The following is a 57,671-nucleotide window of genomic DNA, read 5'->3' on the forward strand; positions in this document are numbered from 1 at the left end:
GCGCGCGTCATGCGCACGCCTTCCGAGAATGCCGACGGCACACCCGTGAGGTCGATGACGACGTCCGCGCCGCCGTCCGTGAGGTCCTTCACGAGGTCGACGCGACCATCCGAACCGTCGGCCGGGGTGAGGTCGACGGTGTGGTGGGCGCCGAACTCCTTGACCTTCTCCAGCCGCTGCGGCGCCATCTCCGCCACCCACACGGTCGCCCCGAAGCTGCTCGCGACGGCCGAGGCGCACACGCCCAGACCGCCGGCTCCCAGGATGACGACCTTGTCGTCGTAGGACACCTCGCCGACGAGGCACCCGTAGAACACCTGCGACAGCGCACAATTCACGCTCGAGGCCGCCTTGCTGGTCACACCGTCCGGCACCTTGTACACCGCGAAGCTGGGACCCACGACGTAGTGCGTGCCGAACGTCCCGTGGAAGTGGGGAGACTCGTCCGCCTGCTTCGACCAGCCGGTATAGGCGTTGCGGCAGATGTTGGGGTGGCCGTTGTTGCATTCAGGGCAGCGCCTGCACGCCTGGAAGTACGTCGACACGACGCGATCGCCCACGGACAGCGGTTCACCCGCGAAGTCCGCCGTGACGCCTTCGCCCAGGGCGTGGACGCGGCCGATCCCCTCGTGCCCCATGACGCAGCCGGGACCCACCAAGGGGTGACCGCCGTTCAGGATGTGCACGTCGGATCCGCACACGTTCGCGCGGATCATCTCCAGCACCAGTCCGCCCGCAGGCGGATCCGGGACATCGTATTCGCGGGCAGCGATGCTCCCCACGTCCTCGAGAACAAGATTCCGTCCAGTGACCATGCACACCCACCTCGTCGTGCGGCGCCGGAGCGCCGAGTGATGCCAGCCCATCTCGAAGGACCGGCCCTTGCGAAGCTACTCAAATATATTCCGACCGTCAAGAGGTATATGCATACGCGCATGCTTCGATTCGGAACCTGGGGCGAGGCCCTTGACTCCTGAGCGATCTGAAATATATTTGAACGTGCGGTGGGTTCCCTACGCGGAGTCCAGCAACGACTCCGACGGGGGCTCGTCGTGGACGCAGCGCACGGAACGCCGCACAGCACCGCACGGAACGTCACGCCTTCAACGACGAAGCAGAAGCGAGAGGGAGATTCCGATGGCCACTCCAGACATGAAAGTGCACATCCTCGAGTCCGGGACGATGGAAGCCGACCGCACCTGGCTGCTCCTGGCACCGCACACCGTCATCAAGACGCGCGAGCATAAGAACGATCCCCGCGCATGGGGCCAGGTGCCCACACATGCGGTCTACATCGACCATCCGGAGGGCAAGATCCTCTGGGACACCGGCGTCCCCCGGAACTGGCAGACGCACTGGGAACCCACGGGCTTCCACGAGTTCTTCCCCGTCCTCGACGACCCGGAGGGCGACTCCGGCTACCTCGATTCCAGCCTGTCCCAGATGGGCCTCGCTCCGGACGACATCGACATCCTCGTCCTCTCGCACCTGCACTTCGACCACGCGGCGAACGCCAAGATGTTCGACAACGGCAAGACGCGCATCGTGACGAGCCAGGCGGAGCTCGACGGGGTCGCGGACATCTCGGGCTACAACAAGGGCGCCCACATCCCGGACGACTACAAGGGCCTGAGCATCGGCGGGATCACCGGTGACGACGAGATCGTCCCCGGCGTCTCCGTCATCCAGACCCCGGGACACACATGGGGGACGATGTCGCTGCGCGTGGACCTGCCGAACGAGGGCACGAAGATCTTCACCTCGGATGCGGTGTACATGGAGGAGTCCTACGGGCCTCCGGCCATCGGCGCGGCGATCGTGTGGAGCTCGCTCGACTGGCTGGAGTCCGTGGAGAAGCTGCGGCGCATCGAGCAGGAGACGGGCGCGGAGATGATCTTCGGCCACGACGAGGCACAGCGCCAGAACTTCAAGATGGGACCGGACGAGTACTACTCATGATCCTCTACGACTACAAGTGCACACGCGACCATCGCTTCGAAGCCGGTGTCGCCTCGATGTCGTCGCCCGCACCGGACTGCCCGGACTGCGGGGAGGCATCGCGCCGGATCCTCACCACCGTGCGCACCAGCGGATTCGCGTCCGCCGGCCACAGCCGTGAGGACATGCCCAAGAGCTGGAAGGGCATGTCAGGCGGCAGCCCGGATGCGGTGAACTACTGGCGCCGCTCGATGGAGAAGCGCGAGAAGCTGGAGGAGCGCTACCCGGAGCTGGGCGGAGATCGCAGGCCGATCCTCGCGCACGAAGGGATCTTCCAGGGCAGACCTCTGCGCGCCGGCGACGACATCGGGGCATCCGTGGAGGCAGCGGTCACGGCCGACGCCAAGCAGTCGGCGTCCGCGCCGGCGGCTGGGAAGCCGCGGGCGGGCGCAGGGAAGGCGAACAGCGGAGGAAAGCCGGCCGGGACCTCGGCGGCGGGATCCACGACCGCACGGGGAGGTGCGCGGGGACGATGACTCAGACACCCGCATTCATCGCCGGTGAGCGAGTGACCGGCGCGGACTCGTACGAGAACGTCGATCCGGCGGACGGCCACGTGATCGGTGAGGTCCTGAGGGGCACCGCCGAGCACATCGATGCGGCCGTCGCCGCGGCCCGTCGCGCGCAGCCGGAGTGGGCGGCGACGAAGCCGGAGCACCGCGCGGACGTCGCCCAGGCGTTCGCCGCGCTCGTCCTCGAGAACGTCGAGGAGCTCGCCCGCCTCGATTCGGAGGACACCGGGAAGCCGATCTCACAGGCGCGGACCGACGGGCAGGTGACCGCCCGGTACTTCACGTTCTACGGTCGAGCGATCGACTCGTACTACGGACTGCAGCTGCCGGTCGACCCGGCGTTCCACGTGTACACCCGCCGCGAGCCCCTGGGCGTGTGCGGCAGCGTCATCGCCTGGAACTATCCGCTGCAGCTGTTCGGCCGCGCGGTCGCACCCACCGTCGTCACCGGCAACGCCGTGGTGCTCAAGCCGGCCGACGAGACTCCCCGATCCGCCGTCCGCCTCGCCGAACTGGCGGTCGAGGCCGGGTTCCCGCCCGGGATCATCAACGTGGTCCCGGGGATCGGCGCCGAGGCCGGGGCCGCCCTGGCAGCACACCCGGGCATCGACCACATGGGCTTCGTCGGGTCGAACGCGGTGGGGAAGCTCATCGCCGGATCCGCGGCGGACAACGTCGTGCCGACGACGCTCGAGCTGGGTGGGAAGTCCCCGCACGTCGTCTTCCCCGACGCCGACCTCGACCGGGTCGCGCTGTTCGCCACGAAGGGCATCCTGCAGAACGCAGGTCAGACGTGCTCGGCAGGGTCGCGCCTGCTCGTGCACAGCTCCGTCGAGGACGAGCTGCTCGAGCGACTGCGCGCCTCCTTCGAGTCGACCACGCTGGGGCCGGGATCGTCGGACCCCGACCTCGGACCGCTCATCTCGCGGAAGCAGCAGGATCGTGTGACGGGGATGGTGGAGCGGGCCTCGGGCCGTGTGGTCACAGGCGGGACCAGGCCCACCGGCTCGTCGTTGGGCGACGGCGCGTACTTCTCGCCGACGCTCATCGCGGGTGTCGAACAGGACGCGGAGATCTTCCAGGAGGAGGTGTTCGGGCCGGTCCTCGTGTCGCGCACGTTCGAGGACGAGGACGAAGCCGTGGCGCTGGCCAACGGCACGGACTACGCGCTCATGGCCGCCGTGTGGTCGCGGGACTCGTCCCGGGTGCACCGCCTGGCAGCCCGCATCCGAGCGGGCCAGGTCTACGCGAACGCCTACGGCGCCGGCGGCGGGGTCGAGTACCCTTTCGGAGGCTTCGGGAAGTCCGGCTACGGCCGCGAGAAGGGCTACGAATCGCTCGACGCGTACACGGCGACGAAGACGGTGCTCGTCAGTCTGTGACGAGTGGTGCGCGGGGCGGTCGATCGAGTGCATCGGCCGCCACGCGCACTGCTGGTAGCGGCGATCAGGCGACTGCAGAGGAAGCGAACGGGCAATGGGACGAGACAGCGGGCACGCGCACCACGGCGATGAGCGAAGGGTCGACGTGCACAGCGTCGACGGGCGCAGGGTCGAGGTGCGCAGCGGTGACGGGCGCAGGGTCGACGTGCGCAGCGGCACGGTGACCGAGCGCGATCGCCGGTACGGGACCTCGGCGTCGCTCGTCGCATCCGACATCGGGGAGAACATCATCTCGGGGCACCTGCCCCCCGGCAGCTCTCTGCGCGTCCACGAACTCGCCTCGCAGTACGAGATGTCGCTGACGCCCGTCCGCGAGGCGATGCAGCGGCTCGTGACGGAGGGCCTGGTCGCGCGCCGGCCAGGGGTGGGCTTCGCCGTGGCTCCGCTCACGGGCGACGACATCCGCGACGTGTTCCTCACGCTGGGATTCGTGAGCGGTGAGCTCGCAGCGCGGGCGATGGACGCGCTGACCGATGCGCAGCGGACCGAGCTCAGGGCGCTCCACCACGAATCGATCGCGATGCTCCACCGCGACGCCGCGAACGGTCTGGACTCGCGCAATCGCGCGTTCTACTCGCTCATCAACCACGCCTCGCGCTCCCCCAAGCTGCGGTGGACGGCAGGGCTGTGCATCCGGTTCGTCCCGCGCACCCTGTACTCGGACATCCCGGGCTGGCCGGAGATCACGGTGGACGGACAGCGGAAGGTCCTCGAGGCGCTCGATGCCGGAGACGTCCGGGCCGTGCGCGAGGCGACCCGCGACTTCCACCACCGCGCAGGCGAAGCGCTCGCGGAGAACTTCTCGGAGAACCTGCGCGTGCGCTCCGCGGTCTGATGTTCCGGCCGTTCAGCAGTTTTGCCGCCTGAGTATCATTTGATGATCATTAGTGATGCACGGCTCAGTAGTCCGCTACGATGTGCCCGGGTCCACCCGACCGGTCGACGACGATGGCAGGAGCACACGAGCACACATGATCAGGCTGAAGAATCGTGCACACAGGCGCGCTCGGGCGACGTCTGTGGTCGCCGCTGTCGCTGCCGGGGCTCTCGTGCTGTCGGGCTGCGAGGCGCAGAACAATGTGGTCGGTGGCCTGCCGGACCCGCTTGTCTTCACCACGTACGGCACGACCACGGGTTCGTACGCAGATCTGGCCGGCGTGACCGACCGGGTGTCGCTGGAGACCGGCGCACGGGTGCGCATCATCACGTCCGATACGTCCGTGGGTCGGCTGGCGGCGCTGCGGGCAGGCGCGGCGAAGGTCGGCCGTCTGGGTGACGAGTACATCTTCGGCTTCGAGGGCGTCAACGAGTTCGCGAACGAGGACTGGGGGCCGCAGGACATCCGCGTCGTCTGGGCTCCGCTGTCACCGCACGGCGTCATGACGCGCACGGGCGACGGCATCGAATCGATGGCCGATCTCGAGGGGATGCGCGTGCCCCTGTACACCGCCAACCCGTCTGCCAACGCGAAGGTGCAGGCGCTGCTCGCGCACGGCGGCCTCACCCTGGACGACGTCGAACTCGTGAATGTGGGCTACGGCGAGCAGGCCTCCGCGATGCAGGACGGGCAGATCGACATGATCTACGGCGCGGTCTACGGCGGCTCCCTCTACGAGCTCGCGTCGAATGTCGACGTCGAATGGGTCGACCTGGACGCGGATGACGAGGAGGCGGTCGAGCGCATGCAGGCGGTCGTCCCGGCGCTGAATGTGGGCTCCTTCGACCGCGCTCCGGCGCAGGAAGAGGGCGAAGAGAGCAACGGCGTCCTCTACAGCGTCGCGATCGCAGCGTACGACGACATGCCGGAGGATCAGATCTACACGCTGATCGAGGCGATGGCGAAGACGTACCCGGAGTACAAGGACACGACGATCAGCCTGCCGCGCTGGGAGCCCGAGCAGGTCCTCGACGTCCCCACGGAGACGCCGTTCCACGAGGGCACGATCCGCTGGCTCGAGGAGCACGACCGCTGGAGCGATGAGGCGCAGGCGAAGCAGGACGAGCTCATCGAGCGGGGCGAGCGCCTCGACGAGGAGTGGGCGAAGTTCATGGAGACGGACCCGTCCGATGAGGACACGTACCGCCTGTGGCTCGAATGGAAGCGGGACAACGGGCTGGCCAAGGAGTCGGAGGAGATCACGAGCGGCTTCTTCTGAGGCCGTGCGCGGGCCGGGGCTCTCGTCCGTCCCCTCCGGCCCCTCCCCACCCTCCCCTCCTCACCGTCCCGTCCTCGCCGAGACGCCGGTTACCGGTACGAAACACCGTGCCAGGGCGCGGCGTTTCGTGTCGGTAGCCGGCGTGTGGGCACCTGTAGGAATCGACGAGGCGCGACGTGCCCACCCGAGGTCACAATCACGTGCACGCTCTATGCTCTATCCACAGGGATATGAGGGCTCTTGAACCTCTTCTGTCTGCGCGCGACCGTCGGTGCATGGACGTCATCATCACTCGAGCGGACCTTCACCGCGCGGGGTTCTCACGGTCTCTGGTCACCGATGCACTCCGCTGCTGTCTCATACGAGTCCGACGCGGTCTGTACGTCGTCCGGCCAGACTGCCCACGCAGATCGCATGCCGCACTGGCACTGCTGAAGCAGCGCTCAACCGGGGACCTCATCGATCTCGATGTGAAAGGGCTCCGTGGTCATGCAGCGAGGCTGCGGATCCTCACGCGGACATACGTGGACGACCTCGCCGAGGACTGCACTCTGTCCCACGTCAGCGCCGCGCTCCTGTGGGGTCTGCCATTCACCCGACCGATCCAGGGTCGTGCTGAAGCCGTGCGCCCTGGGAGGTCGCGCGGTTACAAGCAGGTCATCATCCGACAGCGCGTCCTCCACCCCAGCGAAGCGACAGAGATCGACGGACTGCCTGTCACGACTGTGCGCCGGACGCTCCTGGATGTCGCCCTCGACTATCCGTTGGACGTCTCCGTGCCGATGATCGACCATGCCCTGCGCAAGGAGCTGGTGTCCACGGAGGACATCGCCGAACTGGCCAGGTCCATCCGCCGGCGCCGTGGTTCGGTGCGGGCTCGGACGGCGTTCTCTCTGGGAGACCGTGCGCGAGAGTCCCCCGCGGAGTCCATCTGCGCAGTCCGCTTCCACGAGCACGGCATCGCGGGATTCGTGCCGCAGGCCACCTTCGGTACGAAGGACGATGGCTTCATCGCTCGCGTCGACTTCCTCCATCGCGGAGCGAAGATCATCGTCGAGGTGAATGGGGAGATCAAGTACACCGACGGAGAGACAGGCGCCGCGCGTGCCCGCCGCGAACGCCGGCAGGACTACCAGCTGCGGAACCTCGGCTACCGCGTCTACCAGCTCACGTGGGCCGACCTGTTCTCGCCGTCGACGTTCCACGACATCAAGCACGCCGTCTCTCGCGCCGGCTGAGCACCAGCGATACGAAACACCGGTTACCGGTATGAAACACCGTGCCAGAGCGCGGCGTTTGATACCGGTAACCGGCGTCTCGAGGGGATACGGGGGCGCGGAAGGCGCAGCGTAGTGAGCGGCGGCCAGGAGCGCTCGGCGGCTGTCAGCGCTCAGGGGTCGGGGGCACCCGGCAGTGCTCAGGGGTCGGCAGCGCCCGTCAGCGTTCGGCCGCCAGGAGCTCCACGTAGGCGCGGGCGATCGGGTCCATCGCCTCTTGGAGGGCAGGTTCCGCGTCCGCCACCGGCGCGACGACCTCATCGACCGTCAACCCGCCCGGCAGGGAGGACCCGTCCTTCGCCCAGCCGCGCAGCAAGGCCGCATCGGCCTCGAAGTGGAACTGCGTGCCCCACGCCGACCCCACCCGGAACGCCTGGATCGGCGCGTCCGTCCCGTCGACCAGATGCGTCGCCCCGTCGGGCAGCTCCATCTGCAGCCCGTGCCACAGCACCACGGGGAACTCCGCGGGAACACGCGAGAAGAGCGGATCGTCAGCCGCCTCCGCACGCAGGTGCCCCGTCATGAGCCCCACCTGCGGAACCTCTCGCTGAACGACCGGTCGCCCAAGCGCCTCGGCGAGCATCTCGCCGCCCAGGCAGATGTTCACGCTCGTGAACTCCCCTGCGACCGACGCGAGGAGGAGCTCACGCACCGCGGGGAACCACGGGTTCCGCTCATCGTCCATCGGCCCGTCCTGACCGCCCAGGACGACGAGGCCCACCCCGGGTTCCCGCAGCTCCTCGAGCGTCGGCAGGTGGGCGAGCGCCGCGTCCCGCTCGACCGCACCGCACGACTTCGCCTCGCGGTAGGGGCGACGCACATCCAGGGTCGCCCCCGCCGCCTCCAGCCAACGACCGAATCGGCGCGCATCCGTGCCGTCCTCGTGCTCGATGACGATGATGCGAACGGTCATGGGAGTCCTTTCCGACGACGAGACGATGAGGCACAACGGGCGCGCACGGGGTCTGAGGGCTCACGATCACGGTCCGCAGCGGCCATCTCACGGTACACGGATGGACCGCGCACTCGGCCTCGGCGTCCGGGCCACCGACGTGTGCCCGGGCCACCGGACTGTGCCTGGGACCTCGGCTGGCTTGGCTGGTCACCTCGGCGCGCTCCGTCGGGACGACGAGGGCTCAGGAACTCAGGCGCCGGGGAACAGCCCTGCCAGTTCGCGCACCGTCTCGTCGAAGAGTGCCAGCGGGTCGGAGTCCTTGCCGTCGAACTCCTCCTGCGCGAAGGACTGCCACGCGATCCGCCAGGTGGCGGTCACGACCTCCGCGACCACCAGTCCCTGGAGCGCCCCCAGAGCGTCGCGCCGCACGAGCTCTCTGCTGAGCGCCTCGACCATGCTCCGCTCCTGCCGCGCCACCACCCGCACCATCTCCGGCTCATGGACCAGCAGGCGGGAGATCCGGCGGAAGTCACGCTGCTCGACCTCGTGGGAGAAGAGCTCGCGCGCCACTGCCAGCAGGTCCTCGAGGATGCCCGCGGCGCTGGTGTGCGCACTCTCGTGCCCCACCAGCGCGTCGATCAGCCCCTGCTGACCGGGCATGAGCGCGTGCTCCTTGGACGCGTAGTACCGGAAGACGGTGCGTTCGGAGACCCCCACCCGCGCAGCGATGTCCCCGATCGTCGTCGCGTCCAGGCCCTGCTGCTCGACCAGGTCCAGCGCAGCGCTCTGGATGTCGCGGAGCATGCGAGCGCGGTGCTCTTCTCGGATTCCCACGGTTCGGCTCATTTCGTGACGGAGTGCGGCCTGTCGGGCCGAGGATGCCTCCTCAGCATTATATGCGTCACACACTGACAGGTTTGGCTTATGAAAGATGTCAGACCATGACATGATGCGTGACGGTTCACATCACACAGATAGAGGTAGCCCCGATGGCTCAGTCCGCCGAAGGCACGACGTCCACCCACTCCGCACCGGCCGCGCAGGCCTCACCAGCCCGTCCTGCCCCACCGGCCCCACCTGCTCTGTCGACGAAGCAGCTCACCGGGATCATCGGCGCACTCGCGCTCGGCGCGTTCCTCATGATCCTCAATGAGACCGTGCTCACCGTGGCGCTGCCCTCGATCATGGCCGACTACGACGTGACGGCGGAGACGGGACAGTGGCTCACCACCGGGTTCCTGCTCACCATGGCCGTGGTCATCCCCCTGACCGGCTACCTGATCCAGCGCTTCACCCTGCGGAGCCTGTTCGTCTTCGCGCTGTCCAGCTTCCTCGTCGGCATCCTCCTGGCGATCGTCGCGCCGGGCTTCAGCGTCCTGCTGCTCGCGCGCATCATCCAGGCGATCGGCACCGCCATCGTGCTGCCGCTGCTCATGAGCACCACCCTGAGCCTGGTCCCGGTCCAGCACCGCGGAATGGTCATGGGCCTGAACTCGATCGTGATCGCAGTGGGCCCCGCCATCGGCCCGACTGTGTCCGGCATCATCGTCAATTCGCTGTCGTGGCGCTGGATCTTCGGTGTCATGCTGCCACTCGCCGCAGTCATCCTGATCGTCGGAATCGTCTTCATCAAGGTGCCCTCGACCACGCGACGGCTACCGGTGGACGTCTTCTCCGTCGTCCTCTCCGCCTTCGCGTTCGGCGGACTGGTCTACGCGATCTCCACCTTCGGCAGCGTGCTGGACAGCCCGACGATCCCGCTGGTCAGCCTCGTGGTCGGCCTCGCCGCACTGGCCCTCTTCATCGTCCGCCAGCTCCGACTGACCCGCACCGGCCGTGAGCTGCTGAACCTGCAGCCGTTCACGAACCGCACCTTCACGCTCAGCGTCACCATGATCATGATCGCCATGGGCACGCTCCTGGGAACGGTGGTCATCCTGCCGATCTTCCTGCAGAACGGCAGCGGCCTGAGCACCATGACGATCGGCATGATGCTGCTTCCCGGTGGACTCATCCAGGTCGCGGTGGGACCGATCTTCGGCCGCGTCTTCGACCGCCACGGCCCGCGCCCGGTGCTGATCCCCGGCGCCCTCATGCTGGCGCTGGGCCAGTGGCTGTTCACCACCATCGACCCGAGCACTGCACCGGGCCTCATCGTCGCGTTCCACACGATCTTCTGCATCGGGCTCGCCATGCTGATGACCGGTCTGCTGTCTGCCGCGCTGAGCGACGTCCCGCATCATCTGTACGGCCACGGCTCCGCCATCTTCAACACCGGCCAGCAGCTGGGCGGCGCGATCGGCACGACGATCTTCGTGACCGTCATGAGCGCCGTGGCAGCCGCAGAGACCACTGGCGGCTCCGCGCTGGTCGACGGGCTCTTCCACGGCGCTCGCATCGCGTTCATCATCGGCGGGATCCTCGCGACGATCGCCGTCGTCTGCGCCCCGTTCATCAAGGCCCCCAAGCGCGCGGACGTCATCGTCTCCCACGACGAGGCGTGACCCCCGGCACCGCAGTGGCCTGACTCCCGGTCACTGAACCGGTCACAGTGCGCGATGCCCCCGGCCATACCGCCGGGGGCATCGCTCATTCATCCAATGGATGTCCGCACCTACGAGCTCACGCCCCCGTCGCCGACGCCGGCAGGTTGCTGCCCTCGATCGGATCGCCCGACTCCAGCGCCCGCAGCCATGTCGCGGTGTCGCTGACCGCCGCGAAGTTCGAGTTCAGCAGCGTCATGAGGGTCTCGTGGACCTGCTGCGCCGGGACGCTCCCCTGCGCGTTGGTCAGATTGACCGCACCGGTGGAGTCGGACAGGACCTCGACGGCCACGCCCATCGGCTCGGCATCCGCAGCGGTGCCCAGGATGCAGTTGTTGGTCATGTAGCCGACGAGTGTGATCGTGTCGACGCCGTTCTCCTTCAGCCACTCCGCGAGGTCCGTCTCCGGGAAGACGCTCGCGACCGACTTCGTCGCACGCTTCCATCCGTCGTGTGAGCGCGACTCCACATCCGCATGGAGCTTCTGGCCCTCGGACCCCTCTGCGAAGACGGGGAACCCCTCCGGATACTGGTGCTGGACCACCGCGGTGGGCACACCGGCCTGCTGCGCCGCGTCGAGGACGCGCACGATGTTCGCGACCGACTCGTCGCGCGGCGGGTACTGGATGGCGAGCGGCCCCTCGGCATCGAAGTAGTCGTTCTGGACGTCGACGACGATGAGGGCGCGGCGGGGAGCGGACATGAGGTTCCTCCTGGTGTGCGCGGCGCTGCCTGCGGCTGCGGCATCGCCTGATCGAATTCTGCTGACATCCAGCATCCCCGCATCGAGGCGCGTACCGTGAGTGGCATGGATGCGCATGATCGATGGAATCAGGCCACATGAAGGTCGCGGTCCACGTCTTCGACGGGATCTCCCTCTTCCACACGTCCGCGCCCGTCACGGTGTTCGGAGAGGTCGCGCGGCTGGGACTCGCCGACGACTGGGAGGTCGAGCTCTGGAGCGACACCCCGGGAACGATCCGCACAGCAGAGGGCATCGAGTTCTCACCGATCGCCGGACCCAGCGCGGTACAGCACGCAGACATCCTGATCCTCCCCTCCTGGCACGAGGACCTGCGCGCCTCCCCCACGGCCCTCACGGATCTCATCCGCACCGCGCACGGCCGGAGCACCTCGGTCGTGGGCCTGTGCCTGGGAGCGTTCCCGCTGGCGGAGGCGGGCACCCTCGAGGGTCGCTCCGCCGTCACCCACTGGGCAGCGAGCAGCACCTTCGCGCATCGCTTCCCCGGCGTGGACGTGGACCAGTCCGCCCTCTACATCGACCACGGCGACGTGCTCACGTCAGCCGGGACGGCCTCGGCGCTGGATGCCTGCCTGCACATCGTCCGCGAACAGCTGGGGGCCTCGGCGGCGGCCCGAGTCGCGCGCCAGCTCGTCATCGCGCCGCACCGCGAGGGCGGGCAGGCCCAGTACGTCGAGCGCCCGCTGCCCGCAGACGACGGGCACGGCGCCCTGGGCGAGGTGATCGAGTGGGCACTCGCGCACCTCGACCGCCCGCTGTCCGTCGACGACCTGGCGGAGCAGGCCCACATGAGCCGTCGGAACTTCACGCGCCGGTTCCAGGAGGTCACGGGCACCAGCCCCGCCGCGTGGGTCCGGTCACGGCGGCTCGATCAGGCCCGCTCTCTCCTGGAGACCACATCCTGGCCGATCTCTCGCATCGCGGCGGACTGCGGGTTCAGCAGCCCCGTGACATTCCGCCAGCGCTTCGTCGCCGCATACGCCACGACCCCCACGTCGTATCGGACGCGCTTCGCCCAGACCTGACGCCGGATCTCTGAGAGACTCGTCCCATGCGTATGCGACGCCTCCTCGAGGCTGAACGGGACGAGCTGGGCGAGGCCCTGTCGACCCACCGCACCGGGGTCAGCGGGCAGGCACTGCTCCTCATCGCCGGCATGTGGGCAGTCGTCACCGTGCTGTTCGTCCTGCACCCCTTCATGACTCAGGCCGGAGTCATCGTCAATTCCGCCATCATCGCCGTCGTCTGCGTCGTGCTGCTGTTCGTCGTGCTCACCGCGGAGACGCTCGTCGTCTGCGAGAAGGGGCTCGCAGTGGGGGCGACCATCCCCCTCCGTCCCCTCTTCGTGATCCGGTACGAGCAGATCGTTCCCGGGTCCCTCGTGCCGGTGACCCGCGCGCAGCGGTACGCCGCGACGACGAAGCCTCGCGGCCGCTCCTCATCGGTGCGCGTCGATATCGGCGCAACGCAGGGGATCCACTTCGTCGGGCCGGAGATCCAGCCCGCCACCCGTCCCCGCACCCGCACTGCGCCGCTCACCTCGACCGCTCCCCGCGCCGTCGACGGGCGCGTCATCTGGTTCGCGTCGACGGGGAAGACCCCGCCCTCCGCCGTCACCGCGCAGATCGCGCAGGCGGCGCGTCGCCGAGGCCTGCACGCCCTGGCGGACGCGACGGACGCGGCACCCGCCCGGGAACTGACGAAGAATCCCGCGGATCGCCACTCCCTGCTGCCCGGCTACCCGCCCGTCAGCCCCGACTTCCGCTGACCGGCTCGCCGGCGGCCTCCCGGTGGCCGACGATCTCCCGGTGCCCGGCGTCCACCCGCCGCGTCCACCCACGGGAATCCAGGTGCTCCAGCAGCGGGATCACGGTCCTCCGCGTCGTGTCGAGTGCCTGCCGTGCCTCACTCGTAGTGAACGGCTGCTCCAAATCGGACAGCACCCGCATCGCCCGCGCCGGAGCCTGCGGTCCCAGCACGATGCTGTCGCCCTGACCTGCGGTTCCACCGCGCGCACCCGCTCCCCCGCGAGCATCCAGACCGCCCAAGCGGATCAGCCTGCCCTGTGCCTCCGCCGCCGCGATCTCCCGCGGTCCCAGCTGCAGACGGTCCAGGACCCGGGCCTCCGGCGCCCGGAACGGGCTGCGCGCCCACTCCTCCTCGAGTTCCCAGATCGCCGGTTCCGCGGCCCCCATGCTGCGCACCGCATCCGCAGAGCGGATCCGACCCGCCTCGACGACGAGTCCGGCCTTCCGCACGATCGCGGTCAGCAGCGCCGAGGTCGCCCGCGCCGCCTGCTGCCCGTCACCACTCCTCGCCTCGCCCGAGGCCCGCCGGCCGCCCGTCACCCGGTCCGCTGCGCCGTCGCCCGCCGACCGGTCGGCCCCCGCGCCGCCGCCGAGGTCCGGCAGACCGAGGCGATCCACCGCCGCCTTGCCGGTCAGTCCGGGGGACAGCGGGTCCGCAGCGTGATCGGCCGTGACCGCGTCCCGCAGCATCTGCGCCCAGACGTCGAGCCGCTCCGCATCCACCAGCAGGTCACGCACCAGGATGACTCCGCTCGGCAATCCGGCTGAGCCCGCTTCGCGGTCGTCACCACCGCGTCTCTCCGATCCACGACCCTCCTCAGGTGGGACCGATCGGGCGGCGTCACCTCCACGCCCTTCCCCCGGCACGGCCACGCCCAGGGAGGTCAGCACGGCGACCGGCACGGCGCCTCGGCGGCGGACTTCGTGGACGAGGTCGCCTTCAGCACTCATCCCGGCCAGCGTCTCCGCCCGACGCCGACCGTCGCCGCGCCGCGCCAGCTCCGGCGGATCGACGTCGAGCACCTGCACTCCCGCGCGCACCGCGCGACTGCCCGTGGACCGCAGCAGGATCCGGTCGCCCACAGTGAGCGGCAGAGGCCTGGCCAGGGCGAGGCGGGCGTGCTCGGCACCCAGCGGCCGCAGCCGCGCCTGCACGGCGGCGGTGCCCACGTGGACCGCCAGCTCCCGCGGCGCATCCTCGAAGTCCTCGCCTGTCATCCTGCGCACGTCGACGGTGTCGGTGAGCGACCAGGCTCCGGGCGTCAGCAACACGTCGCCGCGCCCGAGGTCGTCTGCACCGATACCGCGCAGATTCACTGCCGCGCGGGTCACCGGCGTCACTGCGTCCACGGACTCGTCATGGCTCTGCAGCCCGCGGATCGTCACCGTCGCACGGGCCTTCTCGCGGACCTTCTCACCTGCGATGACGAGTGTGTCGTCCGGCTTCAGCACCCCGGCTCCGAGCGTGCCGGTCACCACCGTCCCGGCGCCGGAGATGCTGAAGGCCCGGTCGATCCACATCCGCACGCGCGCACCGGTGTCCGGCTCAGGCACCTCCGCGAGCACGCGATCGAGCGCGCCCCGCAGCGCGTCGAGCCCCTCCCCCGTGGTGCCGGAGACCGCGATCGCCTCCGCATCGGCGAGGCCAGTCCCTGCGAGCTCCGTGCGGGACCGGGCGACGACCTCGGGAACGGAGTCCGGGGCGAGGTCCATCCGGGTCACGACGAGCAGGCCCCGCCGGATGCCCAGCGCCGCGATCGCGTCGCGGTGATCGTCCGACTGCGGCATCCAGCCCTCATCGGCGGCGACGACGAAGAGCACGATCGGCGCGGGGCCGACGCCGGCGAGCATGTTGCCCAGGAAGCGCTCGTGGCCCGGCACGTCGACGAAGGACACCTCGCGGCCGCTGGGCAGCCGCGTCCACGCGAAGCCCAGGTCGATCGTGAGGCCGCGCCGCTTCTCCTCGTCCCACCGGTCCGGCTCGATGCCCGTGAGCGCTCTCACCAGCGTCGACTTACCGTGATCCACATGCCCGGCCGTCGCGATGACGAACGAACCCGCACGCGTCATCGGGAGTCGGCCTCCGGGGTCAGGTCCGCGAGCACGTCGACGATCGCGGTCGCGATGTCCACGTCGCGGTGCTCGGGCACGCAGCGCAGGTCGAGCAGACAGCGGCCCTCGTGGACCCGGCCCACGATCGCGGGGGTGCCGGTGCGCAGGGGTGCGGCCGCGGCCTCGGGCAGGGCGAGCGCCCAGCCGGGCAGGTCGACACCTGTGCCGCCGCCTCCGCCCACGCGGCCGGCGTGCGGGACCACCGTCGCGGCGATGAGACGTGGGTGCTCCTCCTGATCCGCACGTGTCGCCACCTGCGCCTCGACAGTCGCGGCGAGCCGCTCCGTGCGCAGCCGCAGGACCTCGGGATCCAGGTGGAGTGCCGCGTGGACGGGCGGCTCACCAGCGGTGAGAGTGGCCTCGAGCGCGGCGAGGGTGAGCTTGTCGGCCCGCACCGCACGGGCCATCGGGTGGCGGGACAGCGTCGCGATGACGTCCGCCCGGCCCAGCAGGATCCCGGCCTGCGGGCCGCCTAAGAGCTTGTCACCGGAGGCGATGACGACGTCCGCGCCGGCGGCGAGCGCGCTGGCCGCATCCGGCTCCTCCGGCAGCAGCGGCTCCGGTTCCAGCAGACCGCTGCCCAGGTCCACGATGAGCGGCACGTCCCGGTCGTGGCACAGCGCGGCGAGCTCTGCGATCGTCGGCTCCGCGGTGAAGCCGTCGATGCGGAAGTTGGACCGGTGGACGGTGAGGACCGCGCCGATGGGTGGGGCACCGACGGCGCGCAGGTACGCGACGCCGGCCCCCTCGGCGGCGGCGTCCGCACGCTCGAACTCCCGGGAGTAGTCGGACAGATGCGTGCGGTTCGTCGTGCCGACCTCGGTGAGCCCCACCCCGGCGGACTCGATGAGGTCGGACAGGCGGAACCCTGCACCGATCTCGACGAACTCGCCCCGGCTGAGCAGCACGGACGCGTCCTGGGCGTATGCGGTGGTCGCGAGCAGGAGGGCGGCGGCGCCGTTGTTGACGATGAGGGCGTCTTCCGCGGCCGGGCAGGAAGCGAGCAGCGCCGCGCGGGCACCGGCGCCTCGGCGGGAGCGGGTGCCGCTGACGAGATCGAACTCGAGGTCCGTGTATCCGGCCGCATCGACGAGCGCGGCCTGCGCGGCCTCGGACAGCGGCGCCCTGCCCAGGTTCGTGTGGACGAGCACGCCGCTCGCGTTGAGGACGGGCGTCAGTGAGGAGGCGCGCTGGGTGCCGAGGGCCGCGAGCAGTTCCGTCTGGACGGCCTCGGGCGCGATCTCGCCGGAGCGGGCACGATCCTGCGTGGCACGGACGAGGCCCTTGACGACGCCTTCCCCCAGCGAGGCGAGCGCGGCTGTCACCTGCGGCAGAGCCAGCAGGGCATCGGTGCGCGGGATGCGGCGGCGGGGGTCGGCTGCCTCGGGATTCTGTGCCACGGGCCCTCCTTCGGACTGCGGGACGCTTGGCGGAGGCGGACGGGAATCGAACCCGCCAAGCCCAGATACTGGGCTTCGCCGGTTTTGAAGACCGGGACGACCACCAGGACGCGGACGCCTCCGCTCGCGAATCTATCAGGGGTCACGCCCGGGCAGCAGCGCCTGCGGCAGTTCGCACCGAGGAGCCGCGGGTCGAGGCGTCGAATGCCGAAGATCGACGCTCCGAATGCTCAACATTCGAGTGATTCTGGGGTGGAAATGGCTCGGATGTTGAGCTTTCGAACCGCCGGACGGTCCGCCGCACCCGTAGGCTCGCCTCATGACCCGGTTCCACTCGCAGGAGACCATCGCCACGCCGCTCGATCAGGTGGTGCGCTGGCATGCGCTGCCCGGCGCCGTCACCCGCCTCTCGCCCCACTGGGCGCAGACCGTCGTCGCCGAAGGAGATCCGAACCGGCCCGGCACGCGCACCTCGATGAAGATCGCGGTCCCCGGCTCACGAGGGTCCGTGCGCGTTCCGTGGAAGTCGGAGCATTTCGCGCTGGACGACCAGGGAATCGCGCCGCTCACAGCGTTCCCGCAGACCACCGACCCGGAGCAGGTCTCCCCCGACGCTCCTTCCGGCAGCGCCTTCGGCTTCGGCGACCTCATGGTCGATTCGCCGCTGGCACCGCTGCGCTCGTGGGAGCACCGCCACGTGTTCCGCTCCGCTGGGAACCCCTCCGCACCCGCTGACGACCCGACGACATCGACCACGGGCACCACCTTCGTCGAGGACGATGTCACCGTCGAACTGCCCCGCGCCTCCCTGCTCACGGACACGGAGCTGGGCTTCCGCATCGGGGCTCGTCTCTCCCGCATGCCCGGAGCACGCATCCCGGAGAAGCAGCTCCTCACGACCCTCCGCCGCACCTTCGCCGCCCGCACCGACAGGCTGCACCGAGAGTTCGACTTCCTCCGCCAGATCGATGCGCCGCTGGTCGGCGGCGCACGGCCGCTGCGCATCCTCGTGTCTGGCGCCTCGGGCCTCGTCGGCACCCAGCTGTGCGCCCTGCTCATGACCGCAGGCCACACCGTGCGTCGGCTGGTCCGGCACGAGCCTGCGGCCGGCAGCGCAGCGCGGGCCCGCACAGCAGGCGACCCTGCCACGGCCTCGGCAGCGGCCGCCCCCGGCACGACCTCCGCGGACGACACACGCCCCCTCTCCGACACCGGCGAGCGCCCCGATCAGGAATCCCGCTGGGACCCGCAGGCCGGCTACCTGCTGCGCGAGGACCTCGCGTGGGCAGACGTGGTCGTCAACCTGTCGGGCCGCAGCATCGGCGGCCGACTGACGGACCGGGCGAAGGACGAGATCCTCACCTCGCGCATCGACACGACGCGCCTGCTCGCCACGACGATCGCAGCCCTGCCGGAGCAGGACCGTCCCGAAGCCTTCATCTGCGCATCGGCGGTCGGCCTCTACGGGACGGACCGACGCACGCCGGCCGATGAGGCAGCGCCTGCGGGCGACGGCTTCCTCGCCGAGGTCTGCCGCACCTGGGAGGCCGAGGCCGCCGCCGTCGAATCCGCCGGGGTCCGCCGCGTCTCCGTGCGCACCGGACTGGTCATGAGCGGACTGGGCGGGCTCCTCGCGCTGCAGGTCCCGCTGTACCTCGCCGGCGGCGGCGGTCCGCTGGGCTCCGGCGAGCAGTGGTTCCCGTGGATCAGCCACGACGACCTCGTGCGGGTCTATGCGCGGGCGATCGTCGATGCGACTCTGACGGGGCCGGTCAACGCCGTGGCGCCGGGCATCGTGCGGCAGAAGGAGTTCGCGAAGGCGATGGGCTCCCACGTGCACCGCCCTGCGTTCCTCCGAGCGCCTCGGTTCGGCCCCGCCCTGCTGCTGGGTGAGGACGGCGCGGACGAACTCGCGCTCGCCGGGCAGCACGCGGTGCCGACCGCGCTGGAACGGGCGGGGTTCGACTTCGCCCACCCGGGCCTCGGCGACTGCCTCACAGAGGAGCTGGGGCCTCGGTGACGGCACCACTCCGATGACGTCCGCCGAGCCCTTCGCACGCCACTCCCACTGCAGACCTTCCCCGTCTACGGTGGAGACGGTCAGATCCCCCAGCCCCGTCCGTGAGCGCCCACGCGGCGCGGAAGGAGTACTCATGGCACTCGAATTCTCAGTGTGGGGCCACGCCGGTATCCGGCTGGAGCGCGACGGCGCACGGCTCGCGATCGACCCCGGATCCTTCACCGATCCGCGACTGCTCGAACGGACCGCGGCAGTCCTCATCACCCACGAGCATGCCGACCATGTCGAGCCGGAGCGGCTCGCGGCGGCGATGGCCGATTCTCCCGACCTGCAGGTGTGGGCACCCGGATCCGTCGCCGAGGCCCTGGCCACCGCTGGTGCCCCGGTCGCCCGGGTGCACGTCACCGGGCCGGGGGACGACTTCGAGGCGGCCGGATTCCGCGTCCGGGCGCTGGGCGGGCAGCACGCCGTCATCCATCCGAGCCTGCCGCAGGTCTCCAACCTCGCCTTCCTCATCGACGAGGTCGTCCTCCACCCGGGAGACTCCTTCCCCCGACTGCCGGACGACGCGCGGGTCGAGCTGCTGGCCCTGCCCGTCAGCGCTCCGTGGATGAAGCTCGCCGAGGCGGCCGACTACGCCGCCGAGGTCTCCCCCACCACAGTCGTCCCGATCCACGATGCGATCCTGTCCGCGGAGGGCAGGCAGATCGCCGACAAGATCCTGCCGGGGCTCATCGGCGGTGCCGAGTACCGGCGACTGGGGCTCGGAGAGGTACTGCAGGTCGGCGACTGAACTGCGGCAGGATAGGACGCATGACGTCGTCCGCCCCGCTCTCCACGCCCGTATCGCGCAGCGCCCGTCATGGGGCGCGGCTGCTGGCGTACTCCCACGCGAGCGTCGACTTCTACCAGGGCGCGATCGCCGCGCTCGTCCCCTTCCTCGTGCTGGAGCGCGGGTACACCTACGCTGCCGCGGCCGGGATCGTGCTCGCGTCCTCCCTGTCCTCCTCGGTCATCCAGCCGCTCTTCGGAGCCCTCGGCGACCGCTGGTCGATGCGGTGGCTCATCCCTGTGAGCATCCTCTTCGCGGGCGTGGGAGTCGGCGCGATCGCCCTGTCCGAATCCTTCTGGATCACGGCGCTCGCGGCCGCCGTCTCCGGTGCGGGAGTCGCCGCCTTCCACCCCGCGGGGGCCAGCCGCGCACGTGAGATCAGCCGCGACGATCACGTCGTGATGTCCTGGTTCTCCCTGGGCGGCAACATCGGCTTCGCCGTCTCCCCGCTGTTCGTCGCCGCGACCGTCGGGATCTTCGGACTGCGGGCTGCGCCGCTGCTCGTGATCCCGGCGCTGACGGGCATCGTCGCCGTCGGACTCATCGGCCGCTTCCACTCGCCCGCACCGGTGACCGCGCGACGAGCGGGCAGCAGTGCGGCCGGGGCGAGGGACGACTGGCCGGCATTCCTGCGGATGTCGATCGCGATCATCTGCCGGTCCATCGTCTTCGTGGGAATGGGCTCGTTCATCGTGCTCTTCATGAGCGTGCACCGCGACGTCGGTGAGACGCTGGCCAGCGCATCCCTCTTCGTCTTCTACATCGGGGGCGCGTTCGGCACGGCGATCGGCGGACACCTCGCGCGCCGCTGGCCGCGCACCACGATCCTCCGGTGGGCCTACCTGCTCGCTGTGCCGATCGTCGCCGGGATGCTGCTGATCCCCGGGCCGGTCGCCTACCTCTTCATCGCCCTGGCCTCGATCGTGCTGTACGTGCCGTTCTCCCTGCATGTCAGCCTGGGCCAGGACTACCTGCCACGGCACATGGGCACCGCCAGTGGGGTTACCCTGGGCCTGGCCGTCTCCGTGGGAGGGCTCGCGTCCCCCGCGATCGGCGCACTGGGCGACCGAGTGGGGCTCGAGTACGCGCTCCTGCCGCTCATCGCCCTGCCGGCACTCGCATGGGTGGTCCTTCTGGGTCTCAAGGACCCCCGCTCCGCAACGGCGTGACCCGCCACCGACCGCACTCCGCCACCGACGATCCCGAGGACATCCATGACCGATCCCCGCGCCACCGCACTCGACTTCGCTGACGTCACCGTCCGCCGCGCCTCCACCGTCATCCTCCCCGGCATCTCGTTCACCGTGGGGCGCGGAGAGCACTGGGTGATGCTCGGTCCCAATGGTGCGGGGAAGAGCACGATCCTCAGCCTGGCAGGCGGGACGGCGCACCCCACCAGTGGAACCGTCGACGTGCTGGGGCACCGTCTGGGCCGCGTCGAGCTGCGCGCGCTGCGCGAACGGATCGGGCACGTGAATCCCCGTCATCCTCTGCGGTCGAAGCTGACCACCCTCGACGTCGTGCTCACCGGTCTGACCGGCACAGTCGAGACCATGCTGCGCTGGACACCCACCCCCGAACAGCAGGAACGCGCACACCACCTGCTGTCGATCTTCGGTCTGGCTGACCGGGTGAGCGCCACGTGGCCCACCCTCTCGCAGGGCGAGCGTGGTCGAGCTCTCCTCGCGCGCGCTCTCCTCACTGAGCCCGAGCTGCTCCTGCTCGATGAACCCGCGACGGGCCTGGACGTGGCCGCACGCGAACAGCTGCTGGAGACCCTCGACGTCCTGCCCGTGACGCACCCGGACCTCACGACTCTCCTGGTCACGCACCATCTGGAGGAGATCCCGAGCTCCGTCACCCATGCCCTGCTGCTGCGCGACGGCGCCCTGCTGGACCACGGGCCGGCAGACCGGGTGCTCACCACGGACAACGTGACGGCCACATTCGACCACCCGATCGCGGTCCACCGCGAAGACGGCCGCTGGGGCGCCCGGTCCGACCGGCGCAGATCAGCTCCGCATCCCGCACGTCTCAGCCCAGCAGGCGCCGGGCACGCGTGACCGTCGCCGTCACGACGGCCGACCCGCCGGACCCCACCGCTCAGCGGCCCGCCGCCTGACCCTGCGCAGAGGCGAGTGGGCCGCTGAGCCACGCCGCGGCCTCGGCCGGTGTCCGCAGTCGCACGATGACGAGGCCTGGGATTCGGGCGGCAACGCGCGGCACCAGCGTCGCGTACTTGCGCCGCGTGGAGACCGCCCACCGGAGGATGTGGTCGGGGGTCCTGAACACATCTGTGAGCGGCCCCTCCGGAGCCGTGGAACAGGCCGTCGATCTCCGTGTGGGGGATGCCCGTGGTCGCATCGATCCGTCCCGCGAAGGTCGTCTTGCCCGCCCCGGACACACCCGCGACGAGGATGCGACGCGGCGTGTGCGGCAATGGGTCCGTGGCAGTGAGCACGGGATCGAGCGCAGTGGGTGTCGACGGGCCGCCGATCGTACGTACACTCACGGATATGGGTACCGAGGACGCTGACCAGCAGATGCCGCAGATCCAGACACCGACGATCCAGACACCCCCGGTCCGACTGACCTCCATGGCGCACGGCGGGGGCTGTGCCTGCAAGATCCCCCCGGGGGAACTGGAGACCGCCCTCTCGTCACTCTCCGGGCAGAAGTTCGACTACGTGATCGTGGGCCTGGACGACGGCGATGACGCCGCAGCCGTCCGGGTGCAGGACGGGCTCGCGGTCCTGTCCACCGCTGACTTCTTCACTCCCGTCGTCGATGACGCCTACGACTGGGGCCGGATCGCCGCGGCGAACGCCCTGTCGGACATCTACGCCATGGGCGGCACACCGATCGTCGCGATCAACCTCGTCGGATGGCCGCGCGAAGTCCTGCCGATGGAGCTCATGAGCGAGGTGCTGCGCGGCGGACTGGACGTGGCGAACGCGGCGGGCACCCCGGTGATCGGAGGCCACTCGGTCGACGACCCGGAGCCCAAGTACGGCATGGCCGTCACCGGCACCGCGCACCCGGACCGGCTGCTGCGCAACGACGCTGCTGTCGCGGGTCTGCCACTGACCCTCACGAAGCCGATCGGAGTGGGCCTGCTCAACAACCGCCACAAGTCGACGGGCGAGGTGTTCGATGCGGCGATCGCATCGATGACCGCGCTCAACCGGGATGCTGCGGACGGAGCTCTGGCCGCCGGGGCGAAGGCCGCCACGGACGTCACCGGCTTCGGACTGCTCGGGCACCTGCACAAGATGGTGCGGGCCTCGGGCGTGGGCGCGGTGATCGACCGGGCGGCGGTTCCGCTCATCGACGGCGCGGCGGAGGCCCTGCGCGACGGGTTCGTGTCCGGGGGCACTCGCCGGAACCTCGACTGGGTGCGGCCCCACGTCCGCGCCGATGCGGGGATCACGGAGGACGATCTGCTGGTCCTCGCGGATGCCCAGACTTCAGGCGGGCTGCTGGTCGTCGGCGAAGTGCCCGGCTACCCCGTCATCGGCGAGACGGTCGCGGGAGACGGCATCGACGTGCGGTGAGCGCGACGTGTGTCGAGGCGGAACTCCTGCACCAATCCCTCGTCGAGGCGGCACTCCTGCACACGGATCGGGGCCGAGACGTGCAGGAGTGTCGACTCGATGTGCCCCAGTGACAGGTGGTTGATGGCCGCCGACTGTGCCCCGGTGACTGGTGGCCACCTCACTGCGGCACTCGAGTGAGTACAACCCGTCCCCACGACCGCCCGGATGGTCCGCTTTGCACTCACTCGACGATTCGGGACGAGGCGGTGGATCTGGAACGAGGCACCAGCCGCACCGTCACTCCGGGACGTCAGTTCACCCCGAGAAGTCAGGTCACTCCGAGAAGTCAGGTCACTCCGGGAAGTCGGTGCTGCGCGTGACGTCGACCCACGCGTCGATGTCCGCGCGCTGGCCGACGAGCTCGCCCTCGGCGCGGCGCAGCGCGTCCGACCCCAGCAGCAAGCGCAGCGGCGGATTGTCCGAGGCCACCACCTGCAGGATCGCCTGGGCAGCGCGCACGGGATCGCCCGGCTGGCGGCCATCGATCGTCGCGTTCTCCTTCCGCCGCAGGCCGGCGGTGTCCGCGTAGTCCTCGATCGGCACAGCCGACTGCGTGAGCGACCGCCCCGCGAAGTCCGTCCGGAACCCGCCGGGCTCCACGATGACGACCCGCACTCCCAGCGGCCCGACCTCCTTCGACAGCGCATCGGAGGCGCCTTCGAGCGCGAACTTCGTCGCCGAGTAGTACCCCGACCCCGGCTGCGACGTCCGCCCCGCGATGGACGAGACGTTCACGATCGTGCCCGCCCCGCGCTCCCGCATGCCCGGCAGCACCTGCTTCATGACGTCGACGGCCCCGAAGAAGTTCGTCGCGAAGAGCTGCTCGACCTCTGCCGGGTCGCCCTCCTCGAGGGCGGACCTGTAGCCGTAGCCCGCATTGTTCACGAGCACATCCACTCCGCCGAACCGGTCCTTCGCCACATCCACCGCCGCGATGATCTGGTCGTGGTCGCGCACGTCCAGCGGCACGACGGCTGCGGTCTCCGGGTACGAATCACCCAGCTCCGCGAGCACCTGCGGGTCGCGCGCCGTGATGACCGCGTCGTGGCCCGCCTCGAGCACTGCGATGGCGAGCGCCCGCCCCAGCCCCGTGGAGCATCCGGTGATCAGCCATGTCGACATCGTGGGTCTCCTTCGTCGTGATCCTGCCCCAAGACTAGAACCCCCGGCCCGGGACTGCACGGACCGGAACCGCGTGGGCTCAGCGCTCGGGCCGGACCTCCTTGTCGTCCGGCCGTCCGCCGCTCCGGCCGCTCAGCCCCTCACCTGCTCCGACCACTCAGCTACTGAGCCCCTCAGCCGATGGTCGTGATCGAATCGTGCGTGATGCCGGCGGCCCGACGCGCCTCGAGCCGGTCCCGCTGGGGCTCCACCACGTGGCGCGGGTCCGTCGTGGAGGCGATGCCTGCTTCCAGCACCCCGAACCTCGTGAACGCCGAGGCCCCCGCCAGTGCCGCTCCCGCCGCTGCTGACGCGACCTGCAGACCCACGCGCACGGCTGTCTGCCCGCGGCCTGCCCCGCGCGCAGCACGCCGTCCCAGCAGCCGTACCCCCACCTCGAGCGCGGCCGTCGCGACACCGCCAGCGATCGCGAGCATCTCCGCCCGATGCAGCTTGTCTCCCGGTTCGCCGGTCTCCATGGGCTCGACCTCGACCGGGTGCATCCGGTCCTTCATGACCTTCATCGCGACGAGCTCCGCCGCGGTGCCGACGAGCGCGAAGATCCGCGCGGGACCGGCCTGGTCGACGGGAGTCGTCACCATCGCGGTGCCGCCCGCCGCCGCACTCGCCGAGGCCGCGAACACCACCGGCAGACCGTTCCGGCCCGCCGCGTTCCAGGTGGGCACGGCCGTGGCACCCAGCAGCACGCCGGTGTAGGACGCCAGAGGGGCAGCGAACACGACCGAGGCGAGGGCAGCAGGCGTCTCCAGCGCATGGAGCGCCGTCCGCAGCGGCTTCAGCGGCCCCAGGGGGATCCGCTCGCCCGTCAGCCGGTCGACCTCGATGGCCGCGACCACCCCGGCTCCCGTGCCGAACCCGCCCAGGATCCACGACCCCAGGCTCATGGGCGAGGTGATCTTCACGGTGCGCATCATGTTGAGGAAGCGCTCCGGACGCCCCAGGTCCGCGACGAGGGCGAGCGCACCCGCACCCACCGCGCCCAGCGACACGAACCGCGTACTCATCCGCAGCGCCGGCCGATCCGTGAACTGAGCGCCCAATCCCAGCAGCGCCGAGCCGCCGGCCAGGCCGCCCAGGAAGAGGTAGAGGCTGATCTCGTCGCCCCACGGCGGGGCCTTCACGATGGGTCGGCCGTAGTAGGAGGTGAACTCGACGTCCTCGACCATGGGCATCTCGCGCCCGCCGTCGGCGCCGCGGTTCATCCAGCCGCGGCCACCCGGACCACCACGGCCACCCGGTCCCCCGCGACCGCCCCGACCACCGCCTCGGCGGCGGCGCTTCCGGTCCCCGTCCGGCGGACGGTACGAATCGTACGGCGAGGTCGTCATCGGCGCCCTCCCAGGAATGACAGGGCCGCGACCCCGATCATGCCCAGGGCGGCCGCGCCCGCGCTCGCCCACATGCCCGACAGATCCTTCGTGGGCACGCGGGGGTCCGGCGGCAGTCCGTAGACCTCCGGCTCGTCCAGCAGCAGGAACACCGACCCGGTGCCACCCACGCCGTCGTGCGGATTCGCTCCGTACAGTCGGGCCTCCGTCAGCCCCTTCGCGTGCAGATCGCGCACCCGGATCTCGGCCTTCTCGACCATGTCCTCGCGGTCGCCGAACCTGATGGACTGCGTGGGGCAGGTCTGCGAGCACGCCGGCTCCTGCCCCTCGAGCAGCCGGTCGTAGCAGAGCGTGCACTTGTTCGCGGTGCCCGCGTCGGGGACATCCATCTCCGACGCCCTGCGGTCGTCACGGTCCGTCGGCGTGTTGATCGTGCCGTCGTCGCGCCGCTCGATCACGCCGAACGGGCAGCCGGCCACGCACGTGCCGCACCCGTTGCACACGTCGTTCTGGACGACGACGGTGCCGAACTCCGTGCGGAACAGCGCGCCGGTGGGGCACACGTCGAGGCAGCCGGCGTGCGTGCAGTGCTTGCAGACGTCGGAGGACATGAGCCAGCGGAAGTCCGCGGTGTCCGGCGGCGTGGTGTCGATGCCCGACAGATCCGCGGGCACTCCGGTCCCGTCCCCGTCGAGCAGGCCTCCCAGCACGTCCGTCGTGACGGTCGCCCCGCTGGGCTGACCAGCACCGATCGCCGCGTCGGCCGGTGCACTAGAGCCGCAGCCCCCGCCGCTGGACGGCCCGCAGCCCGATGGTCCGCAGCCGGACGGGCCGCACCCGGAGCAGCCCCCGCCCGAGGCCGTCGCCGGGTCCTCGTTCGAGGCCGCCGCTCCCGAGGTCGTCGCCGCCCCCGCGGGCGGGCCCACCGTCGGCATCCCCAGACCCACGAGCTTCCGGCCCGATTCGCGGGCCTTCTCGATCCGGTCGCCGTCCTGCTCGATGAATGCGACGTGCCGCCAGGTGTTCGCGCCCAGGCCACCGGTGTTGTCGTAGGAAGATTCGAGGAGCTCGTAGGTCCCGTCCTGCGGATTGCGGTTCCACTCCTTGCACGCGACCTCGCAGGCCTTGCAGCCGATGCAGATCGACGTGTCCGTGAAGAAGCCCTTGCGCGCGTGGGCCTGCGAGCCCCAGCTCGCGTGCTCGGTGGGCTCGCCCAGACGATCCGCGAGGAGCGGCTCCGCCGCCGGGGACCCGCCCGCGGATGTTCCTTCCGCGAGGGTCTCACGTCGGACCTGCGTCGTCATCGGTCGTCCTCCCTCTCAGTCCGGGGCCCGCCGTCGTCGTCCTGCGCCCGACCATCCCCGGGCCCGTCAGCGTCGTCACGCACCTCGGCGTCTTCTTCCGCCGGCTCCTGCGCAGCCTCCTCGACGTCGCCCCGTGGGGTCTCCGCCGTGGGTTCTCCCACGCTACCGCCGGCAGGCCCCTCGGCCACGGCCTCGGCGCCGGGCAGTATCCCCACCCGACCCGTGCGGTCGTCCGTGTGGGTGTGCGTCATCGGTGTCGGCTGCTCCGCCCGCCGGAAGTCCGCACCCTCGACCATCGGGGTGTCGCACGTGCAGCCGGGGCCGTGCGGCCCGTAGGCGACCTCGAGCTCCTCCTGGGACAGCGGCTCCGCGAGGTGGCCGGCGGCGACCGACGCGGCGACGTACTCGGGCGGCACGGTCACGTGCTGGTTGCCGGACTCCTCCGTGAGGCCGGCTTCGCTGCGGAACTTCTCGACGAGGTCCTGGCGGTCCGGACCGCGCGGGCGCCGGCCCGGCATGATCGCACCGGCCAGCGACTTCGACGCCTGGATGAAGACGTTCGGATCCATCGTGACGCCCAGGAGGTCGTTCGCGGAGTCGCCCTCGACGACGGCACCGCCGCCGCCCGCGCCCCAGTGGTACGGCAGGCCGATCTGGTGGATCGTCTGCCCCGCGATGGTGAGCGGCCGCATGCGCTTGGTGACGAGCACACGGGCTTCGATCGCGGCGCGCGGGGACACGATGGTCGCCCAGCCGTAGGGCTCCAGGCCCACTTCCGCAGCCAGTTCCGGGGACACCTCGCAGAACATCTCCGGCTGCAGCTCGGAGAGGTACGGCAGCCAGCGCGACATGCCGCCCGCGGTGTGGTGCTCCGTGAGGCGGTAGGTCGTGAAGACGTAGGGGTAGACCTCGGAGCCGGGCAGTCCCGCGCCGGGTGCGGACAGGTTGTCCTCGCGCGGCATCGTCATCCGCGTGGGGTTGTTCTGCTGCCGGTAGAGCGGGTTGCGGACCGTCGACTCCTGCGGCTCGAAGTGGGTGGGCAGCGGACCGTCGATCATGCCCGACGGGGCGAAGAGCCACCCCTTGCCGTCCGCCTGCATGATGAACGGGTCGTCGCCCCGCAGGGAGCCCGTGCCGCCGTAGGCCGATTCGAAGGTCGAGCCCGGGGCGCGATCCGCCGGGAAGTCGGGCACATCGCTGCCCGTCCAGCGTCCGGCGTCCGCGTCCCACCACACGTGGCGCTTGCGCTCCGACCAGGGGCGGCCCTCGGGGTCCGCGGACGCCCGGTTGTAGAGGATCCGTCGGTTCGCCGGCCACGCCCAGCCCCATTCCAGCGCGGTCTCGTCCTGCTCCGTGCGGGGCTTCCGGCGCGCCGCCTGATTCTCGCCGCCCGCGTAGACGCCCGCATAGATCCAGCAGCCGCTGGCCGTGGACCCGTCGCCGCGCAGCTCGTTGAAGCCGTCGACCGGCCGGCCGTCGTCCTCGCCGCCGATGTGGAAGCCGTTGATCTCGCGGATCACCGCTTCGACGTCGACGTCGCCGTGCTCGTCGATCGGGTAGTCCCACGTGAGGTCGAGCAGGGGACGGTCACGCGGGTCCTCGGAGCCCTCGAGCCGCTCGCGGATCTTCACACCCAGGGTGTGGAAGAAGTCGAGCTCGCTCTGCGCCTGCCCCGGCGGGTCGACGGCCTTGTGGCGCCACTGCACCAGGCGCTGGGTCTGGGTGAAGCTGCCGGCCTTCTCCGTGTGGTTGGCCGCGGGCAGGAAGAAGACCTCCGTGTCGATGTCCTCCGGGGCGAGTTCGCCGGATTCGATCTCCGGGCCGTCCTTCCACCAGGTGGCGGACTCGATGAGCGAGAAGTCGCGCACGACCAACCACTTGAGGTGGCTCATCGCCATGCGCTGCATGCGGCCGTTGGCGGATCCCACTGCGGGGTTCTGGCCGAGGACGAAGAAGCCGTCCACGCCGTCCTCGAGCATCCGCACCGCCGTCTGGTACGTGCCGTGCGCGCCGTTGATGCGGGGCAGGTAGTCGAATGCGAAGTCGTTGTCCTCCGTCGCCGCATCGCCCCACCAGGCCTTGAGCAGACTCACGGTGTAGGCATCCCCGTTCGACCAGAAGCCCTTCTGGGTCTCCGGTCTGCCGACCCCGGTGAGGTAGTCATCGAAGCGGTCGTGGATGACGGCCGACGGCATCGGCAGGTAGCCGGGCAGCAGGTTGAAGAGCGTCGGGATGTCCGTCGAGCCCTGGATCGTCGCGTGACCGCGCAGCGCCATGACGCCGCCGCCGGGCCTGCCCATGTTGCCCAGCAGCAGCTGGAGGATCGACGCGGTGCGGATGAACTGCGCCCCCAGCGAGTGCTGGGTCCAGCCGACGGCGTAGGCGAAGCAGGTCGTGCGGTCGCGTCCCGAGTTCTCCGTGACGGCGCGCAGGAGGTAGTCGAAGTCCTTCGGGCTGATGCCGCAGGTCGTCTCGACCGCTTCGGGCGTGTAGCGGGCGTAGTGCCGCTTGAGGATCTGGAAGACCGTCCGCGGGTCCTCGAGCGTCGGGTCGACGAGCGGCTCGCCGTCCTCGTCCAGCGCGTACTGCCACGTCGCGTTGTCGTAGGTGTGCGTCGTGGGATCGAAGCCCGAGAACAGCCCCTCGAGGTCCTCCGGCCCTTGGTAGTCCTCGCTGATGAGGTTCGCTGCGTTCGTGTAGTGGCGCACGTACTCGTCGAAGAACAGGTCCTGCTCGAGGACCCCGTGGATGAGTGCGCCCAGGAGCACGATGTCCGAGCCCGCCCGGATCGGGACGTGCTTGTCCGCGTTCGCGGTCGTGCGGGTGAACCGGGGGTCGACGTGGATGACCTTCGCCCCGCGCATGCGCGCTTCGACGACCCACTGGTAGCCGACGGGGTGGCATTCGGCCATGTTCGACCCCTGGATGACGATGCAGTCCGCATTCGCCATGTCCTGGACGGGCTGGGTGGCGCCGCCCCTACCGAACGAGGATCCCAGACTGGGAACCGTGGCGGAGTGTCAAATGCGCGCCTGGTTCTCGATCTGGATCGCGCCGGCCGCGGTGAACAGCTTCTTGATGAGGTAGTTCTCCTCATTGTCAATGGTCGCGCCGCCCAGGCTGGCGATGCCCATCGTCCGCCGCAGCGGGCTGCCGTGCTCGTCCGCGTCCTGCCAGTGCTTCCGGCGGGCTTCGAGGAAGCGGTCAGCGATCATGTCCGTCGCGGTCTCGAGGTCGAGCGTCTGCCAGTCCTTGGCACGCGGTGCCCGGTAGAGGACGTCTGTGACGCGGCCCGGTGAGTTGACGAGCTGTTCGCTGGCCGCGCCCTTGGGGCAGAGGCGCCCGCGCGAGATCGGCGAGTCCGGATCGCCCTCGATCTGGACGACCCTGTTGTCGCGGACGAACACGTTCTGCCCGCAGCCCACGGCGCAGTAGGGGCAGACGGATTTCACGACGGCATCGGAGGTGGAGGTGCGCGGCTTCGTCGCACGCGTCTTGCCCGACGTCACGGAGGGACCGCGACCGGTGACGTCACCGGATCGGAATTGCCTGAGGACCGGCCATTCGAGCGGACTGAACCTCGCCATGCGGCCACGATACCAGTGAACGGGCCTCTCACCAGTGGTGCGTTCAGCAGTGAATCGACGGCGGGAGGAGGCCGGAGGACGGCAGAACAACGGCCGGACGGGGGCCGGAAGACGGTTCGACAACAGCCGGAGGACCACCACCGGCTGACGCTCCGCTGTGCCCGGGCATCGACACGGGGCCTGCTGGCGGGAATGATGTGCCGAGGCACGATTCCGGCCGATCACCGGATCGTGCCCCCGCGAACAGGTACGCGCCGGAACACGCAGAGCGAAGGAGCTCCCATGTCCGTCCTCGACCGCGAGGCGATCATCGCGCCCGTGACCTTCAACCGCTGGCTCATCCCTCCGGCGGCCCTCGCGATCCACCTGAGCATCGGCCAGGCGTACGCCTTCTCCGTCTTCAAGAACCCACTCGCCGAGCACTTCGGCATGGGCGAGGGCGGCGACGTCGCGATCGGCTGGATCTTCTCCCTGGCGATCGCGATGCTCGGCATCTCGTCTGCGATCGGCGGCACCTGGGTGGAACGAGCGGGCCCCCGGAAGTCCATGGTGGTCGCGGGAAGCTTCTGGGTCGTCGGCTTCTTCGTCGCCACCGCCGGCATCGCGATGGACCAGCTGTGGCTCGTCTATCTGGGCTACGGGGTGATCGGCGGGATCGGGCTGGGCATCGGCTACATCTCGCCCGTCTCCACCCTCATGAAGTGGTTCCCGGACCGCCCGGGCCTGGCGACGGGCCTGGCCATCATGGGGTTCGGCGGCGGTGCACTCATCGCGAGCCCGGCCTCGAACGCACTCATGGTGTTCTTCGGCGGCGGCCCCGACTCGATGGCCGACGGGATCATGCAGACGTTCCTCACGCTGGCAGTCCTCTACCTCGTCGTCATCGCGATGGGCGCCTACGTGATCCGACTGCCGCACCCGGATTGGAAGCCGAAGGGCTACGACCCGGAGAAGGCGGCGTCGAAGCCCCTGCAGACGACCGGGTCCGTCTCCGCCAATCAGGCGCTGAAGACCCCGCAGTTCTGGTTCCTCTGGGTCGCGCTCTTCACGAACGTGACCGCCGGCATCGGCATCCTGGAGAGCGCCTCGCCCATGATCCAGTCCTCGTTCGGCATCACCGCGGTCGCGGCCGGCGGGTACGTCGGGCTGCTGTCGCTCACGAACATGGGCGGGCGGTTCATCTGGTCGACGGTGTCCGACTACATCGGTCGCAAGAACATCTACATCCTCTATCTGGGGGTGGGCGCAGGCCTGTACTTCGTGCTGGCCAGCTTCGGCTCGCAGTCGATCGCCCTGTTCGTCGTCTCCACGCTCATCATCCTGTCGTTCTACGGCGGCGGTTTCTCCACCGTGCCGGCGTACCTCAAGGACCTCTTCGGCGTGTACCAGGTGGGCGCGATCCACGGCCGCCTGCTCACCGCGTGGTCCGCGGCCGGCGTCGCGGGGCCGCTGCTGGTGAATTCGATCGTGGAGAGCTCCCGCTCCGGCGGCGGCGAGGGCTTCGAGCTCTACCGCGTGTCCCTCTTCATCATGGCCGGGATCCTCGTGGTGGGCCTGGCCGGGAACCTCCTCATCCGTCCGGTGGCGGAGAAGCACTTCTCCGACAGCATGATGGTCGCTTCGAAGCGCGAAGAGGACCGCGAGGCCGCGTCCGAGGCCGCCGTCGCCCACCAGCAGACCGCCGCCGGGGGCGCCGGTGCGGTGCACACGACGGTCGCCATCGTCCTGGCGGTGGTCGTGGTGGGCAGCCTGCTCTACGGCCTGGGCGAGACCGCAGTCCGTGCGGCCGCACTGTTCGTCGGCTGAGCGCAGGCCAGCTGACTGCTCCTCGACTGGATGCTCCTCGGCCGAGCACAGAACGAGGCGGCGGAGACTCCCTCATCGTCTCCGCCGCCTCTTCGCTCTGACGGGAGCGCCTGCTGCATCCCAGGCGCATCCGCCGTGCACCCGCGGACGACCGGCCATCAGCCCGGAGGCCGTCGACACGTCGGCCGATCGCCCGTCACGGGTCGGCCCCGATCGGCACTCTCCGACTTCGTCTCACGGTCCTCGGATCCAGCGCACCATCGATCAGGTAAGGTCAACCTACCCTTACCGAGACGCGGGCCGCAACTGCTGTGCGCAGCCGATCAGTCGATGCGGTCCGCATCCGGGAACGACGGCAGGTACTGCGGATAGTCCTTCGGCACCGTCATCTCGAACTCCGGCGCCCGCTTGTCGAGGAACGACTGGACGCCCTCCTTCGCGTCGGCCAGCTGGCCCATCTCGTAGATGAGCCGCGAGTCGCGCCGGTGCGCCTCCCACGGGGACGAGGCTCCGAGCATGCTCCACAGCAGCTGGCGGCTGGCACCCAGCGACACGGCCGACGCGCGGTCGACGATCGCCCGCGCCATGTCCATCGCGGTCTCGAGCAGCTCGTCCGGTGCGACGACGCGGGACACGAGGCCCGCGGCACGCGCCTCCTCGGCGTCGAAGACCCGCCCGGTGTAGACCCAGTCGAGGGCCTGCGTGATGCCGACGATGCGCGGCAGGAACCAGCTGGAGGCGGCCTCGGGCACCAGGCCGCGGTGCGCGAAGACGAAGCCGAACCGGGCCTCGGTCGAGGCGATCCTGATGTCCGTCGGCAGCGTCATCGTGGCACCGATGCCCACTGCGGCGCCGTTGACGGCGGTGATCATCGGCTTGCGCATCGATGCGAATGCGAGCGACACCTGCCCACCGCCATCGCGACGGTGCCCGTCGACCGTCGGCAGCTCACCGGTCTCGTCGCTCTCCGCGTGCTTCTCCGAGGTGAAGTCGAACGTCGACTCCCCGCCGCTCAGGTCGGCGCCCGGGCAGAAGAACTTCCCACGACCGGTGAGGACCACCGCCCGGACGCCGTCGTCGCCGTCCGCACGCTGAGCAGCGGCGATGAGTTCGTCCCGCATCGTGCCGTTGAAGCCGTTCCGGCTGGGCGGGTTGTCGATCGTGATGAGCGCGATGCGGTCGGTGACCTCGTAGTCGAGCGTCGTGTACTCGCGGGCGGATGCCTGCTGGTCAGCAGCGGTCATGTCCACTCTCCTCATTGAAAGCCGGGCTGGTCCCACTAATCTATCGTTCGTTCGATGAGACTGTGAACCGGGTCCGCCTCAGAGGTCGGGCCGGCGGCAGAGACCTTGCCGACGGGAGAGACCCTGCTCGTCTCAGAGGCAGGGCCGATGTCACAGACCAGCCCCGTCTCAGAGGATGCCGCGGTAGGCGCCTCCGTCGATGAGCAGGCTCTGGCCGGTGATGTAGCCGGCCCGATCGGAGGCGAGGAACGCGCACGCCGCACCGAATTCGTCCGGGTCACCGAACCGCTTGGCGGGGATGGCGGCGGCCGCGGTGCCGCGGACCTCGTCGATCGACCGGTCCGACGCCTGGGCGGTGAGCGACTGCCCCGACTGCAGCCGGTCGGTGTCGAACGACCCCGGCAGCAGGAAGTTGATCGTCACATTGGCGTGGGCGACTTCGCGGGCGATCCCGGCGAGGAACCCTGTGAGGCCGGCACGCGCGCCGGAGGAGACGTCGAGCCCGGCGATCGGCATCTTGACCGAGGACGAGGTGATGTTCACGATGCGGCCGAAGCGGCGCTCCACCATGCCGTCCAGCACGCGACGGGCGAGCGCGATCGGGGTGACCATGTTGTTCTCCACGCCGGCGCGGATGTCGTCGTCGTCCACATCGGTGAAGGCGCGGAAGGGCGGGCCGCCGTTGTTGTTGACGAGGATGTCGACGGCGCCGTCCGCCGCGGCGATGAGCGCATCCTGCACGTCGGGTTCGGAGACGCTGCCCAGGACGGTGCGGACGTCCGCGCCCGTCTCATCGCGGAGCTCCTGCGCTGTCGCCTCGAGCGCGTCCGCCCGCCGTCCGTTGAGGATGACGATGGCTCCCGCCCGCGCGAGCTCCGTCGCGCACGCGCGGCCCAGCCCCGCGCTCGATGCGCAGACGACCGCGCGCCTGCCTGCGATTCCCAGATCCATGTCGCTCCCCTTCACTGCTGTGTGTTCTGCGCTGTGGTCTGCTGTCGTGAGTACTACGCGATGCGCTCGTGATGGGAGTAGGCGTTGAACCGTGTGCCGCGGTTGAAGCCGACCACGGTGATGCCCTGCTCGCGACCCAGCTCGACGGCCAGGCCGGAGGGCGCGCTCACGGCGGACAGGACGGGGATCCCCGCCATCGCGGCCTTCTGCACGAGCTCGAAGCTGGCGCGGCCCGACACCTGGAGGATGGTGTCCGACAGCGGGAGCATCCCCTCCTGCAGCGCCCATCCGATGACCTTGTCGACGGCGTTGTGGCGTCCGACGTCCTCGCGCACCGCCACCAGTTCTGCGGAGTCCGCGATTCCGCCGGCGTCGCGCGCCATGCGGAAGAGACCTGCGGCGTGGACTCCACCGGTGGACCCGAACAGCTTCTGCTCCTCGCGCATGGCGTCCGGCAGCGAGAGGAGCACGCGTGAGGTGATCGCAGGGGAGGCGACGGGGCCGTCCTCGCTCATCGCGTCGAGCACGATCGGGTACGTGGACGTGCGCTGGACGGCCTCGATCGAGGCCGTGCCGCAGATGCCGCACGCGGACGACGTGTAGATCTGCCGCGCCTGGTAGCGATCCCGATCCCAGGTCCCCGGCTCCAGGACGACCCGCGCAACGTTGAGGTTCCGCGTGCCGTCCGGGTCGATGCCCGTCGAGAAGTCCACGCGCAGGATCTGCTTCCACTCCGTCACGATGCCCTCGCTCAGGAGGAAGCCCGCGATGAGCTCGACGTCGTCGCCCGGAGTCCGCATCGTGACGGTGAACTGCTCGCCGTCGAGTCGCACCTCCAGCGGTTCCTCACCCGCCAGCGAATCCGCCCGCGCATCGATCAGGCCCGTCTCGTCGAATCGACGCACCCGCGTCCGTACCGTCCTGCGCATCGCCGCCTCCTGCACTCCGCTCACGAGCTGCCCCCCCCAGTGTCTCCCATTCCCGGCCGGTGATCACTCCCGTCCGGTGGCAGACTCCTGTCGGGAGATTGCGTCCCGTCCGGCGGCCGCCCACGGTCCGTCGGCATCCTCCGATCGCGCACCGGTGTCCGGGAACTCCCGGGCCCACGCTTCGTACCCGCCCACCACGTCATGGAGCCTCAGCGCCGGGTGCGGCACCCCGTCCCCCCGGGTCTCCGTGTCCACATCCCCCCGGGCCCCTGCGTCCACATCCACGAGGGGGCCCAGCACCTCGAGAGCGCGGGCGGAGCGCGCACCGGCCTGGCAGTGGACGTAGACGTCGACCGCGTCGATCTGCGCCGACCACTCGCGCAGCTGAGCGACCGCGTCCTCGGGGTCAGATTCGATCCGGTCCAGCGGCAGGAGGCGGGCGTCGGGGATCATCCCGCGGGCGGCCTCGGCGGGGGTCCGCACGTCGACGACCAGCCCCGCGGCGAGGGACCGGTCGCCCGTTCGCCGGTTGCGTGTCTCAGACGCCGGTTCCTGCACCGGAGTCTCGGACACGGAGGCGGCGAATGGCTGCACTGGGTGCACCGGCGCGCGGGATGCGCCTGGCGCGCCCACCGCGCTCACCGCGCCCACCACGCCCGCCAGCTGCGTCACGCTCACCTGTCGAGGGACGCCGCGCCCCACGTCCGCGGCGGTCTGCGGCCGGGCAACGCGGGGCGAGCGCGCGAGCGGCACCGTCTCCCACTCCGCGGTGAGCATGTCGTACACGAGCACGCGGCCGATCGCAGGCCGGCCGATCCCCAGCACGAGCTTCAGCACCTCGCCGGCCATCGCCGTGCCGAGCACCCCCGGCACCGTGCCCAGCACACCGGCGACCGCGCAGCTGGGCACCGCGCCGGCGGGCGGCATGACGGGCAGCAGGTCGCGGTAGACCGGCCCCCGGGATCCGTGGAAGACGCTCAGCTGCCCGCCGTCGGTGAGCACCGCCGCCCACACGTGCGGGATGTCCAGGAGCGTGCAGGCGTCGGACACGACGTAGCGGGTGGCGAACGAATCCGCCCCGTCGACCACGATGTCGTAGCCCTCCACGACGTCCATGACCGTGTCGGCGGTGAGGCGCAGGTCGTGCGTCACGACCGCCACCTGGGGGTTCAGCGCCCGCAGCGCATCCGCGGCGGATTCGACCTTCGGCCGTCCCACGTCTTCCGTCCGGTGGATGACCTGCCGATGCAGGTTGCTGAGCTCCACGCGGTCGTCGTCGACGATCCCGATCGTCCCGATCCCGGCCGCCGCGAGGTACTGACCGGCAGGGCTGCCCAGTCCGCCCGCGCCCACGAGCAGCACCCGCGCCCGCGAGAGCTTCTCCTGGCCCGCCTCCCCCACGCCGGGGACGCGGGTCTGCCGTGCATAGCGACCGGTGGAACTCATGGGATCACTCCACGCCCACCCAGTCATGCGCGCCATCGGAGTAGTCCTGGCGCTTCCAGATCGGCACGCGTGCCTTGATCCGATCGACGAGCTCCGCACAGGCGGCGAACGCGTCCCTGCGATGCGCCGAGGCGGCCGTCACCAGCAGCGCGTCGTCACCCACGCGCAGTTCACCGATCCGGTGCTCGGCGCTCATGCGCACGCCGGGGTGGTCTGCTGCCGCTTCGGCCAGCACCTCGTCGAGGACCTTCTGAGCCTCCGGATGCGCCGAGTACGCGAGCCCCACGACGTCGTCCCGACCGGAGTCATGGTCGCGCACGACCCCGTGGAACACCGCGAGTGCGCCGGTCTGCGGGGTCTTAACGCGGGCCTCGGCGGCGGTGAGGTCCAGGGGCTCCTCCGTGATGCGTCCCCAGGCGAACGGCTCCACAGCCGGCTCCGGCGTGTACACCCGGAACGGCTCGGTCGCGGGCTGGGCCTCGAGCACCGGGGACGGTTCGGTCGCGTGCAGCGCCGCGTCGGCGGGCGCTCCGTTCACCGCGGCGTGGGCTCCGTGCAGGGCCGGACCGCCGGCGGGCGCCGTGCCCACCGCGGCGTGCGCTCCTGCCACCTGCGACGATTCTCCGGCATCAGGCCCGTCATGCCGACCACGTCCAGCGTGCCCGTCATGCTCAGCACGTCCAGCGTGCCCCTCATGCTCAGCACGTCCAGCATTCCCAGCCCGCCCGCGCGGAGCATGGACCCCGTCGCTGACGTTCTCGAGCTGCGCCTGGATGTGGTGGAGGATCGGGTCGAGGACCGTGATCCCGTCCTTCACTCCCCCGACGGACCCGGGCAGATTCACGACGAAGGTGCGGTCGCACGCACCGGCGGTGCCCCGGCTCATGGCCGCTTCCGGCAGCTTCGCGAGACCGTGGTCCACGAGCGCCTGGACGATCCCCGTCGCCTCCCTGTCCAGGACTCTGCGGGTCTCCTCGGGTGTCGTGTCCTCCGGCGCCAGCCCTGTTCCGCCGGTCGTGACGATCACGCGGGGACGCTCCGACTCGGGCGCGTCCCGGACGTGCCGCCTGAGTGCCTCGCCGACGGCAGGACCGTCAGGGACGATCTGCGGAGCGTCCACGCGGTAGCCGCGCTCGCCCAGCCAGCCGGTCAGCAGCGGACCGGTCGCGTCCTCGGTCTCGCCCGCGTAGCCGGACGTCGACACGACCAGAACCACCGCGCGCCGGCCCTCACCGAACGTCGGCGACCGATCACCACCGCGCGTCGCCCTGCGCGGACGCCTGTCCGCATCCGGTCGCGTGTGCCGTGTCATCCGTGGTCCTTCCCCTCGCCGAGGCTCTCAGCACCCGGGCCGCCGTCTCCGGTACCGCTGTCACCGGCACCCCCGTCGCCGAGGCCGTCCGCCGGTCCCCTGCCCCAGTCGCCGGAGGCGCCTCCGGACTTCTCCTCGACCCGGGTGGGACCGATGACGGCGTCGCGGTCGAGCGCCTTCACCATGTCGTAGAGCGTGAGGGCCGCGACGGACGCCGCGGTAAGCGCCTCCATCTCCACTCCCGTGACGCCCTTCGTCTTCACGCGGGCGCGCACAGCGATCGCGCCGGGATCATCCGGGGCCCGCTCCAGGTCGACGGAGACGCCGGTCAGCGGCAGCGGGTGGCACAGCGGCACCAGATCCGGAGTCCGCTTCGCTGCCATGATCCCCGCGACACGGGCGACGGCGAGCGCATCGCCCTTCGGCAGGGTGCCCTCGAGCATCTGGTCGACGACCTCGGCGGTGGTGGTCAGCCGCGAGGACGCGACGGCAACCCTGCTCGTCACGGCCTTCGCGGACACATCGACCATGTGGGCGGTGCCGTCGGCCCGCACGTGCGTGAGGCGGCCCGACGTGCGCGCGTCGTCGTGGGCGCTCACAGGACCACCACCTCGACGGCGGTGCCGGCCGGCAGTTCCTCGGGGCCCGGCGGGACCACGATGAGGGAATCCGCATGGGCCGCGGTGGCCAGCAGGTGCGAACTGGTGCCCGGGAACGCGCGCACGCGCAGTCGTGTGGAATTCGAGGCAGTGGTCCCGTCGTGGAGCATTCCCATTCCCATCTCGGATCGGCGCAGTTGGGTCTTGGCGGCGAGCGGCGTGACCGGGGCGGCGAGCGCGGCCCTGATCCTGCGCGCCGGCCGTCCGGTGGACCACGCGCGGTCCATGGCGTCGCGCAGCAGGACGTGCGCGCTGATCCAGGTGCTCACCGGATTGCCGGGGAAGCAGACGATCGGGATCCGAGCTCCGGTGCCGAGGTCGAGGCTGTCCTGCTCCAAGCTGTCCTCCTCGAGGACGCCCGCACCCTGCGGTCCGCCGGGCTGCATCGCGACGGAGCCGAAGCCCACGCGCGCGGTGAGGCCGCCGAGGTCCACGCCGGCACCCAGCGCACCCGAACCACCCAGCTCCCCTGCTCCACCCAGCCGGGCCGACCCACCCGACTCACCCGACCCGCCCTGTGCACTTGACCCACCCAGCCCCTGCTGGACCACCTCGAACCGGCCGGCGCTGATGCCGCCGCTCGTGAGGACCAGGTCCGGCGCGGTCGCGCGCACGCGGGCGCTCAGCGATGCGCGGAAGTCCGCGACGGTGTCATCGACGATGAGCGCGTCGACGACCTCGGCCCCGCAGCGGCGCATAACGGCGCTCAGCAGTGCGTGGTTCGCGTCGTAGACCTGGTCATCGCGCAGCGGACTGCCGGGCTGCGCGACCTCATCCCCACCGGTGACGACGAGGACGCGCGGCCGAGCACGGACGGTGACCTCCGTGAGGCCGAACGCGGCGAGGACCCCCAGCGCGGCGGACCCCAGGACCGTCCCGGCCGGGAGCGCGACGTCTCCGGCGGCGATGTCGCTGCCGCGCGGCCGGACGAACCGGCCTGCGGGCGTCTGACCTGCGCGCACTGTCGGGGACTCGTAGCCGTCGGACTCCTCGACGGGAATCACTGCACTGGCGCCGGGCGGCAGGGGTGCGCCGGTCATGATCGGCACCGCCGTGCCCGGTGCCACCGCGTCGCCCGTCTGGCCCGCAGCGATCATGCCGACGACGTCGAAGGCCCCGGGAGTCGCCGCAGCGTCCAGCGCGAAGCCGTCCATCTGCGAGTTGTCGAAGCGCGGCAGGTCGAACGGCGCTCGCAGGTCATCGACGAGCACCCGATCGAGCGCCTCTGCCACAGGGACACTCTCTGCTCCGATGGTGCGGACGCTCAGCGCTGCGACGAGTGCGTCCACATGCGAGTCCATGCTCCGGGGCTCCGCCCAGTCGCGGAACGCATCGTCACGGTGCTCGTGGGCGTCGCGGACACCGGAGGACGCCGCGCCACGCGGCGCCGGTTCCGCCTGCACGTCCCCCTGCACGCCTGGTTCCGTCATGGTCCTGACTCTACCGGCGGAGTGTGGACGGAGTCCGTACACTATGAGGGTATGGATGTGAGTCTGGGAATCCCCACCGTGCGGGCCTCCACGGCCGGCGACTCGCACGAGGCCGCCGCGGCGCTCCATGCGCGAGCCCACGGCGCCACGAAGACTGAGCTCGACAGCCGTGCGCACGACGCCCCCGTCGAACCGGGCCTCCTCGATCGCCATGGTCGCCTCGGGACGGATCTGCGGATCTCGCTCACGGACAAGTGCAACCTGCGCTGCACGTACTGCATGCCGGCCGACGGCATGGACTGGATGCCTCCTCCCTCCCTGCTCACCGCCGCCGAGGTCGTCCGCCTCGTCGACATCGCCGTCGCCGTGCACGGGGTGCGGGATCTCCGGCTCACCGGCGGGGAGCCGCTCATCCGCCCGGATCTCGAGGACATCATCGCGGGCGTCCGCGCGCACCATCCGGATCTGCCGATCGCGATCACGACGAACGGGATCGGCCTCACGAAGAGGGCCGCGACCCTCGCGGCCGCGGGACTCACGCGCCTGAACGTCTCCCTCGACACCATCGACGCGGACACCTTCCGCAGGCTGGCCCGCCGCAATCGTCTGGCCGACGTGCTCGCGGGGATAGACGCCGCGCTGGCGGCGGACCTGCACCCCGTGAAGGTCAATGCCGTGCTCATGCGCGGCGAGAACGACGACCAGGCACCCGATCTCCTCGCCTTCGCCCTGGAGCGCGGACTCGATCTGCGGTTCATCGAGCAGATGCCTCTGGACGGAGACCACGGGTGGACGCGTGAGGGCATGGTGACGGCCCGTGAGGTCCGCGACCTCCTGTCGCAGCACTGGCGGCTCGTCCCGGACGACGTCCCCCGCGGCGGTGCACCGGCCGAACTCTGGCGGGTCCTGCCGCTCGACTCCGATGCTGACTCCGGCTCCGGTTCCGGTTCCGACTCCGATCCCAATGCTGATCCCGACGCTGTCCCCAGCTCCCGCACCGATGCCGCAGAGCCGCTCGGCCGCGTGGGCGTCATCGCCTCGGTCACCGAGCCCTTCTGCTCCGCCTGCACCCGCACCCGCATCACTGCGGACGGCAAGGTGCGCTCGTGCCTGTTCTCCCACGAGGAGTTCGATCTCGCCTCCGCGATGCGCTCCGGGGAGTCCGACGACGTGGTCGCCCGCATGTGGCAGCAGGCGATGTGGCTCAAGCCCGCCGCCCACGGCATGGAGAGGCCCGGACTGGACAGCGACGACTACGTGCAGCCGGACCGTACGATGAGCGCGATCGGTGGTTGAGTGGAGGAGACGACGATGAGCCCGGGACAGACCCCGCACCGCACGCTCGCGGTCCGCTATTTCGCCGCCGCGCGGGCGGCCGCCGGCGACCTCGCTGAGGAGTCGGTCCCGATCCCCCACCGCGTCGAAGAGCTCACACGGGAGCAGCTCGCCGCACTTCTGGTCTCCCTCCACCCGGATCCGCCCGGGGACGAACCGTCGCTGGAGCGCGTGCTCGAGCAGTCGAGCGTGCTGATCGACGGCGTCGTCATGGGTGAGGACGACCTGGTGCGCCCCGGCATGCGGGTCGACGTGCTGCCGCCCTTCGCAGGCGGCTGAGAGTGAGGAAGAGCGCCCGAGGTCCCCGCTGGGACGAGGCCATGCGGCTCGCCTACGACACCGGGGCCGAGGCCGCCCGCGCCCGATCGTCCGCGCTCGCCGGCTCCTCCGCTGCCGTTCCGCTCGCTGACGCGTTCGGCCGCACCCTCGCCGAGGACCTCCGGGCCCTGTTCGACGTCCCCCACTACGACTCGTCCGCGATGGACGGCTATGCCGTGTCCGGTCCGCCGCCGTGGACCCTGGATGACACGGGACCGCGCGACCACGCTGCGGCACAGGCCGCGCCGGATGGGCCCCAGCGGGCTGCGGGAACGCTGCCCGAGCTGGAGCCGGGCCGCGCCCGGACGGTGGTGACGGGCGGCGTGGTGCCGGCCGGGACCTCGGGCGTGGTGCGACGCGAGTACACGCACAGCGAGTCGGGCGAGGATGATGTCCGCATCGTCATGCGGCCGGACGCTCCCGAATCGGAGCTGGAACCCGGCCGCCACGTGCGCCGGTCCGGGCGCGAGGCCGCGCGCGGCGACGTGCTCGCCTCGGCCGGCCGGCCGCTCACCCCTCCCCTGCTCGCGATGGCCGGGATCAGCGGGCACGACGACGTGCCGGTCCTGCCGCCGGTTACCGCCGCCCTCCTGCTCACCGGCGATGAGGTGCGCACGTCCGGAACACCGGCCGCAGGCGAGGTCCGCGACGCCTTCGAGGTGCAGCTGCCCCACGTGCTGCGGGCCGCCGGGATCGAGGTCGTCGCCGTGCGCAGGATCGGCGATGACCGCGCGGTGACGCGGGACGCGCTGGCGGAGCTCGTCGACCTCGCCGACGTGATCGTGACGACCGGCGGCACGGGCAGGTCGGACGCTGACCACGTGCGAGCGGTCCTGCAGGAGGAAGCGCGGGAGTCTTCCTCGTCGTCACAGCCGTCCTCCCGGCTCGTCATCGATGAGCTGGGGATGCGTCCCGGGCACCCGACGCTGCTCGCGCTGCGGGGTCGGGACGTCCCCGCGGGGACGTCTCGACCGGTTCCCGTCCTCGCGCTTCCGGGCAACCCGCTGGCTGCGCTGGCGGCGATGCGGATCGTGGGATCGGCCGTGCTGCGCGGCCTGCGGGGGCCGGATCCAGAGGTGCCTCTCACCGTCCCGGCGGCGCAGGACCTTCCGGCGGAGAAGGTGGACCGGCTCGTCCCCGCCCGCCCGGCAGGTTCTGCAGGTCCGGTACCCCCTGGGGACCCCGGAACGCCACCGGCTCCCGGCACCTGCGACCACGAAGACGCATGGCTCCCCGTCGAGCACGTCGCGTCCAACATGATGCGCGGCCTCACTATGGGGCGCGGCTGGCTGGTCCTCCCGACCCGTCCGGTGAGGGCGGGCGAGCGCATCGCCTTCCTCCCGCTGGAGTGGTGACGAGATGACGGCGAAGGAGTCTCCGTGACGAAGTCCCTCGCGGCCGCCGCTGCGGCTTCCACGCTCCTCCTCTCTGCCTGCGGCGGATCAGCCGCTGATTCCGCGGTCGGTGACTCCGCAGAAGGGGACGCCGCGGCGCCGACGACCCTCACCGTGTTCGCCGCCGCCTCGCTGACCGACACGTTCGAGGATCTCGCAGACCGATTTGCCGAGTCCCACGACGGCGTCGACGTCCAGCTGAGCTTCGCCGGGTCGTCTGATCTCGTCACGCAGATCCGGGAGGGTGCGCCCGCGGACGTCGTCGCCACGGCCGACGAGCGCACGATGCAGAGCCTCGTCGAGGACGACCTCGTCGCGGCAGAACCGCAGAACTTCGTGTCGAACACGCTGGTCATCGCTGTGCCGACCGGCAACCCGGAGCGCATCGAGGGACTCGCGGACCTCACCGGCGGCGGCCTCGACGTCGTCGTGTGCGCGCCCCAGGTCCCGTGCGGTGCCGCGACAGAGACCGTCGCGGAGTCCGCAGGCGTCGAGATCGACGCGGTGAGCGAGGAGCCGGCCGTCACGGACGTGCTCGGCAAGGTCGCGAACGGCCAGGCGGATGCGGGGCTGGTGTACCGGACCGACGCCTCGGGAGCAGACGAGGTCGACGCCGTCGAGTTCCCGGAGTCCGACGACGCCGTCAACCTCTACCCGATCGCGCCCGTCGCTGATGCGGGGAACGCTGATGCGGAGAACGCCGAGGCCGCCCAGCAGTTCGTGGACTTCGTCCTGTCCGACGAGGGCCGTGCGGTGTTCGACGCAGCGGGCTTCGGGGCGCCGTGATGCGCGGCAGTCCGCCGTCTGCGGGTGGCACGGACACGCACGCAGCAGCGCGCGGCGGCACGCGTCGCCGCCCGCTGTCCCGTGAACGCTCTCCCAGGCTCCCGTGGGGGCTCGCACCGTTCGCGCTGCTGGGCGCGCTCGTCGTCATCCTGCCGGTGGTGGGGCTGACGCTGCGCGTGCCGTGGCCGGAGTTCGGCGGACTCGTCACCAGTCGCGACTCCCTCACGGCGCTGCGCCTGTCGCTCGCGACCGCGTGCGTCTCCGCCGGCGTGTGCGTCGTCCTGGGCGTTCCGCTGGGCATGATGCTGGCGCGCAGCGAGGCGGTCCTCCTCCGCACCGTGCGGGCGTTCGTGCTGCTGCCGGTGGTGCTGCCGCCGGTGGTGGGCGGTCTGGCGCTGCTGGCGACGTTCGGCCGTCAGGGCCTCCTCGCCGCTCCTATGGAGGCCACCGGCATCGACATCGCGTTCACGACGGCGGCGGTGATCTGCGCGCAGGTGTTCGTGTCGCTGCCGTTCGTCGTCATGGGCGTCGAGAGCGCGATGCGCACCCACGGCACGGACTTCGAGACCGCCGCGGCCGTGCTGGGCGCCGGACCCGGCCACACATTCGCGACGGTGACGCTGCCGCTGCTGGTGCCCGCGATCGCGTCCTCCGCGGTGCTGTCGTTCGCCCGGTCGCTGGGCGAGTTCGGGGCCACGCTCACGTTCGCCGGGTCGCTCGCGGGCACGACCCGCACGCTTCCGCTGGAGATCTACCTCCGCCGCGAGACCGACCCGGACGCCGCCGTCGCCGTCTCCATGCTGCTGGTCGCGATCGCGCTGCTGGTCGTCATCGCGGTCTACTCGCTCCCGCAGTCGTGGCGCCGCGGCTCACCGGCGCGGGTCCGGACCCGCGCCGCCGCAAGCATGCCTCCTGCCCACGAGGGACGGATGGCCGGGACACAGGAGACGACCGCCGCCGAGGTGCCGGTCGCCCGCCGTGCACGCCCGCCTCGGCTGGTGGTGGAGTTCGACGCACCGGATCGTCGCATCGCGCAGTCCTTCACCGTCGAACCCGGTGAGACCCTCGCCCTCACCGGGCCGAACGGCGTCGGGAAGTCGACGATCCTCGCCGTCGTCGCCGGGCTCCTGATCCCCCCGCGCGCACGCGTGGAGGTGGACGACCGCGTCCTCACGCACATCGCCGGCGGACGGAGCGGCGCCGATGTGCCACCGCATCGACGCAGCGTCACGCTCCTCCTCCAGGACCCGCGCCTCTTCCCCCATATGACGGCCGGCGGCAACATCGCGTTCGGGCTCCGCGCCGCGGGCGTGACGGGGGCACACGCGAAGGCGCAGGCTCAGCGGATGCTGGACGACCTCGGCATCGGGCATCTGGGACGGGTGAAGCCGCGCGGACTGTCCGGGGGACAGCGCGCCCGCGTCGCTCTTGCGCGAGCGCTCGCGACGGATCCGCAGATCGTCCTCCTGGATGAGCCGTCCGCCGCGCTCGACGCCGATTCGGCCCCGCAGATCCGCGCACTGCTGCGGGAGCTGCTGGCGGATCGCACGTGTGTGCTGGTCAGCCACGATCCGGCGGAGGTGCAGGCACTGGCCGATCGGGAGATCCGTCTGGCCCACGACTGACGGGCACCGGTCAGTCGTGCGCTGGTCAGCCATGCCCTGGTCAGGTCGCCGCGAGGACCTCGGACTCCATGCGGGCGTAGCTCGACTCCATGCCGTCAACCATGCCGGTGTCCAGCACCATGTCGCGCATCTCCAGCGACGGGTAGGTGATGACGGTCGCCAGCAGGGTGCCGCCGTCGACCGCGGTCAGCGTCATCTCGTTGGTGGCGCCCGGACCGTCCGTGCCGATCATCTGTTCGGTCGCGGTCTCATGTGCGGGCGGCACCGATGCGAGGACCTCCCCGGTGAAGCCGAAGCGGTCCGTCCCCTGATCGGATTCCCATTCATAGCGGTAGGTGTCCCCCACCTTCTGCGCCGGTTCGCACACGGGCATCGTCCAGCCGTCGGGACCGAGCATCCACCGGCGGATGAGCGCGGGGTCGTGGTGGGCGCGCCAGACATGGTCGATGGAGCCGCGGATCACGCGACTCACGCGCACCGTCGTGTCGTCGAGGATCTGGATCTCCGTCCCACGGCCCGCCGCGAACGACACCAGGTCGGCGAGCACATCGTCGATCTGCCCCATGGCCGACTTCGTGCCTTCGAGCATTCCCATCTCCAGCAGCTGCTCGAGCTCTTCGGCCGAATGGAAGAACGTGGTCGTCGTGAGCCGGGAGCCGGACTCCGTCTCCGTGAAGACGAAGACCATGCGCATGCTGGGCATGTCCGCGGCAGGCACGCCGTCCTCACCGGCGAATCCGTCGCGGACCTCGAAGGAGCGCAGCGGATCCACCGCCACGAACTCCCAATACCCGCGTGAGACGGAGCCGTCGGGCAGTGTCATGGCGTAGTGCGAGCGTCCGCCGGTCGTGAGGTCATGGCGGGTGAAGACCGCAGGGCACCCGACGGGTCCCCAGAACTTCTCCAGCTGCCGCGGATCCGCGTACGCGTCCCACAGCCGGCGGACGGGAACGGGGAAGTCCGCAGTGATCGTGAGGGTGAGGTCTTCTGCGTTCTGGTCAATGGATGTGATGGGCATGGGAGGACCTTCCAGTCATCAGCGCTGCTCGTCGTCGAGGAGCGCGTCGAGGCGGGCGATGCGGCCGCGCCAGATCTGTTCGTACTCGTCGAGGAGGTGCCTGGCACGCGCCAGCATCTCCGGGTTGCCGCGGACCAGGCGCTCCCGGCCCTTCTTCTCCTTGTTCACGAGTCCAGCCCCTTCCAGAACGGACACGTGCTTCTGCACGGCGGCGAACGACATGTCGTAGTCCGACGCGAGCGTCGACACGCTCGCGGGACCGGACAGCGTCCGCCGGACGATGTCGCGCCGCGTCGCATCAGCCAGCGCCCGGAAGATCCGGTCGACCTCCGCGTCGCTCTGCATGACATCCACCATACGTACAACCATATGGTTGCGCATTGCGTGTGTCAATGGTTCGCCTCGACGGCCCACCGTCGGGCGCGCGTGCCGCCGCACCCGCGCCCCCGTACAGTGAGGGGTCGGATCGCGAGGAGGGTGTCGCATGACAGAGATGACGGCTGAGGCCGCGGCAGACGCGCTCGACCGGGCGCTCTCCGGGCGCATGGACTCCGAGAGCGTCGACGCGATCGCCCACCTGGCTCCCCACGTCGAGCGGCAGGAGCTCACACGGCTCGTCCACACGACGATGCCCCTGCAGTCCGCCGTGCTCTTCCGCGTGCTCGACAAGGACGATGCGCTCGCGGTGTTCGAGGGGCTGCCGCCGAACTATCAGGCCGAGCTCCTCCAGAACCTCCGGGAACCGGAGGTCGCCCAGATCATCGACGGCCTGGACCCCGACGACCGCGCCGATCTGTTCGGCGAGCTCCCCGCGCGCGTCGTGTCCGACCTCATGAGTGGACTCGACGCGAACGAGCGCGAGATGACCGCCGCGGTCCTGGGCTATCCCCGGGACGCGATCGGCCGCTACATGTCCCCCGAGGTCCTGAACCTCCACGCGGACTGGACGGCCGCCGACGCGATGGAGGTCGTCCGCGCGCGGATCGACGGCCCGGAGACCGTCTACCTGCTCCCCGTCGTCGGCGCAGGTCGTGTCCTCACGGGCGTCGTCTCGCTGCGCAACCTCCTCGAAGCGGAGACCACGGCACCCGACACCGCCGTGGGCGACCTGGTGCGCGATGCGTTCAGCGTCCACGCCCTCACCGACCGTGAACGAGCAGCTCGCGAATTCCTCTCCCACCGGCTCATCGCCATGCCGGTCGTGGATGAGGAGGAGCGGATCGTCGGCATCCTCACGATGGACGACGTCCTCGACATCATCGACGAGGAGGACGCGGAGGACGTGGCGCGCGGCAGCGGCTCCGAACCCCTGAACCGCTCGTACCTCTCCAGCTCGATCCTGCGCATCGTCCGCAGCCGCATCGTGTGGCTGCTGGTGCTCGCCGTCTCCGCGATCCTCACCGTGCAGGTGCTCGAGGTGTACGAGGACCGGCTCGACCAGGTCGTGGTCCTCGCCCTCTTCATCCCCCTGCTCACCGGCACCGGCGGCAACACGGGCAACCAGGCGGCGACCACCGTCACCCGCGCACTGGCCGTGGGCGAGGTGCGGATCCGGGACCTCGGCCGCGTCATCTGGCGCGAACTGCGCGTGGGCGCGCTGCTGGGATCCGTCCTGGGCGCCCTCGGCTTCGCGGTCGCCGGCCTGGTCTACGGCTGGGCGATCGGGATCGTGATCGGGCTGACGCTCCTGTCGGTCTGCATCATGGCCGCGACCGTGGGCGGGCTGATGCCCATCATCGCGAAGCGGATCGGCGCGGATCCCGCCGTGTTCTCCAACCCGTTCATCTCCACCTTCTGCGATGCGACGGGACTCATCCTGTACTTCACGATCGCGACCGCGGTGCTGGGCCTGCAGTGACGTGCCCGTGCTCGGCCTGCAGTGACGTGCCCGTGTTCGGCCTGCGGTGAGCCGCGTCAGTACCGCCGGATGTCCGGCACCGCCCACCCGCGGCTGATGGTGTGGAGGATGTCGCCGCCGTCGAGCTCATCGAGCGGCAGGCGCTCACGAAGAGGGCAGACGGCCCGCCCCCGCGCGAAGTAGTACAGCGCCGCCGTCGCTCCGGTCATGGTGAGAACTGCGGTCAGCATGGCCCCTCCCTCCGGGTCCGGTTCTTCGTACAGTTCTACGATCCTCCCGCTGACACCTGAGGACAAGCGACGCTTCCTTGCGCATCGTTCAGTCCTGCTTATGCTTGAGGCATGGTCGACATCCACCGCCTGCGCGTGCTGTGCTCCGTCGTCGCGACGGGGTCCGTGCGGGCCGCCGCAGACGCCCTGTCCTTCACTCCCAGCGCGGTGAGCCAGCACCTCACGATCCTCCAGCGGGAGACGGGGCTGCGCCTCTTCGAGAAGTCCGGCCGCGGGATCGTGCCGACCGCGCACGGCAGGAGACTCGCGGATCAGGGGCAGGAGGTGCTCGCCGCACTGGGCCGGGTCGACCGCTTCATCGATGACCTGAGGATCGGCCACACCGGGTCGCTGACGGTCGGGACCCTCGCATCCGCCGGAGAGTACTGGCTGCCGTCGATCGCAGCCCGGCTGCGCGACGAGTTCCCCACGACGACGCTGCTCATCGAGCTCACCGATCCGCCCGTGTCGACCGAGCGGCCTGACATCGACATCCGGACGGAGCGCGACACCCCAGCGGCCCACGTGCCCCCGGGGGTGACCCGGATCGAGATCTCCCGCGACCCGTTCGTCGCGATCCTGCCGCGTGATCACCGCTGCGCGAGCGACGAGGAAGTGACCGCCGCAGACCTGGGAGCGGACCCCTGGATCCGCGAGTACGTGGGCGACGGCGTCGAGGCCCGCATCCTCGCCGATGTCTGGAGGGCGGCGGGGGTCGCACCCCGATCCGTCGTCCAGGCGGCCGATCACCGCGGGGCGATCGCCTTCGTGGCCAGCGGTGCTGGCATCTGCGTGATACCCGCGCTCGCGGCCCGCGACCTGCCGGACACCGTCGTCGCCCGCAGGCTGGTCCGCCCCGACGCCGAACGCATCATCGTCGCCTACGTGCAGGATTCCGTGCGCCACCATCCGGCCGCGGAGCGCCTGCTGACCATCCTCCGCGACATGGGAGCGGAGCACGAGCGCGCGACGCGACGGACCTGAGCGGCCGTCACCGGCACGAGGCGCCGAGGCCGCAGCCCGGGGGCGCGGAGCGCGGGGCGCGCGGCGCGGAGCGCGGAGCGCGGGGCCAACCGGACCCGAGGCAACCCAGGGTCCGAGCCCGAAACCCGAATTCGAGTGCTCAGCATCCACACCATCCGGGCGTCGAATCTGTGCGCATGTTGAGCTTTCGAGCTTCATCGAGAGGTCCATAACCAGAGACAAGCACGAAGGCCCCGGAGCCTTTCGGTTCCGGGGCCTTCCCCTGCTGTGCGCGAGGGGGGACTTGAACCCCCACGTCCTTTCGAACACTGGCACCTGAAGCCAGCGCGTCTACCAATTCCGCCACTCGCGCGAGTGACAACAGACGGAGACATTACCAGCAAGACGGGCCATCGCACCAATCGAGATCCCGGCGCACCCCACTCCAGCCGCCATTCACCTGCCGGACATCTCACAGACACATTCTCAGGTGCCGCCGTCCAACCCGCCACCTGAGGCGCGCACATGCGGATCGGATCGCTCCACCAGCCCCGATGCCCTGATGCGCACAGCACGCATAGGGTGAGGACTCAGGATCGTCGCGTTAGCATGGAGTGCTGATGTGCCGTGCGCCGCAGCGCTCACCTGTGCCCGTCGCCGGTGTGACCCGGCAGACAGACTGAACTCGGAAAGGAGGCGTCGTGGGGGTTCTCGACCGTTTCGAACGCGGAATCGACCGCGTGGTCAACGGTGCCTTCGCGCGCGCGTTCCGCTCTCAGGTGGAACCGGTCGAACTCGCTTCGGCCCTGCGCCGCGAGGCGGACAATCGCGCCGCCGTCGTGTCCCGTGGACGGACACTCACCGCGAACTCCTACGCGGTGGAGCTGTCCAGCGGGGACCTGGACCGCCTGGGTCCCGTCTCATCCGAGCTCCGCCAGGACCTGCGACAGGTCGTCGGCGATCATGCGATCGAGCAGGGCTACAGCTTCGTGGGGCCCGTCGCGGTGACCTTCGAGGTCGCAGACGACCTCGACACCGGTATGTACCGCGTACGCGCGACCACGCGCCGCCCGGACGGCTCACCGGCGGCCCAGCCCGCGAACCGCGGCGGCTACGATCCGCCGTCCCGCTCCAACCCGGTGGTCCCGGAGCAGTACGAAGCGCAGTCGGGACCGGTCTCCGCCCCGCAGAGCCAGGCCTCCCCGCAGCGCGCACCGGCCGCCGCACCGGCACCGAGCGTCGCCCACGCACACCCCGCTCCCGAGGCCCCGGGCAGCCGCCGTCGCGGCGCCCCGACCGAAGCCCCGGCCGCGCCCCCGGCACGTCCCGCACGACCTGCCTTCACCCCCACCGTGACCGCCCAGGGACAGGTCCACCGACTCTCCCAGGGGACCACCGTGTTCGGTCGCTCCGCGAACAGCGCGGACGTCGTCATCGACGATCCGGGCATGTCGCGCCGGCACTTCGAGATCACCGTGTCCGGCGACCAGGCGGTCGCCACCGACCTCGGGTCGACGAACGGCACGCACATGAGCGGCCGCCCCATCGGCTCCGTCTCGCTGTCGGAGGGCTCCGTGCTCACCGCCGGCGACACCCCCGTCACCTACTCCGAGGCAGGCCGCTTCAGTGAGTGAGTTCACCGTCACAGTGCTGCGGTTCGCACTCTTCGCACTGCTCTGGCTCTTCGTCTTCCTCATCGCGGGAGTGCTGCGGCAGGACCTCTTCGGTCCCCGTGTCGCCCGCAATCGCCGGGACCGCCGACGCGGGCGCGCCGCTGCCGAGGCTCCGGCCGCCGCCGCGCACGGTGCAGCACAGCCGCAGCAGCAGTCCGCATTCAGCTCCTCACCCACGCTCGTGGTGACCTCCGGACGGCAGAGCGGGTTCTCCCTGCTCATGTCCGCGGGACAGCTGACGATCGGGCGGGCGGACGACTCCGGCTTCGTCATCGAGGACGACTTCGCCTCATCCCACCACGCCCGCATCTACCCCCAGGCCGGTGCCTGGGTGGTCGAGGACGCGGGCTCGACGAATGGGACGTACGTGGGGAGCACGCGCCTGACGCAGCCCACACGCATCGAGCCCGGCATGCCGATCACGATCGGTCACACGACGATGGAGCTGCGCGCGTGAACGCACAGAGCACCACTTCCCCGCACTCCAGCGTGCCGACCTTCCACTTCGCAGCGCGCTCGGACACCGGCCAGGTGCGCAAGAACAACCAGGACTCCGGCTACGCGGGCGCTCACCTCCTCCTCATCGCGGACGGCATGGGCGGTCACGCCGGCGGCGACGTCGCCTCCGCGATCACCGTCAGCCGCCTGACCTTCCTCGACGAAGCGGACCACGACGGCAGGGTCCTCGACGACCTCAAGGCCGCGATCCTCGCCGCTAACGACCAGATCGGCCGCGCCGTGGTCGAGCAGAGCGAGCTCGCAGGCATGGGCACCACCGTCACGGCTCTCCTGCAGGCCGGCGACCGGCTGGCGCTGGCCCACATCGGCGATTCCCGCGCCTACGTCATGCACAAGGGCGAGATCATCCAGGTGACGCAGGACCACACCTTCGTGCAGATGCTCGTGGACGAGGGCCGCATCACGCTCGAAGAGGCGGACACCCACCCCCAGCGCAGCGTCGTCATGCGCGTGCTCGGCGACGTCGGGGCGGCCCCGGAACTCGACCTGTCCTTCCACGACGCCGTGCCGGGCGACCGCTGGATGCTGTGCTCCGACGGACTCACGGGCTTCGCGTCCATGCAGGACATCCACGACACCCTCGCGACGGTCGCCGATCCCGGCGACTGCTGCGAGAGGCTCATCGAGCTGGCGCTGGCCGGCGGCGGCGGGGACAACGTCACCGTCGTGGTCGGGGACGTCCTCGATCCGTCCGACGACGTCGACATCGACGACTTCGGCGAGGCGGTGGGCTCCGTCCGCGTCAATCCGTCCTACGCACTCCTGGGCGGCCAGAGGACCGACAGCACCGACACCGGTCAGATGGACGTCATCTTCGATGAGGTGGAGGCCCCCACGGTCCCCATCGAGGGCCTCGCCACTCCCCCGCCCGAACCGCCGAGCGCGGCGACGTCCGGATCCGACGACACGGACGCGACCACCGCGGCCCTCGCAGCTCCGGCCGCGACCGCCACCGCCACGGCGACCCGCACCTCGGCGGACGATCCCGAGGACACCGAGGTGCCGCCCGACGAGGCGGCCACCGCCCCGCGCAGCGCCCGGTCGGCCGTGCGGGACGACGACCACTGGGACGAGGACGCCGACCTCGCGGACTGGGGCGACGAGTCCCCGCGCCGGCGCCGCCCGTGGATCACCGTCCTCATCGCCGGAGTCGTCGTCCTGGCGATCGTCGTGGCAGCCCTGTCCGGGTGGCGCTACGTGCAGTCCCAGTACTACGTCGCAGCGTCCGACGGGACGGTCGCGGTGTACCAGGGCCTCCCGCAGTCGCTGGGCCCCATCGAACTCTCGTCGCTCGAGGAGAGCACGGACGTCACGGTCACGGACCTGTCGACGTTCTCGCAGCAGCGCCTCGAGGCCACGATCCCCGCCGACTCCCGCGACGCGGCGACCGACGTCGTCGACACGCTCCGTGCGGAGGCGACCCGCAACGCCGGCTCCGTCGCAGGCGAGACCACCGAGCAGACGGGCGAGGACCCCGCGCCGTCGCCGTCGGGAGAGAACGGCGTCTCCGGAGGCGTCGCAGACGAATCGGAGACGTCCGGAGCCCGGAACGGCGCCACGATGGACCGGGGAGAGGCGGAGAGATGACCATGCCTTCCCCGTCCAGCGCCGTCCGCGGACCGAGGAAGCACCGTGTCTCAGAGCTCCTGCTGATCCTCCTCGCAGTCGTCATATCCGCGGGCGCCTATGCGCTCGTCGGAGTGGGCACCACCGACGAGATCCCGGCGAACGTCTACTCGTACACGATCTGGCTCGCCGTGCTCGGCGTGGCGCTCCACGTCGTCGTGTGGTGGCGCGCGTCCTACGCGGACCCCGTGCTCGTGCCCATCGCGGTCCTGCTCAACGGGATCGGGCTCGCGATGATCTACCGCATCGACATGGCGCTGGAGAGCAGCGCGGCGACCTCCCAGCTGGTCTGGATGACCCTGGGCACCGTGCTGGCCGCGCTCGTCATCGTGTTCCTGCGCGACCACCGGCTGCTGCGCCGCTACACCTACACCTCCGGGTTCGCCGCGCTGGTGCTCCTGCTGCTGCCGCTCATCCCGGGGCTGGGTCGCACGGTCAACGGCGCCCGCATCTGGATCTTCATCGGCCCGATGTCGTTCCAGCCCGGTGAGATCGCGAAGATCCTCCTGGCGATCTTCTTCGCCGGGTACCTCGTCGCCTACCGCGACCAGATGGTGCTCGCCGGCCCGAAGATCCTGGGGCTGCAGTTCCCGCGCCTGCGCGACATGGGCCCCATCCTCATCGCCTGGGTCGCGAGCGTCGGCATCCTCGTCTTCCAGCGCGACCTGGGCACATCCCTGCTGTACTTCGGCCTGTTCGTCGCGATGCTCTACGTCGCCACGGCGAAGAAGACCTGGATCTTCCTGGGGCTCGGCATGTTCGCCGCGGGCGCGCTGGTCGCCACCCAGCTCTTCTCCCACGTCCAGCAGCGCATCGACGGCTGGCTCAACGCCCTGACGTCGGAGGAGTACAACAAGACCCCCGGCGGCTCGTACCAGCTGGTGCAGGGACTCTTCGGCATGTCCGACGGCGGACTGCTCGGCAACGGGCTCGGCGAGGGCCGGCCCCAGGTCGTCCCCTACGCGAACTCCGACTTCATCTTCGCGTCGCTGGGTGAGGAGCTCGGCATGATCGGGCTGTTCGCCCTCCTGCTGCTGTACGTGCTCCTGTTCGAGCGCGGCATGAAGATCGCCTCCGCCTCCCGCGACGGGTTCGGCAAGCTCTTCGCCACCGGCGTGAGCTTCACGATCGCGCTGCAGTGCTTCATCGTCATCGGCGGAGTCACGCGGCTCATCCCGCTCACCGGCCTCACCACGCCGTTCCTCGCCCACGGCGGCAGCTCGCTGGTCGCGAACTGGATCATCATCGGACTGCTCCTGCGCATCAGCGACAACGCCCGCCGGCCCCAGGAGGAGTTCGCCACCGGCGTGCTCCCGACGCTGGCCGTGGAGGACGCGCCGTCAGCGGACAGCGCGGAGGCCGACACCATGATCCATCCTCGACTGGGGAATCAGCCCCACGCGGGCAGCCAGCCCGACTCAGGGAACCAGCCCCACGCAGGCAGCCAGCCCCAGCCGGTGAACCAGCCCCCCTCGGGGAACCGCCCGGGCACGGACCACACCTCGGAAGGGGGTCGCGCATGAACAAGGCACTCCGGCACGTCTCCGTCGTCGGGCTCGTGATGTTCGCGCTCCTCTTCGGCTCCACGAGCTACGTCCAGTTCTTCGCGGCGCAGTCGCTCAGCGAGCATGAGCTCAACAACCGCACGATCATCGACGAGCTGTCACGGGAGCGCGGCCCGATCCTGGTCGACGGCACCCCGGTCGCGTACTCGGTGCCGACGGACTCGACGTACGAGTTCCAACGCACCTACGGCGCGGACAGCCTGCCCGCGGAGCAGTACGCGGGCCTCACCGGGTACTTCTCCGTCGTGTCCGGCGCCAGTGGGCTCGAGCGCACGGAGAACGGGCTCCTGTCCGGCACCGACGACGCGCTCTTCTACGACAAGGTGCGTTCGATCTTCACCGGCGAGCAGCCCATGGGCGCCGCTGTGGAGCTCACGATCGATCCCGCCGCGCAGACCGCCGCATACCAGGGCCTGGGCGGCCAGAAGGGCGCCGTCGCGGCCATCGACCCCAAGACGGGCCGCGTGCTCGCACTGGCGTCGACGCCCGGCTGGGACCCCAACGCGCTGGCCTCGCACGACTCCGAGCAAGCGCAGGGCGCCTACAACTCGCTCATCGACGACCCCGACAACCCGGCCTACAACCGGGCGATCGGCGGCAACCTCTACCCACCGGGGTCGACCTTCAAGATCATCACAGCGGCAGCGGCACTCGAATCGGGCGACTACACGAAGGACTCGGAGCTCGAGGGCCCCGCGGAGCTCGACCTCCCGGAGACCAGCGCGACGATCCGCAACTCCGGCGGCGGCTCGTGCGGCGCGGGCGACTCCATCACGCTCCAGCAGTCACTCGTCGTCTCCTGCAACACCTCCTTCGCCCAGCTGGGCATGGACGTCGGCGGCGACGCGCTGGAGGAGCAGGCACGGAAGTTCGGCTTCGGCCAGGACCTCACGATCCCCCTGCGGGTGACACCGTCCTCCTTCCCCGGCGAGCTCAACGCCCCCCAGACCGCGCAGTCCGCGCTGGGCCAGTTCGAGGTCCGCGCGACCCCGCTGCAGATGGCGATGGTGTCCGCCGGCGTCGCGAACGACGGCGTCGTCATGAGGCCCCAGCTCATCGACAACGTCCGCAACTCCCGCACGCTCGATTCGATCTCCGAGCTGAAGCCGCAGGAGTTCTCGCGGGCGGTCAGCTCCGATTCCGCGGAGCAGCTCACAGACATGATGGTGGAACAGGTGAACAGTGGAACGGGCCAGGTGGCTCAGATCCCCGGAGCCGAGGTTGGCGGCAAGACGGGCACGGCCCAGCACGCGGAGGGCGCAGCGCCGCACGCGTGGTTCACCTCGTTCGCGAAGACGGAGGATGACCAGGAGGTCGCAGTCGCCGTGGTGGTGGAGAGCGGCGGCAGCGCCGGCAGTGAAGCATCGGGAGCCCGCGTCGCCGGACCGATAGCGAAGAATGTGATGGAAGCGGTGATCAACGGATGAGGCCACAGCCGGGAACCGTGCTGGGAGGACGCTACGACCTCACCAGCCGCATCGCCGTCGGAGGAATGGGCGAGGTCTGGAAGGGCCGCGACAAGGTCATCGACCGGGAGGTCGCGGCGAAGATCCTCAAGGAGGAGTACCTGAGCGATCAGGGCTTCCTCGACAGGTTCCGCGCGGAGGCGCGCAGCATGGGTGCTGTGTCCCACCCCGGGATCGCCTCCGTGTTCGACTACGGCGAGGAGACGGGTTCGCCCTACCTCGTCATGGAGTACGTGCCGGGTGAGCCGCTGTCCGCGCTCATCGACCGCAACGGAGTGCTGCCCGAGGACGATGTCCTCGAGCTCATCGCACAGTCCGCGGAGGCGCTGGGGTCTGCCCACCGGTCGGGGGTCGTGCACCGCGATGTGAAGCCGGGCAACATCCTCGTGACGCCGGACTTCCGCGTGAAGCTCACCGACTTCGGCATCGCGCGCGTCGCGGATCAGGCTCCGCTGACCAAGACCGGCCAGGTCATGGGCACCGCGCAGTACCTCGCACCCGAGCAGGCCACGGGCAAGGGCTCCACGCCCAAGTCCGATCTGTATTCGCTGGGCATCATCATGTACGAGGCGCTGGCCGGGCGTCGCCCGTTCACCGGCGACTCGCAGGTCGCCATCGCGATCGCCCAGGTCAATACGACTGCACCCGAACTGCCGGACACGGTCTCCGAACCGATCCGCAGGCTCGTGGCGAGTCTGCTCAGCAAGAAGCAGGACCAGCGCCC

Annotated in this window: 47 protein-coding genes, 2 tRNA genes and 2 pseudogenes (2 of these 51 only partly in view); 28 read left to right on the forward strand and 23 right to left on the reverse strand. The window is 70.4% G+C overall.

The window, feature by feature from the left end; all coding sequences use genetic code 11:
- Positions 1-815: the 5' portion of a zinc-binding dehydrogenase gene (locus FM105_RS01395; RefSeq protein ID WP_179207007.1), read on the reverse strand. The gene continues 274 nt to the left of window position 1, outside the view; only the first 815 of its 1,089 coding nucleotides appear in the window; the start codon lies at positions 813-815; the stop codon falls past the left edge of the window.
- 322 nt (positions 816-1,137) lie between these two features.
- Here FM105_RS01395 and FM105_RS01400 point away from each other — a divergent pair, with 322 nt between their 5' ends.
- The 6 genes from FM105_RS01400 to FM105_RS01425 all read left to right on the forward strand — a co-directional run bounded on the left by FM105_RS01400 (position 1,138) and on the right by FM105_RS01425 (position 7,346).
- Positions 1,138-1,959: an N-acyl homoserine lactonase family protein gene (locus FM105_RS01400; RefSeq protein WP_256970136.1), complete on the forward strand. Its 822-nt coding sequence runs from the start codon at positions 1,138-1,140 to the stop codon at positions 1,957-1,959.
- A complete protein-coding gene (locus tag FM105_RS01405; RefSeq protein ID WP_087003562.1) occupies positions 1,956-2,474 on the forward strand; it encodes an FmdB family zinc ribbon protein in 519 nt (172 codons plus the stop codon). The genes FM105_RS01400 and FM105_RS01405 overlap by 4 nt, the downstream gene beginning before the upstream one ends.
- Positions 2,471-3,892 (forward strand): aldehyde dehydrogenase family protein, encoded by a 1,422-nt coding sequence (locus FM105_RS01410; protein WP_087003565.1) that lies wholly within the window; start codon positions 2,471-2,473, stop codon positions 3,890-3,892. Before FM105_RS01405 ends, FM105_RS01410 begins: the two co-directional genes overlap by 4 nt.
- Before the next feature lie 94 nt (positions 3,893-3,986).
- Positions 3,987-4,787, forward strand: a complete 801-nt coding sequence (locus tag FM105_RS01415; protein WP_087003568.1) for a GntR family transcriptional regulator — start codon at positions 3,987-3,989, stop codon at positions 4,785-4,787.
- A gap of 136 nt (positions 4,788-4,923) precedes the next feature.
- Positions 4,924-6,108 carry a TAXI family TRAP transporter solute-binding subunit gene (locus tag FM105_RS01420; RefSeq protein WP_087003571.1) on the forward strand — a complete coding sequence of 395 codons (1,185 nt, stop codon included), beginning with the start codon at positions 4,924-4,926 and terminating at the stop codon, positions 6,106-6,108.
- A gap of 524 nt (positions 6,109-6,632) precedes the next feature.
- On the forward strand, positions 6,633-7,346 hold the full coding sequence (locus FM105_RS01425) for a hypothetical protein (RefSeq protein ID WP_143275778.1): 714 nt from the start codon (positions 6,633-6,635) through the stop codon (positions 7,344-7,346).
- A 199-nt stretch (positions 7,347-7,545) separates the two neighbouring features.
- On the opposite strand, the gene FM105_RS01430 is transcribed toward FM105_RS01425, so the two are convergent.
- Entirely contained in the window at positions 7,546-8,298 is a 753-nt protein-coding gene (locus FM105_RS01430; RefSeq protein ID WP_087003577.1) for a type 1 glutamine amidotransferase, read from the reverse strand.
- 231 nt (positions 8,299-8,529) lie between these two features.
- Positions 8,530-9,114, reverse strand: coding sequence for a TetR/AcrR family transcriptional regulator (locus FM105_RS01435; RefSeq protein WP_179207008.1), 585 nt, complete (start codon positions 9,112-9,114; stop codon positions 8,530-8,532).
- Positions 9,115-9,269: 155 nt separating this feature from the next.
- Between FM105_RS01435 and FM105_RS01440 the strand changes: the two genes are divergently transcribed.
- The gene (locus FM105_RS01440) at positions 9,270-10,784 is read left to right on the forward strand and encodes an MDR family MFS transporter (protein WP_087003582.1); all 1,515 of its coding nucleotides are present in this window, start codon (positions 9,270-9,272) and stop codon (positions 10,782-10,784) included.
- Between the two features lie 118 nt (positions 10,785-10,902).
- Here FM105_RS01440 and FM105_RS01445 read toward each other — a convergent pair whose 3' ends face one another.
- Positions 10,903-11,526: an isochorismatase family protein gene (locus tag FM105_RS01445; protein ID WP_087003586.1), complete on the reverse strand. Its 624-nt coding sequence runs from the start codon at positions 11,524-11,526 to the stop codon at positions 10,903-10,905.
- 122 nt (positions 11,527-11,648) lie between these two features.
- Between FM105_RS01445 and FM105_RS01450 the strand changes: the two genes are divergently transcribed.
- Positions 11,649-12,611 carry a GlxA family transcriptional regulator gene (locus FM105_RS01450; protein WP_256970137.1) on the forward strand — a complete coding sequence of 321 codons (963 nt, stop codon included), beginning with the start codon at positions 11,649-11,651 and terminating at the stop codon, positions 12,609-12,611.
- A 26-nt stretch (positions 12,612-12,637) separates the two neighbouring features.
- Positions 12,638-13,354 carry a hypothetical protein gene (locus tag FM105_RS01455; RefSeq protein WP_143275779.1) on the forward strand — a complete coding sequence of 239 codons (717 nt, stop codon included), beginning with the start codon at positions 12,638-12,640 and terminating at the stop codon, positions 13,352-13,354.
- Here the strand turns inward: FM105_RS01455 and selB are convergent.
- The 3 genes from selB to FM105_RS01470 all read right to left on the reverse strand — a co-directional run bounded on the left by selB (position 13,335) and on the right by FM105_RS01470 (position 17,028).
- A complete protein-coding gene (gene selB / locus FM105_RS01460) occupies positions 13,335-15,464 on the reverse strand; it encodes a selenocysteine-specific translation elongation factor (protein ID WP_087003594.1) in 2,130 nt (709 codons plus the stop codon). The two genes, FM105_RS01455 and selB, sit on opposite strands and share 20 nt — an antisense overlap.
- Complete coding sequence (locus tag FM105_RS01465) at positions 15,461-16,906, reverse strand: L-seryl-tRNA(Sec) selenium transferase (protein ID WP_087003597.1); 1,446 nt, start codon at positions 16,904-16,906, stop codon at positions 15,461-15,463. Before FM105_RS01465 ends, selB begins: the two co-directional genes overlap by 4 nt.
- Before the next feature lie 27 nt (positions 16,907-16,933).
- Positions 16,934-17,028 (reverse strand) — tRNA-Sec (locus FM105_RS01470).
- Between the two features lie 197 nt (positions 17,029-17,225).
- Between FM105_RS01470 and FM105_RS01475 the strand changes: the two genes are divergently transcribed.
- From FM105_RS01475 to FM105_RS01490, 4 genes are all read left to right on the forward strand, one after another.
- Positions 17,226-18,926, forward strand: coding sequence for a TIGR01777 family oxidoreductase (locus FM105_RS01475; protein ID WP_087003602.1), 1,701 nt, complete (start codon positions 17,226-17,228; stop codon positions 18,924-18,926).
- Between the two features lie 133 nt (positions 18,927-19,059).
- The gene (locus tag FM105_RS01480) at positions 19,060-19,719 is read left to right on the forward strand and encodes an MBL fold metallo-hydrolase (protein ID WP_087003605.1); all 660 of its coding nucleotides are present in this window, start codon (positions 19,060-19,062) and stop codon (positions 19,717-19,719) included.
- Between the two features lie 20 nt (positions 19,720-19,739).
- Positions 19,740-20,927 carry an MFS transporter gene (locus tag FM105_RS01485; RefSeq protein ID WP_087003608.1) on the forward strand — a complete coding sequence of 396 codons (1,188 nt, stop codon included), beginning with the start codon at positions 19,740-19,742 and terminating at the stop codon, positions 20,925-20,927.
- A gap of 45 nt (positions 20,928-20,972) precedes the next feature.
- A complete protein-coding gene (locus FM105_RS01490) occupies positions 20,973-21,821 on the forward strand; it encodes an ABC transporter ATP-binding protein (protein WP_087003611.1) in 849 nt (282 codons plus the stop codon).
- 40 nt (positions 21,822-21,861) lie between these two features.
- On the opposite strand, the gene FM105_RS14835 is transcribed toward FM105_RS01490, so the two are convergent.
- A complete protein-coding gene (locus FM105_RS14835; RefSeq protein ID WP_256970139.1) occupies positions 21,862-22,050 on the reverse strand; it encodes a hypothetical protein in 189 nt (62 codons plus the stop codon).
- 251 nt (positions 22,051-22,301) lie between these two features.
- Between FM105_RS14835 and selD the strand changes: the two genes are divergently transcribed.
- Complete coding sequence (gene selD, locus FM105_RS01500; RefSeq protein WP_087004265.1) at positions 22,302-23,312, forward strand: selenide, water dikinase SelD; 1,011 nt, start codon at positions 22,302-22,304, stop codon at positions 23,310-23,312.
- A 333-nt stretch (positions 23,313-23,645) separates the two neighbouring features.
- Here selD and FM105_RS01505 read toward each other — a convergent pair whose 3' ends face one another.
- The 4 genes and pseudogenes from FM105_RS01505 to fdnG form a co-directional block, all read right to left on the reverse strand.
- The gene (locus FM105_RS01505) at positions 23,646-24,476 is read right to left on the reverse strand and encodes an oxidoreductase (protein ID WP_087003613.1); all 831 of its coding nucleotides are present in this window, start codon (positions 24,474-24,476) and stop codon (positions 23,646-23,648) included.
- A 173-nt stretch (positions 24,477-24,649) separates the two neighbouring features.
- Positions 24,650-25,864 carry an NrfD/PsrC family molybdoenzyme membrane anchor subunit gene (gene nrfD / locus FM105_RS01510; RefSeq protein WP_087003617.1) on the reverse strand — a complete coding sequence of 405 codons (1,215 nt, stop codon included), beginning with the start codon at positions 25,862-25,864 and terminating at the stop codon, positions 24,650-24,652.
- Positions 25,861-27,168: a 4Fe-4S dicluster domain-containing protein gene (locus FM105_RS01515; RefSeq protein ID WP_087003620.1), complete on the reverse strand. Its 1,308-nt coding sequence runs from the start codon at positions 27,166-27,168 to the stop codon at positions 25,861-25,863. Before FM105_RS01515 ends, nrfD begins: the two co-directional genes overlap by 4 nt.
- A gap of 416 nt (positions 27,169-27,584) precedes the next feature.
- Positions 27,585-30,755 (reverse strand): annotated as a pseudogene (gene fdnG / locus FM105_RS01520) (formate dehydrogenase-N subunit alpha); the annotation flags it as partial.
- A 282-nt stretch (positions 30,756-31,037) separates the two neighbouring features.
- Here fdnG and FM105_RS01530 point away from each other — a divergent pair.
- Positions 31,038-32,561: an L-lactate MFS transporter gene (locus tag FM105_RS01530; protein ID WP_087003629.1), complete on the forward strand. Its 1,524-nt coding sequence runs from the start codon at positions 31,038-31,040 to the stop codon at positions 32,559-32,561.
- A gap of 323 nt (positions 32,562-32,884) precedes the next feature.
- On the opposite strand, the gene FM105_RS01535 is transcribed toward FM105_RS01530, so the two are convergent.
- From FM105_RS01535 to FM105_RS14435, 7 genes and pseudogenes are all read right to left on the reverse strand, one after another.
- On the reverse strand, positions 32,885-33,805 hold the full coding sequence (locus FM105_RS01535; RefSeq protein ID WP_087003632.1) for an enoyl-CoA hydratase-related protein: 921 nt from the start codon (positions 33,803-33,805) through the stop codon (positions 32,885-32,887).
- Positions 33,806-33,973: 168 nt separating this feature from the next.
- Positions 33,974-34,756, reverse strand: a complete 783-nt coding sequence (locus FM105_RS01540; RefSeq protein WP_087003635.1) for an SDR family oxidoreductase — start codon at positions 34,754-34,756, stop codon at positions 33,974-33,976.
- 53 nt (positions 34,757-34,809) lie between these two features.
- Positions 34,810-35,685 carry a formate dehydrogenase accessory sulfurtransferase FdhD gene (gene fdhD / locus FM105_RS01545; protein ID WP_087003639.1) on the reverse strand — a complete coding sequence of 292 codons (876 nt, stop codon included), beginning with the start codon at positions 35,683-35,685 and terminating at the stop codon, positions 34,810-34,812.
- A 63-nt stretch (positions 35,686-35,748) separates the two neighbouring features.
- Positions 35,749-37,131: a HesA/MoeB/ThiF family protein gene (locus FM105_RS01550; protein ID WP_179207009.1), complete on the reverse strand. Its 1,383-nt coding sequence runs from the start codon at positions 37,129-37,131 to the stop codon at positions 35,749-35,751.
- 4 nt (positions 37,132-37,135) lie between these two features.
- Positions 37,136-38,443 carry a molybdenum cofactor biosynthesis protein MoaE gene (locus FM105_RS01555; RefSeq protein WP_087003645.1) on the reverse strand — a complete coding sequence of 436 codons (1,308 nt, stop codon included), beginning with the start codon at positions 38,441-38,443 and terminating at the stop codon, positions 37,136-37,138.
- 104 nt (positions 38,444-38,547) lie between these two features.
- Positions 38,548-39,042, reverse strand: a pseudogene (moaC, locus tag FM105_RS01560) (cyclic pyranopterin monophosphate synthase MoaC); the annotation flags it as partial.
- Positions 39,039-40,532 (reverse strand): molybdopterin molybdotransferase MoeA, encoded by a 1,494-nt coding sequence (locus FM105_RS14435; protein ID WP_179207010.1) that lies wholly within the window; start codon positions 40,530-40,532, stop codon positions 39,039-39,041. The gene FM105_RS14435 and the pseudogene moaC, both read right to left, overlap by 4 nt.
- 51 nt (positions 40,533-40,583) lie before the next feature.
- Here FM105_RS14435 and FM105_RS14440 point away from each other — a divergent pair, with 51 nt between their 5' ends.
- The 5 genes from FM105_RS14440 to FM105_RS01585 are packed head-to-tail and all read left to right on the forward strand — an operon-like array spanning position 40,584 to position 45,990.
- Positions 40,584-41,828: a GTP 3',8-cyclase MoaA gene (locus FM105_RS14440; protein ID WP_143275781.1), complete on the forward strand. Its 1,245-nt coding sequence runs from the start codon at positions 40,584-40,586 to the stop codon at positions 41,826-41,828.
- A gap of 15 nt (positions 41,829-41,843) precedes the next feature.
- Entirely contained in the window at positions 41,844-42,146 is a 303-nt protein-coding gene (locus FM105_RS01570) for a MoaD/ThiS family protein (protein WP_087004268.1), read from the forward strand.
- Between the two features lie 2 nt (positions 42,147-42,148).
- On the forward strand, positions 42,149-43,540 hold the full coding sequence (locus FM105_RS01575; protein ID WP_143275782.1) for a molybdopterin molybdotransferase MoeA: 1,392 nt from the start codon (positions 42,149-42,151) through the stop codon (positions 43,538-43,540).
- A 24-nt stretch (positions 43,541-43,564) separates the two neighbouring features.
- Entirely contained in the window at positions 43,565-44,365 is an 801-nt protein-coding gene (modA, locus tag FM105_RS01580; protein WP_087003656.1) for a molybdate ABC transporter substrate-binding protein, read from the forward strand.
- A complete protein-coding gene (locus FM105_RS01585; protein WP_087003659.1) occupies positions 44,365-45,990 on the forward strand; it encodes an ABC transporter permease in 1,626 nt (541 codons plus the stop codon). The genes modA and FM105_RS01585 overlap by 1 nt, the downstream gene beginning before the upstream one ends.
- A gap of 40 nt (positions 45,991-46,030) precedes the next feature.
- Here FM105_RS01585 and FM105_RS01590 read toward each other — a convergent pair whose 3' ends face one another.
- Together FM105_RS01590 and FM105_RS01595 are read right to left on the reverse strand one after the other, a co-directional pair.
- Positions 46,031-47,008, reverse strand: coding sequence for an SRPBCC family protein (locus FM105_RS01590; RefSeq protein ID WP_087003662.1), 978 nt, complete (start codon positions 47,006-47,008; stop codon positions 46,031-46,033).
- 18 nt (positions 47,009-47,026) lie between these two features.
- Positions 47,027-47,353, reverse strand: coding sequence for an ArsR/SmtB family transcription factor (locus tag FM105_RS01595; RefSeq protein WP_256970140.1), 327 nt, complete (start codon positions 47,351-47,353; stop codon positions 47,027-47,029).
- Positions 47,354-47,492: 139 nt separating this feature from the next.
- On the opposite strand from FM105_RS01595, the gene mgtE reads away from it, so the two are divergent.
- Entirely contained in the window at positions 47,493-48,866 is a 1,374-nt protein-coding gene (mgtE, locus tag FM105_RS01600; protein WP_087003664.1) for a magnesium transporter, read from the forward strand.
- Between the two features lie 56 nt (positions 48,867-48,922).
- On the opposite strand, the gene FM105_RS14615 is transcribed toward mgtE, so the two are convergent.
- Positions 48,923-49,096: a hypothetical protein gene (locus FM105_RS14615; RefSeq protein WP_179207011.1), complete on the reverse strand. Its 174-nt coding sequence runs from the start codon at positions 49,094-49,096 to the stop codon at positions 48,923-48,925.
- 111 nt (positions 49,097-49,207) lie between these two features.
- Here FM105_RS14615 and FM105_RS01605 point away from each other — a divergent pair, with 111 nt between their 5' ends.
- Positions 49,208-50,119, forward strand: coding sequence for a LysR family transcriptional regulator (locus FM105_RS01605; protein WP_087003667.1), 912 nt, complete (start codon positions 49,208-49,210; stop codon positions 50,117-50,119).
- Between the two features lie 268 nt (positions 50,120-50,387).
- Here the strand turns inward: FM105_RS01605 and FM105_RS01610 are convergent.
- Positions 50,388-50,471 (reverse strand) — tRNA-Leu (locus tag FM105_RS01610).
- Positions 50,472-50,799: 328 nt separating this feature from the next.
- Here FM105_RS01610 and FM105_RS01615 point away from each other — a divergent pair.
- The 6 genes in view from FM105_RS01615 to FM105_RS01640 are tightly spaced (each overlapping or abutting the next) and all read left to right on the forward strand, a layout consistent with a single transcriptional unit that may run on beyond the window.
- Positions 50,800-51,732, forward strand: coding sequence for a DUF3662 and FHA domain-containing protein (locus FM105_RS01615; protein WP_087003670.1), 933 nt, complete (start codon positions 50,800-50,802; stop codon positions 51,730-51,732).
- Complete coding sequence (locus tag FM105_RS01620) at positions 51,725-52,228, forward strand: FHA domain-containing protein FhaB/FipA (RefSeq protein ID WP_087003673.1); 504 nt, start codon at positions 51,725-51,727, stop codon at positions 52,226-52,228. Before FM105_RS01615 ends, FM105_RS01620 begins: the two co-directional genes overlap by 8 nt.
- A complete protein-coding gene (locus tag FM105_RS01625) occupies positions 52,225-53,877 on the forward strand; it encodes a PP2C family protein-serine/threonine phosphatase (RefSeq protein WP_256970141.1) in 1,653 nt (550 codons plus the stop codon). Before FM105_RS01620 ends, FM105_RS01625 begins: the two co-directional genes overlap by 4 nt.
- A complete protein-coding gene (locus tag FM105_RS01630) occupies positions 53,874-55,439 on the forward strand; it encodes an FtsW/RodA/SpoVE family cell cycle protein (protein WP_256970142.1) in 1,566 nt (521 codons plus the stop codon). Before FM105_RS01625 ends, FM105_RS01630 begins: the two co-directional genes overlap by 4 nt.
- Positions 55,436-56,908, forward strand: a complete 1,473-nt coding sequence (locus FM105_RS01635) for a peptidoglycan D,D-transpeptidase FtsI family protein (RefSeq protein WP_087003676.1) — start codon at positions 55,436-55,438, stop codon at positions 56,906-56,908. The genes FM105_RS01630 and FM105_RS01635 overlap by 4 nt, the downstream gene beginning before the upstream one ends.
- Positions 56,905-57,671, forward strand: the beginning of a protein-coding gene (locus FM105_RS01640) for a protein kinase domain-containing protein (RefSeq protein WP_087003680.1). 1,114 nt of this gene lie beyond the right edge of the window; the window shows 767 of its 1,881 coding nt (coding positions 1-767); its start codon is at positions 56,905-56,907; its stop codon lies beyond the right edge, outside the window. The genes FM105_RS01635 and FM105_RS01640 overlap by 4 nt, the downstream gene beginning before the upstream one ends.

This window comes from Brevibacterium yomogidense, assembly GCF_900163715.1.
GTDB classification, from domain to species: domain Bacteria; phylum Actinomycetota; class Actinomycetes; order Actinomycetales; family Brevibacteriaceae; genus Brevibacterium; species Brevibacterium yomogidense_A.

Bases quoted from the DNA above. Each gene is read 5' to 3' on its own strand.
- FM105_RS01630 (WP_256970142.1), top strand. From the start codon at position 53,874: ATGACCATGCCTTCCCCGTCCAGCGCCGTCCGCGGACCGAGGAAGCAC.
- FM105_RS01410 (WP_087003565.1), top strand. From the start codon at position 2,471: ATGACTCAGACACCCGCATTCATCGCCGGTGAGCGAGTGACCGGCGCG.
- FM105_RS14615 (WP_179207011.1), bottom strand. From the start codon at position 49,096: ATGCTGACCGCAGTTCTCACCATGACCGGAGCGACGGCGGCGCTGTAC.
- FM105_RS01430 (WP_087003577.1), bottom strand. From the start codon at position 8,298: ATGACCGTTCGCATCATCGTCATCGAGCACGAGGACGGCACGGATGCG.
- FM105_RS01555 (WP_087003645.1), bottom strand. From the start codon at position 38,443: ATGACACGGCACACGCGACCGGATGCGGACAGGCGTCCGCGCAGGGCG.
- FM105_RS01530 (WP_087003629.1), top strand. From the start codon at position 31,038: ATGTCCGTCCTCGACCGCGAGGCGATCATCGCGCCCGTGACCTTCAAC.
- mgtE (WP_087003664.1), top strand. From the start codon at position 47,493: ATGACAGAGATGACGGCTGAGGCCGCGGCAGACGCGCTCGACCGGGCG.
- selB (WP_087003594.1), bottom strand. From the start codon at position 15,464: ATGACGCGTGCGGGTTCGTTCGTCATCGCGACGGCCGGGCATGTGGAT.
- FM105_RS01590 (WP_087003662.1), bottom strand. From the start codon at position 47,008: ATGCCCATCACATCCATTGACCAGAACGCAGAAGACCTCACCCTCACG.
- nrfD (WP_087003617.1), bottom strand. From the start codon at position 25,864: ATGACGACCTCGCCGTACGATTCGTACCGTCCGCCGGACGGGGACCGG.
- FM105_RS01540 (WP_087003635.1), bottom strand. From the start codon at position 34,756: ATGGATCTGGGAATCGCAGGCAGGCGCGCGGTCGTCTGCGCATCGAGC.
- FM105_RS01440 (WP_087003582.1), top strand. From the start codon at position 9,270: ATGGCTCAGTCCGCCGAAGGCACGACGTCCACCCACTCCGCACCGGCC.
- FM105_RS01635 (WP_087003676.1), top strand. From the start codon at position 55,436: ATGAACAAGGCACTCCGGCACGTCTCCGTCGTCGGGCTCGTGATGTTC.
- FM105_RS01490 (WP_087003611.1), top strand. From the start codon at position 20,973: ATGACCGATCCCCGCGCCACCGCACTCGACTTCGCTGACGTCACCGTC.
- FM105_RS01450 (WP_256970137.1), top strand. From the start codon at position 11,649: ATGGAATCAGGCCACATGAAGGTCGCGGTCCACGTCTTCGACGGGATC.
- selD (WP_087004265.1), top strand. From the start codon at position 22,302: ATGCCGCAGATCCAGACACCGACGATCCAGACACCCCCGGTCCGACTG.
- FM105_RS01595 (WP_256970140.1), bottom strand. From the start codon at position 47,353: ATGCAGAGCGACGCGGAGGTCGACCGGATCTTCCGGGCGCTGGCTGAT.
- FM105_RS01400 (WP_256970136.1), top strand. From the start codon at position 1,138: ATGGCCACTCCAGACATGAAAGTGCACATCCTCGAGTCCGGGACGATG.
- FM105_RS01445 (WP_087003586.1), bottom strand. From the start codon at position 11,526: ATGTCCGCTCCCCGCCGCGCCCTCATCGTCGTCGACGTCCAGAACGAC.
- FM105_RS01535 (WP_087003632.1), bottom strand. From the start codon at position 33,805: ATGACCGCTGCTGACCAGCAGGCATCCGCCCGCGAGTACACGACGCTC.
- FM105_RS01485 (WP_087003608.1), top strand. From the start codon at position 19,740: ATGACGTCGTCCGCCCCGCTCTCCACGCCCGTATCGCGCAGCGCCCGT.
- fdhD (WP_087003639.1), bottom strand. From the start codon at position 35,685: ATGCGCAGGACGGTACGGACGCGGGTGCGTCGATTCGACGAGACGGGC.
- FM105_RS01475 (WP_087003602.1), top strand. From the start codon at position 17,226: ATGACCCGGTTCCACTCGCAGGAGACCATCGCCACGCCGCTCGATCAG.
- FM105_RS01585 (WP_087003659.1), top strand. From the start codon at position 44,365: ATGCGCGGCAGTCCGCCGTCTGCGGGTGGCACGGACACGCACGCAGCA.
- FM105_RS14435 (WP_179207010.1), bottom strand. From the start codon at position 40,532: ATGACGGAACCAGGCGTGCAGGGGGACGTGCAGGCGGAACCGGCGCCG.
- FM105_RS14440 (WP_143275781.1), top strand. From the start codon at position 40,584: ATGGATGTGAGTCTGGGAATCCCCACCGTGCGGGCCTCCACGGCCGGC.
- FM105_RS01455 (WP_143275779.1), top strand. From the start codon at position 12,638: ATGCGTATGCGACGCCTCCTCGAGGCTGAACGGGACGAGCTGGGCGAG.
- FM105_RS01550 (WP_179207009.1), bottom strand. From the start codon at position 37,131: ATGAGTTCCACCGGTCGCTATGCACGGCAGACCCGCGTCCCCGGCGTG.
- FM105_RS01505 (WP_087003613.1), bottom strand. From the start codon at position 24,476: ATGTCGACATGGCTGATCACCGGATGCTCCACGGGGCTGGGGCGGGCG.
- FM105_RS01480 (WP_087003605.1), top strand. From the start codon at position 19,060: ATGGCACTCGAATTCTCAGTGTGGGGCCACGCCGGTATCCGGCTGGAG.
- FM105_RS01420 (WP_087003571.1), top strand. From the start codon at position 4,924: ATGATCAGGCTGAAGAATCGTGCACACAGGCGCGCTCGGGCGACGTCT.
- FM105_RS01570 (WP_087004268.1), top strand. From the start codon at position 41,844: ATGAGCCCGGGACAGACCCCGCACCGCACGCTCGCGGTCCGCTATTTC.
- FM105_RS01515 (WP_087003620.1), bottom strand. From the start codon at position 27,168: ATGACGACGCAGGTCCGACGTGAGACCCTCGCGGAAGGAACATCCGCG.
- FM105_RS01415 (WP_087003568.1), top strand. From the start codon at position 3,987: ATGGGACGAGACAGCGGGCACGCGCACCACGGCGATGAGCGAAGGGTC.
- FM105_RS01605 (WP_087003667.1), top strand. From the start codon at position 49,208: ATGGTCGACATCCACCGCCTGCGCGTGCTGTGCTCCGTCGTCGCGACG.
- FM105_RS01405 (WP_087003562.1), top strand. From the start codon at position 1,956: ATGATCCTCTACGACTACAAGTGCACACGCGACCATCGCTTCGAAGCC.